This window comes from Actinotalea alkalitolerans (assembly GCF_023369855.1).
Lineage (GTDB): Bacteria > Actinomycetota > Actinomycetes > Actinomycetales > Cellulomonadaceae > Actinotalea.
The window spans coordinates 111,486-168,264 of the sequence record NZ_JAMBPP010000007.1; the positions used below are offsets into that span (position 1 = coordinate 111,486).

Genomic DNA, 56,779 nt, shown 5'->3' on the forward strand with positions numbered 1-56,779 from the left:
GCCCCCGGCGCCCCCCCCCCCCCCCCTCCCCCTTTGTGGGGGGGGCCCCCCCCCCCCCCCCCCCCCCCCCCCCCCCCCCCCCCCCGCGGGGGGGGGCCGTTCGTGCGTCCGGGGGTCGGACGGGTGCGCTGCGACCAGTGCGCAGGCCGCCGGCCCCGATCAGATGTTGAGGAAGCTCGCGGGGTCGTCGTCGCTGCCCTCGGCCTGCGAGACCTGGGACTGCAGGCCGTAGGCGCTCTCCACGTCGGTGACGTCCTGCGGCTCGTCGCTCGAGCCGCGGACCTCGTCGACCTCGGTGTCGGTCAGGGCGTCGGGGGTGCTGTCGGGCGGGGAGGGCATCGGGTCGCGGTCGTCGCCGGCTCGCGCGTCGGGAACGCCGGGGGTCTCGTGCGGGTTCTGGCTCATCGGGCCTCTCCTTCGCTGTGCACCGCCAAGCGTGGGGGTGCCGTCCCAGGCTAGGACTGCGTGCTCGGACCGGCATCTGGGAACTTCCTGCGCGTCGCCTGCAAGAAGTGCCAGGGATGGCACAGAGTTCTGGGAGACAGCCCGTCGACCCTGGGAGCCCTCATGCGTGACGACGCCTGGTTCGAGGGTCTGTTCCGCGCGCACTCGACCGCCGTGTACCGGTACTTCGCGCGACGGGCGCCGATCGACGACGCCCAGGACCTCGCCGCCGACGTCCTGGCGACCGCCTGGCGCCGCCGCGACGACGTCCCGGACGGGGCCGAGCTGCCCTGGCTGTACCGGACGGCCGGGTTCGTCCTGGCCAACCACCGGCGCAAGATCCGCGCGATCCCCGTCGAGGAGGTTCCCGAGGAGGTCGACGACCTCGACGCCTCGGAGCTGACCCTGGCCGACGACGAGGTGCGAGCGGTGCTCGCCGCCCTCGGCCCGCGTGACCGGCGGATCCTCCTGCTCCACGCCTGGGAGGGTCTGGACGGGGACCAGCTCGCGGTCGCGCTGGGGATCACCCGTGGAGGGGCCGACGCTGCGCTGTCGCGGGCGCGGTCGCGGCTGCGAGCGGCCTGGAGCGCTCACGACGCGGACCCGCCGCAGGCCACCGCCCGGCCCGGCACCGGTGCAAGCCGGACCTCCGAGCAGACACAGACACGGTGAGGACCTGCACCGCGGGTCGGGACCTGTGGAGGTCGACGTGAACGAGAACACCGGAGCGGGTTCGCCCCCCACCGGCGGGGGCGACCAGCAGGCGGCCGAGGGCGCCGTCGTGCGGCTGCGGGCCGCCGACCCCGCGGCCGACCTCGCGCCCGACAGCGGTGCCCTGCGGGAGGCGGTCCGTGACCGGGTCGAGGCCCCCGACGCGACGTCCGGCGAGACCCTGGTGGTCGAGGTCCCGGGCGTGGCCGACGTGCCCGAGGGGGCGCAGACCACCGACGAGCTCGCGGCGGCCCGCGAGCGTCGTGACCGACGCTGGACCTCGTGGCCGGCCCGGGTCGCGGGCGTCGCCGCCGCCGCCCTGCTGGTCGGGGCGGGAGGGGGCTACGCGGTGGGGGCTGCCGGGAGCTCCGACGCGCCGGTGGCCGACGGGCCGATCCTGCTCGACGGGACGTCGCCGGGCGCCCCTCAGACCGAGATGATGGGCCCGATGGGCGGTGACGCCGCCGCCATGGAGGACAGGGCGATGTTCTGGCCCGGGTACTTCGGGCGCACGGTCTTCACCGCACAGGGCCTGTCGGACCAGGGCGGCACCGCTGCGGCCTGGGCCTACGACGCGACAGCGGTCTTCTCGGCCGACACGCTGGTGGCTGCGGCCGCGAGCCTGGGGATCGCTGGCGAACCCCGGCAGGAGTACGGCAGCTGGACCATCGGACCCATCGACGGGAGCGGCCCGGTCCTTCAGCTCCAGCCCGACGGCATGGGCACGCTGAGCATGTACGACCCCACGCGCGACCCGTGGTCCTGCGGGGCCGTGAGCCTGGACACCGAGCAGCAGTCCGGCGCCGCAGGGGACAGCGGCCCGAGCGAGGAGGCGATGAGGCTCGATCCCGAGATCGGTGTCATGCCCGTGCCCGAGTGCCAGGAGCGCGACCTGGGACCGGCGCCGACGGGGGAGGCCGCCGAGGCCGTTCTGCGTGACGTGCTCGCCTCCCTGGGTATCGACGCCGGTGGTCTCGAGCTCGTCGTGGAGGAGCACGGCGACCCGCAGATGACCTTCGTCACGGCGTACCAGGTGCTCGACGGTCAGCGGACGGGCGCCCAGTGGAGTGCGCAGCTCGTCGCGGACGGCGTGCAGTCCCTCTACGGTTCGCTGGCACCTCTGGTCGAGCTCGGGGATCTCGACGTGGTGAGCCCGACAGAGGCTGTCGAGCGCCTCGTGGACCCGCGGTTCGGCGGGGGCCAGGGTGGTCCGATCGCCTACGCCGAGGGTTCGGTGCTCGCACGCGGCACGTCCGAGACGATGCCCGTGCCCGAGGAGCCGACGGTCCCGCCCACCGTGCAGCCCGGGGCGAGCTTCCGGTGGCCGGTCACCGAGGCGGTGATCACGCAGGCCCGTCTCGGTGTGGCCGTGCACACCCAGCCCGACGGTGCTGCGGTGCTGCTGCCGACCTATGAGCTGACCAGCTCCGAGGGTGGCATCTGGTCGGTCGTCGCGGTCACGGACGCACACCTCGACTTCTCCGACGCCCGATGAGCGCCGGAGGAGTCCGTGGGCGCGCCACGGAGGTCCCGGCGCAGCCGGACCGGCTCGAGCGTGAGCTGCGGCGGATGGCGCTGCTTCACCGCAGGGCGCTCGCCGCGAGCCTGCCGCGAGTCCCCCTTCGGGCAGCGGTCGAGCGGCCGACGGCGGCGCTGCCGGACTCGAGACACTAGGGGCAGGGGCTCGAACCGGGCCCGGTGCGGTGCAGGTCGACGGGCTGATCATGCACCGCGCCGGGCCCCTTGCCGTGCACGGAGGCGGTGACCGGCGTAGGTTCGGTGCCGCGGGGCGGGTCTCGAGGCCGCCAGCAATCGACACGTGACCGGTGCGGGTCGGATCACCCGGGAGGTGTGGGCGTGGACGAGCAAGAGGTCGGTGGCGTGCCGGACGGCGACGACCCCCCACGTCCGCCGACCCGGCGGGAGCTTCGGCAGCAGCGCGCTGCCCAGGACGTGGCCGACGCCTACGCCGAGGAGCCGTGGGACCGGACGATCGAGCGCCCCGCACGGATGCGCGTTCCCGTGCCGGACGACGCCACCTCGGACCTGACCCCACCGCAGGGCGTCCCGGTCCACGACGACGCGCACGACGACGCCGCGCACGACGAGGCGCACGACGAGGCGCACGAGGACGCCGCGCACGACGAGGCGCACGAGGACGCCGCGCACGACGAGGCGCACGAGGACGCCGCGCACGACGACCCGGCGTCCACGTTCCGGCACGACGGTCACGGGCCGCTCCCCGAGCCGCCGCCGGTCCCCGAGCCGCCACGGGTCCTGCCGGTGGCGCCGGTGTCGGTGCGGGTCGGGGTCGACGGTGCCGCCTCGCCGACCGGGGCCTCCACACCTGTCCCCCCGGTGCTGCCGGCCGAGCCCGACGAGGACGACGTCCCCGAGAGCCCGCCGGTGGTCGCCCGCCCGGTGGCAGGGCCCAGGGCCTCGTCGACGCCCTGGGCGCCCACCTCGCGGGCGGGGGCAGGCGAGGGTGCCCCGTACCGGTGGACCGAGCCCGCGTCGCCGTTCCGTGGGCTCGACGCCCGGGTGGGAGAGCCGACACCGGAGGAGCTGCCCACGCTGACGGACCTGCTCTCCTCACGACCCGAGCCGGCGACCGGTCCGGCCGAGCACGGGTGGCAGGCCACTGTGCGCAGGCTGACCGGGGGTCTGGTCGCCCCGCCGCCCGGGGCCGCCGAGGTGCGTCGGCGCACGGCTGTCGCCACGGTGCAACGCAGCCTCGACGGACCCAGGACGATCGTCGTGCTCAACCCCAAGGGCGGGGCCCACAAGACGACCGCCTCGTTGCTCATCGCCGCGACCTTCGGCATCCACCGGGGTGGGTACACCCTGGCCTGGGACAACAACGAGACCCGGGGGACCCTGGGCTGGCGGTCGCACCAGGCGCGGCACCACAACACCGCGGTGAACCTGCTGCAGGACCTGGACCGGTTCTCCGACCCGGGGTCGGCCCGCGTCGGAGACCTGGACAACTACGTGCGGGCGCAGGGGTCCGCGCAGTTCGACGTCCTGGCCTCCGACGAGGACGCCGCCTCGGCGGCGTCGATCGACGCCGAGGCGTTCACCGCGCTGCACGGGACGCTCGCCCGGTTCTACCGCGTGATGGTGATCGACACCGGCAACAACATGCGTGCCTCGAACTGGCAGGCGGCGGTCGAGGCGGCCGACCAGCTGGTGATCGTGTCGACCGTGCGGGAGGACACCTCGCAGTCTGCGGCCTGGGCGGTCGACGCGCTGCGGGCCATGGGGCACGGCGAGGCGGTCAGCCGGGCGGTGACGGTGCTCTCGGCACCTGCTCCCCGGGTCGACCACACGCTGACCGCGAGGCTGCACGAGCACTTCGGCCGGTTGACCCGCACGGTCCAGGACGTCCCGTACGACCCGGCCCTGGTCGCCGGAGGGCCGCTCGACGTCGAGGCGCTGGCCCCCTCGACCCGGGAGGCCTGGCTGCACGTGACTGCGGCGGTCGCCGAAGGGCTCTGAGTCTGCGCGCCCGACACCCCGACGGTCCTTGACTCCCTGTGCTTACCGGGTAACCTCGTCCATGGTTACCCGGTAACAAGCGCAGGGGGCGCGCATGTCGGTACGCAACGGACTGGTGGCGCTGCTCGCCGAGCAGCCGATGCACGGCTATCAGCTGCGTCAGGAGTTCGAGCGCCGCACCGGGGGGACCTGGCCGCTCAACATCGGTCAGGTCTACACCACGGTCCACCGTCTCGTCCGTGACGGCCTGGTCGAGCCGGTCCCGCAGGGGGGGACCGGGTCGACCGACGATGCGTCCGAGGACGACGCACCGTTCGAGCGCTTCCGGCTGACCGACGCCGGTCGGGCGGCCGCGACGTCGTGGTGGGCGACCCCGGTCGAGCGGGGTGCCCCGGCGCGCGACGAGCTCGCGATCAAGCTCGCTCTGGCGGTCACCTCACCGGGGGTCGACGTGCGAGGGGTGATCCAGCGTCAGCGCACCGAGACGCTGCGCTCGCTGCGCGACTTCACCCGCCTCAAGGTCACCCCCGACCACCGCCGCGCAGCGCTGGCGGGGGGCGGTCAGGCCGGGGACGTGGGTCCGGTCGACACACCCGTCGCGGACGCCCGCGCGGACCTCGCCTGGTCCCTCGTCCTGGACAGCCTGATCTTCGGGGCGGAGGCCGAGATCCGGTGGCTCGACCACGTCGAGGCCCGGTTGGCCCGGGCCTCCCACGAGGCCGCGACGCTCGGCAGCGCTGCGGTACCGGCCGTACCGCCCACCGACGCCGCGCCCCCGGGTCGGCTGGGCGTACCTGGCGCCGCGAGTGCGTCGGGGGCCGACCGGTGACCACGCTCGGACCGGTGCTCCTGCGGCTCGCCCAGGTCACCCGCACCCACGGCCATGGCGAGCTGACCGTGCATGCGCTGCGCAGCGTCGACCTCGAGGTCCGGGTCGGCGAGCTCGTCGCCGTGATGGGCCCGTCGGGCTCGGGCAAGTCCACCCTGCTGAACATCGCCGGTGGGCTGGACAGCCCGACCTCGGGGACCGTGAGCCTGGCTGACGCGCAGCTGTCCGGGCTGGACCTCAAGGCGCGGGCCCGGCTGCGTCGTCGCAGCGTCGGATACGTCTTCCAGGACTTCAACCTGATCCCCGCGCTCACGGCCGCGGAGAACGTCTCGCTCCCCCGCGAGCTCGACGGGGTCTCGACCCGCCCGGCACGTGTCGAGGCGCTCGCGGCCCTGGCCGACGTGGGGATCGCCGAGCTCGCCGACCGTTTCCCCGACGAGCTCTCGGGCGGGCAGCAGCAGCGGGTGGCGATCGCCCGGGCGCTGGTCGGGCCTCGTCGGCTGGTCCTTGCCGACGAGCCCACCGGGGCGCTCGACTCGGTGACCGGGGAGGACGTCATGCGTGTGCTCCGCGCCCGCGTCGACGCCGGCGCTGCCGGGCTGCTGGTCACGCACGAGGCTCGGTTCGCGGCCTGGGCCGACCGCACGGTGTTCCTGCGTGACGGTGTCGTGGTGGACTCCACCGGTCCGCGGCCCGACGTCGAGGCGCTGCTCACCCTCGATCCGGCGTGATGAGCCGCGGAGCGGCACCGTGGAGAGCCGTGCTCCGCATCGCACGGCGCGACGCGGCACGGTCCAGGGGGCGGACGGCCCTGATCGCCGTCATGGTGGGCCTGCCGGTGCTCGCGGCGGTCGTCATCGTGGTGCTGCTTCGTTCTTCGACGCCCGGAGACGCGCTGTTCACCCGGCTCATGGTGGGGGAGGTTACGCAGGCCCGGCTCAGCTACCACTGCCCGGCCGCGATCGTGCAGGACGTGCGTCAGAGCGTCGGGTGCTCCTACGACGAGTCGCGGGTCCAGGACCCGACGCTCGCGGAGATCGAGGACGACGTCCGGGCCGTCCTGGGTGACGACGCAGGGCTCGTCCGCCTCGACGGGCGACGGGCCCTTCTCACCACGACGGACCGGTCGAGCCGGGCCGGGTACGGCGAGGTCGACCTGCTCGGTCCGGTCGGCGGGGTCTTCGAGCCGGTCGTGGGTGACCTCCCGGCGCGGGCCGGTGAGGTGCTGATCAGCTCCTGGCTCGCCGAGGACCTCGGTGTCGGAGTGGGTGAGGAGCTCGGGCTGCGGGCGGTTGGTGAGCCCGAGCAGCGGGTCCGGGTCACCGGGATGCTGCATCCCTTCGTCGAGGGTCCCGATGTGCTCGCGCTGCCCGGCACGCTGCTGCCCACGGCCGCGCAGGACGTCGATCTCGCCCCGCTGGCTGCCCAGTGGGGTGTCGAGTGGTGGGTGACCGGAACGGATCCCGTCACCTGGGACCACGTGGTCGCCCTGAACGACCTGGGCCTGCTGGTCCGCAGTCGTGCTGTGCTCGCCGACCCTCCGCCGCGCTCAGCGATGCCGCTGCACACGGACGGCGAGCTCGTGCAGGGAGGCACCTCGGCGCGGACGGCCCTGCTCGTGGCGGCAGTGGTGGGCGCGGGTCTGCTCGAGGCGGTGCTGATCGTGGGCCCCGCCTTCGCCGTGGGGGCACGGCGCTCCTCGCGCGAGCTCGCACTGCTCGCGGCGCACGGCGGGGACCGTCGAGACCTGCGGCGACTCGTGCTGTGGAACGGGGTCGTCATCGGGCTGGGCGCGTCGGTCGTGGCCGCCGTCCTGGGGGTCGGTGCAGGAGCGGCCCTGGTGACGTGGCTCCCGGTCGGCGCGGGCGCGTTCCCCAACCTCGTGGTGCCCTGGCTGGAGATCCTCGGGCTGATCGCCCTCGGCACCGGGATCGCCGCGGCCGCGGCCTGGCTCCCCGCGCACCGGGCGTGCCGGGTCGACGTCGTCGCGGCGCTCAGCGGACGGCGGGCCGAGGCCGCACCGCACCACGGGGTCCCCGTCGTGGGCCTCGTGCTGCTCGGCATCGGCACGGCCGCGGCCGTCTCAGGTGCCCTGCGCGCGCAGTCCGGCTTCGCGGTCGCCGGAGTCCTGCTGCTGCTCGTCGGGATGGTCGCGACCTCGGGTGCCGTGGTCACGCTGCTCGGCCGGGTCGCACGGTGGGCGCCCACCGCCCTGAGGTTCGCCCTGCGGGACACCGCACGGCAGCGGGGTCGGACAGCACCCGCGGTCGCCGCGGTCATCGCGGCGGTCGCCGGGGCGACCGCCGGCCTGGTGTTCCTGACCTCGAGCGACCACCACGACCGGCTGACCTGGGCACCGATCGCGGCGGAGGGCACCGTGCACATCGCGGTGCACCCCGATGAGCTCGACGACGTCGACCGGGCCGGGCTCGTCGCACGGGCCGGGGCAGCCTTCGAGGACGTCGCGCCGCTCGCCACCTCGGCCGTGGTGCGGATCCTGACCGTCGCCGAGCCCGATCCTGCGTCCATGAGCCTCAGCGTGTGGGCCGAGCGCCCGGTCGAGGCCATGTGCCCGGTGTGGCTCCTCGAGCGGCAGGCCACCCAGCAGGAGCTCGCGGACGCGCAGGACGACCCGCGCTGCGAGCCCGGTGGGTCGGTGCTCTCCTCCAACCCGTACTCGGTGGGGTTCGGCAGCGTGCTCGTCGACGACGGGACCGTGGTGCGGACCCTCGGCCTGCCGGAGGCAGGGGAGGCCGCCGCGGCGCTCGCAGGGGGTGCGGTGCTGGTCAACGACGCGGCGGCGCTGTGGGCCGACGGCACCGTGCACCTCACCTTCTCGGTCTACGACATGGACGGCTCGGGCGATCCGCACGAGGAGGAGCTGGTCCTGCCCGGTCACGTCGTGGGAGCCCGTGGCTCGCTCTACGGCGTGGTGCTGCCGATGGGCGCGTGGGAGCGGCTCGAGACCCTCGACCTCGTGCCGGTCGAGGCCGGGGTGGTCGGGACCACCACGGAGCCGCTGGCCCGGGACACGCTCGAGGCCGCCACCCAGGCGGTGGCTGACGCGATCGGTCCGGTCGCGAGCGGCGTCGAGGTCGAGAGCCCGTGGGTGACCGGTCAGGACGTCACGATGCTCGTGGTGGTCGCTGTGGCGGTCGTCCTGGGGCTCGCCGCGACCTGGATCGCCGTCGGCCTGGCGGCCGCCGAGTCGAGGGCAGACCTCGCGACCCTTGCCGCGGTCGGGGCCTCACCGCGCACCCGGCGGACGGTCGCGGGTGCGCAGGCCGGGGCGATCGCCGGGACCGGGGTGGTCCTCGGAGCCGTCGCGGGGCTGCTGCTCGGCGCCGTGTTCGTGCTGGTCCGCAGGGGGCAGGGGTTCTCCGCCGACCCGACGTGGCAGGTCGTGCTGCCGTGGGCCGAGGTCGCATCGGTGGTGATCGGCCTGCCTGCCCTGGCCGTCGGTGCGGCGATGCTGCTGACCCGCTCACGGTTGCCCCTGAGTCTTCGGGGCTCGGCATGAGCGCGGCGTCCGGCACGGCGGTGAGCAGCGTTCCGGCGACGTCGCCGTTGGTCGGCGAGGTCCCGCGCCAGGGCGGACGGGCGCCGCTCGACCCGGACCGCGAGCTGCGTCGCCTCGAGGTGATCCATCGCAGGGCGCTCGCGGCGGGCCGACGACGGGTGCGGCGGGCCCGTCCGCAGGTATGACGCCGTGGCCGCCGTCCGGGGGACGCCCTCCCGGACGGGTCGCGGGCACACTGGGGGCATGACGTTGACCGTGCGGATCGCCGCGGACGCTGATGCCGGGGCGGTGGTGGCCCTGGTCGACTCCGCCTATCGCGGCGAGGAGAGCCGTCAGGGATGGACCACCGAGGCGGACCTGCTGGGCGGGCAGCGTACTGACGTGGAGATGGTGCGTGACCTGGTCCGCGATCCGGCCGGGGTGGTGCTGCTCGCCGAGGACGGGCCGCCGTCTGCGGGTCTGGTCGCGTGCTGCCACCTCGAGCGGCGCGCACGGACAGCCCGTCTCGGGATGTTCGCCGTCCGACCCGGTCGGCAGGGCGGGGGTGTGGGGCGGTGGATGCTGGGCGCAGCGACGGACCACGCCACCGAGGTCTGGGGCGCCGAACGGGTCGAGATCACGGTGCTCGCGCAGCGCACCGAGCTGATCGCGTGGTACGAGCGATGCGGCTTCACGCTCACCGGTGAGCGGCACCCCTTCCCCTACGGTGACCCCCGGTACGGGCTGCCGCACCGCGACGACCTCGAGCTGCTCGCGATGGCGCGGCCGGTGGGGTCGAACATCGCACCGGGGTGAGTCAGGATGGCCCGATGGACACCGTGAGCACCCTCCCGAGCAACCCTGCCCAGGCGCCCAGGACGGCCGTGGTCACGGGTGCCGGTCGAGGTATCGGACGCGCTCTGGCCCTGGGTCTGGCCGGCGCCGGGTACGACCTCGGTCTGGTGGGTCGCACCCTCGAGCACCTCGAGGTGGTCGCGGGCGAGGTCGTCGACCAGGCGCGCGACGCGGGGGTCGAGCCGCCCAGGGTCGTCGTCGTGCCGGTCGACGTGACCGACGCCGAGCTCGTCGTCGCAGCGGTGCGCCGGCTCGAGCAGGACCTGGGTGGCATCGGTCTGCTGGTCAACAACGCCGGGGTGATCGAGCAGCGCGAGGTCCCGTTCGCGCAGGACGACGTGCAGGACGTGTGGCGCGTGGTCGAGACCAACGTGCGCGGGCCGGTGCAGGTCACCCATGCGGTGCTCCCGGCGATGATCTCCCGTGGTTCGGGCCGGGTCGTCAACATCAACAGCGGTGCGGGTCACCGGCCGTCGCCCGCGTACACGGGGTACGGCATCAGCAAGGGTGCGCTGGCACGGCTCACGACCCTGGTGCACGCCCAGCACGGTGACCAGGGGGTGCGCATCTTCGACCTGGCGCCGGGGGTCGTGGCCACCGACATGACCGGCGGCATGCCGGCCCACGAGGAACGCACCGACTGGACGCCCCCGCAGGTCGTGGTGGACCTGCTGCTCGCCCTGGCCTCAGGGCGTCTGGATGCCCTCTCGGGGAGGTTCGTGCGGGCCGGTGCCGACTCGGTCGAGGACCTCCTGGCCCACGCCGAGGAGATCGTCCGCACCGACGCGCGCACGCTGCGGCTCACCCCCTACGGACCCGGCGACCCGCTGGGCTGACCGGTCCGCACCGAGCCCCGACCGAGCCCCGACCGGGTCCGGTCCGGTCAGCTGCCGAACCACTGCGCGACGCGTGCGGTGATCGCCGTCGCGAACTGGTCGTCGTCGTGGCGCGCGCGCAGCCACTCGGCGAAGCTGCCCCCTGCGGCCCGGTCGATCTCGGCCCGGCAGGCAGCGGTGTCGGTCACCGCACGCAGCAGCATCTCCTCGGCCTCGGCGGGGGTGCGGTACACGAACGGGTAGCCGGACGGCAGGATCGCGTGCACCCACGGGCGGTCGGGGAACACCCCCACCGCACCTGCGACGAGCGCCTCGATGTACTCCAGCCCGTAGGACTCCTCGGTCGCCGTGGCCAGGAACGCCGTGGTGCGCGCCAGGGCGTGCCAGTAGTCGTCCCGGCTGGCCGTGAGGGGTCCCACCCAGGCCCAGTCCCGGCGGGACAGCCGCATGGCCTGCTCGGAGATCAGGTGCGACTCGTGGAGCCGTGCCTCGACCATGATCGGGGTGCGCTTGGCGACGCGCTCCACGACGTCGAGGAAGACCTGCGGCTGCTTGCGCTCGGAGAGGTAGATCGCCGGGTAGAGCACCACCGGGACGGACGGCTCCTGGCGGGGCTGGAGGTGCTCGAGGCGGATGCCCAGGTTCACCCAGGCGATCTTGGCCGCCTCGGCGAGCGGCGGGATGGTCCCCGCCGAGACGATCTCCCGTACCTCGTTGGCGGTGCGCTCGGAGTTCGCGAAAGTGGGGAACAGGGCGCAGGACAGCGCGAGCGCGCTGCGCTGCACCTTGTGGGTGTACTGCGACGTGCTCCACCAGACGAAGTTCATCACCTGCGGCTCGTCGCAGGTCGCCCGGAGCGTCTGCCACACGCTCACCGAGTCCAGGACGTCCATGGTGATGACCACGGTGTCGGTCCCGTCGAGGAACTCCAGCGGGATGACCTCGAGGTCGGGGTATCGACGCGGTCCCGGCCCGATCAACCGGGACCCGGGGAAGATCCGCAGCAGCCGGCGCACCAGGGTGGCACCCGCGTCATGACCTGCGACGTGCCCGTCCGGGTCGACGAGCGCGTCGGAGTAGCTGATCGCGACCTTCATCGTGACTCACCGGCTCCCGAGCCCGCGAGCTGCTCCGAGTGGGAGTCGCCCGGGGCTCGCGCCCCGGGGACCGCGGCACCGGCGTCGGAGCCCATGAGCCCCTCCGGGCGGCCGCGGGTGGCCAGGCCGTCGTCGGTGTCGTCGGGGGCGTCGAGCTCGGCCGGGTCGTCACCGTCGTCGGCGAGGTTCTCGTTGATCCGCATCCCGTAGAACGACCGGTGCACGAAGAAGGTGGTCACCAGGAAGAAGGCCGCCGCGAGGGAGAGCACCAGCGAGTGCCGGCCCTGGGCCTCGAGGCTCACCGCGAGCTCGACCGCGAGCAGCCCGAACAGGGTGGTGAACTTGATCACCGGGTTGAGGGCCACCGAGGACGTGTCCTTGTACGGGTCGCCCACGGTGTCGCCGACGATGGTCGCCTCGTGCAGCGCGGTGCCCTTGGCGTGCAGGTCGACCTCGACGATCTTCTTGGCGTTGTCCCACGCCCCACCGGCGTTGGCCATGAAGTTCGCCTGGTACAGGCCGAACACGGCGATCGAGATGAGGTAGCCGATGAAGAAGTACGGCTCGACGAAGGCGAAGGCCAGGGTCGCGAAGAAGACCCCGAGGAACATGTTGAGCATGCCCTTCTGGGCGTACTGGGTGCAGATCTCGACCACGCGCCGCGAGTCGGCCTCGCTGGCCTTGGTCGTGCCGTCCAGCTTGATCGTGGCCTTGATGAACTGCACCGCGCGGTAGGCGCCGGTGGTCACGGCCTGGATCGAGGCACCGGTGAACCAGTAGATGATCGCGCCACCGGTGACCAGCCCGAGCAGGAAGGGCGGGTGCAGCATGGACAGGTTCTCCATGCCGGTGGTGAGGCTGTCGGTGAGCAGCATGATGATCGAGAAGATCATCGTGGTGGCGCCCACCACGGCCGTGCCGATGAGCACGGGCTTGGCGGTGGCCTTGAAGGTGTTGCCCGCGCCGTCGTTCTCCTCGAGCATCTGCTTGGCCTTGTCCCACTGGGCCGTCACGCCGTGCTCGCGGGCGAGCTCGGCGTCGATGTCGGCGATCTCCTCGATCTGGGACAGCTCGTACACGCTCTGCGCGTTGTCGGTGACCGGCCCGTAGGAGTCGACCGCGATGGTCACCGGCCCCATGCTCAGGAAGCCGAAGGCGACCAGCCCGAAGGCGAAGACCGCAGGGGCGAGCATGAGGGCGTCCAGGCCCTGGTTGCTCACCAGGAAGGCGCCGCCCATCAGCCCGACGACGGCCATGCCCAGCCAGTACGCGGCGAAGTTGCCTGCGACCAGGCCGGACAGGATGTTGAGCGAGGCACCGCCCTGGCGGGAGCTCTTGACGACCTCCTGGACGTGCCTGCTGTTGGTCGAGGTGAAGGCCTTGACCAGCTCGGGGATGAGGGCGCCCGCCAGGGTGCCCAGGGAGATGATCGCGGCGAGCTTCCACCAGATGCCGTTGGCGGCCAGGCTCTCGCCGAGCACCGCCCAGGTGGTCACGAAGGTCGCGGCGATCGAGACCACCGAGGTGACCCAGACCAGCGAGGTGAGCGGGGTCTCGAAGTTCATCCGGTCGGCCGTGGCGTAGCGGCGCCGGGTCCACGCGTCGTTCGCGAGGTAGGACAGTCCCGAGGCGATGACCATGACCGCGCGGATCACGAAGAGCCACACCAGCAGGCTCGCCTGGACCACCGGGTCCTGGACGCCGAGCAGGATGAACGTCACCAGTGCGACACCGGTCACGCCGTAGGTCTCGAAGCCGTCCGCGCTCGGGCCGACCGAGTCGCCCGCGTTGTCCCCGGTGCAGTCGGCGATGACGCCGGGGTTGCGGGCGTCGTCCTCCTTGATCTTGAAGGCGATCTTCATGAGGTCGGAGCCGATGTCCGCGATCTTGGTGAAGATGCCACCGGCGATGCGCAGCGCCGCAGCACCCAGGGACTCGCCGATCGCGAAGCCGATGAAGCAGGCGCCCGCGATGTCGCGCGGCAGGAAGAGCAGGATCACGAGCATGATGAGCAGCTCGAGGCTGATCAGGACCATGCCGATGGACATGCCCGACTTCATCGGGATGCGGTGCACGGGCAAGGGCTTGCCGGCCAGCGAGGCGAAGGCGGTGCGGGAGTTGGCGAAGGTGTTGACCCGGATGCCGAACCACGCGACGGCGTAAGAGCCGGCCATGCCGATCAGGCTGAAGGAGATGACCACGGCGACCCGGCCCCAGGGCAGGCCCACCAGGACGCCGTAGTACACGACGATCACGGCGGCGATGAAGCCCCACAGGACCAGCAGGAACCTGCCCTGCTGGATGAGGTACGCCTTGCAGGTCGAGTAGATCAGCTCGGACACCTCGCGCATCGAGGTGTGCACGGGCATCTGCCGCAGCTGGAGGTAGGCGACCATGCCGAACCCCAGACCGATCAGGCAGACGACCAGGCCGATCAGCAGCAGGCTGCGACCCGACGCGCCACCGAGCACGCTCACCTGCGCGAGGTCGGGCAGGACCAGGCTCACCTCACCGCCGTGGACCGCCTGCTCCTGCGTGCCCTCCGACGAGGCGCACCCCGCCAGGCCCAGGGCCGCGAGCGCGGACAGCCCGGCGAGGCCGGCACGACGGCGGGTGCGGGGTGGGGGTTGCTGCGAGGTCCCGGTGGGTGCGCCCCGGGGGCGTTCTGTCGAGGGGTGTCCCTGGACGGCCAGCCGGCTCGCCACGGCGTCGTGGAGCATGTCGTACCTCTCGCAGAAGTCCCGACGGGCCAACCATGGGTCCCGGTCCACCGACCCGTCGGTGTCGCACATTGACCACGCTATGACCGCTACCAGAGGCGAAGATGGGACTTCCGGCGCAGGGTCCTAGGTCCCCCGTGCCCTCTTGACTGCTGGAGCACAGTGGAAGCACCCGACGGCCTGCAACGGGGCAGGCGTCCCGCGCAGAGAGGCGCGCTCATGGCTCGCTACGTCCGCGACTTCAGCGAAGGCAACAAGGACCAGAAGGACCTGCTCGGTGGCAAGGGTGCGAACCTGGCCGAGATGACCCGGCTGGGTCTACCGGTGCCACCGGGCTTCATCATCACCACGGAGGCCTGCCGGGCCTACATGGCGAACGGTGAGCTGCCGCCTGAGCTGCGTGTCGAGGTGACGATGGCCGTGCGCCGTCTGGAGGACTCCCTGGGCCGCAGCCTCGGTGACTTCCACGACCCGCTGCTAGTCTCGGTGCGGTCGGGGGCGAAGTTCTCGATGCCCGGCATGATGGAGACGGTCCTGAACATCGGGCTCAACGACGCCTCGGTGCTCGGCCTGGCCAAGTTCTCCGACGACGAGCGCTTCGCGTGGGACTCCTACCGGCGGCTCATCCAGATGTTCGGCAAGACCGTCCTGGACATCGACGGCGACCGCTTCGCGCACGCGCTCGACGCGATGAAGACCGACCGCGGCGTCGCCGCCGACACCGAGCTCTCGGCCTCCGACCTGCAGGAGCTGGTCACCCAGTTCAAGGCGATCGTGCGCGAGCAGTCCGGGCGTGACTTCCCCCAACACCCGCGCGAGCAGCTCGACCTGGCGATCACCGCGGTCTTCAACTCCTGGAACACCGACCGCGCCAGGCTCTACCGCCGGCGCGAGCGCATCCCGCACGACCTGGGCACCGCGGTCAACGTGGTCACCATGGTGTTCGGCAACCTCGGCCCGACGTCCGGCACCGGCGTGTGCTTCACCCGCGACCCGTCCACCGGGCGTACCGGCGACTACGGCGACTACCTGCCCAACGCGCAGGGCGAGGACGTCGTCGCGGGGATCCGCAACACCCTGACCCTGGCCGACTTCGAGCAGCTCGACCCGACCTCCTACGCCGAGCTGCGTCAGGCGATGCGCCGGCTCGAGACGCACTACCGGGACCTGTGCGACATCGAGTTCACGGTCGAGCGGGGCAAGCTGTGGATGCTGCAGACCCGGGTGGGCAAGCGCACCGCCGGGGCGGCCTTCCGGATCGCGACCCAGCTGGTTGACGAGCACCTGATCACCCTGGACGAGGCCCTCGACCGGGTGACCGGCGCACAGCTCAGCAAGCTGATGTTCCCCCAGTTCGACAGCGAGGCCGAGCGCACCCTGCTGGCCACGGGCATGTCCGCGTCGCCCGGCGCGGCCGTGGGGCAGGCCGTCTTCGACTCGGCGACCGCCCAGGAGTGGGCCGCGCAGGGCAAGGACGTGATCCTGGTCCGCCGCGAGACCAACCCCGACGACCTGGGCGGCATGATCGCGGCGGTCGGCGTGCTGACCTCGCGCGGTGGCAAGACCTCGCACGCCGCCGTCGTGGCGCGCGGCATGGGGACCACGTGCGTGGTCGGGGCCGACGCCCTCGTGGTCGACTCGGTGGCCCGCACGATGACCGTCGGGACCCGCGTGGTCCACGAGGGTGAGGTCATCGCGATCGACGGCTCGAGCGGGGAGATCTTCCTCGGCTCGGTGCCCGTGGTGCCCTCGCCCGTCGTGGACTACCTCGAGGAGGGCCTCGAGGCGGCGCTCGCCCACCTTCCGCAGGAGGACGGCGAGACCGCCGAGCTGGTCAGCGCGGTCGACCGGATCCTCACCCATGCGGACAGCGTGCGCCGTCTGCACGTGCACGCCAACGCCGACACTGCCCCCGACGCGCGGCGCGCCCGCACGTGGGGCGCACAGGGCATCGGGCTGTGCCGCACCGAGCACATGTTCCTCGGTGAGCGTCGGGTGCTCATCGAGCGGCTGATCCTGGCCACGCAGGACGCCGAGCGTCAGGCGGCGCTGGACGCCCTGCTGCCGCTGCAACGGGCCGACTTCACCGACATCCTCGAGCAGATGGACGGGCTGCCGTGCACGATCCGGCTGATCGACCCGCCCCTGCACGAGTTCCTGCCGGACCTCACCGAGCTCTCGGTCAAGGTCGCCCTCGCGGCCGAGCAGGCTGAGCGCGAGGGACTGCCCGACGACGACGACGCCGCGGCCGAACGGGCACGGGACGTCGCGCTGCTCGCCGCGGTGCGCCGCATGCACGAGTCCAACCCGATGCTGGGCCTGCGGGGGGTGCGCCTGGGGCTCGTGGTCCCGGGCCTGTTCGCCCTGCAGATCCGGGCGATCGCCGAGGCCGCGGCGCAGCGGGTGCAGGACGGCGCCGACCCCCGCCCCGAGATCATGGTGCCGCTCGTGGCCTCGGTCATGGAGCTGCACCTGGTGCGCGACGAGGCCGAGCGGATCCTCGCCGAGGTCGCCCGCGCGCAGGACGTGGCGCTGCACATCCCGATCGGCGCGATGATCGAGCTGCCCCGGGCGGCGCTGACCGCCGACCGGATCGCAGGGGCCGCGGAGTTCTTCTCCTTCGGCACCAACGACCTGACCCAGACCACGTGGGGCTTCTCGCGGGACGACGTCGAGAGCGCGTTCTTCCCCGAGTACACCGAACGGGGCGTGCTCAACGTCTCCCCGTTCGAGACGATCGACACCAACGGTGTGGGCCGGCTGGTGCGCATCGCGGTCGAGGAGGGTCGCAGTGCGCGACCCGACCTGACCATCGGGGTGTGCGGCGAGCACGGTGGTGACCCCGAGTCGGTGCACTTCTTCGACGCGGTGGGCCTGGACTACGTGTCCTGCTCGCCGTTCCGGGTCCCGATCGCCCGCCTCGAAGCAGGGCGGGCGGCGGTCGCCGCGGGAGCCAGCGACTCCCGCTGACCCTTCCCGGCACAGGGCCTGCGGCCCGGACCGGCGCGTCACCCGCGCCGGCCCGGGCCGCGGTCGCGCAGGGCCGGCCGCGGGTACGCTCGGCCCGTGCCAGAGCAGACCCCTCCCGAGCAGTCCGGTCCGACCCAGGGCGCCAGCCCCGTGGTGAGCGTGCACCACGCCCCCGACCGCACCTGGGGCGAGCGCCTCGGGCTGGTCGTCCGCGGTGCGCTGATCGGTGCGGCGGAGGTCGTCCCCGGCGTCAGCGGGGGGACCATCGCGCTGATCGTCGGCGTCTACGAGACCATCATCCGCTCGGCCGGGCACCTGGTGCGCGGCGTCGTCGGCGGGGTCGCCGACCTGCTGCGACGCCGGGGCGGGGCCCGGTCGGCCCACCACCTGCGCCAGGTGCGCTGGGGTGCGCTGATCCCCATCCTGCTGGGCATGTTCACCGCGGTGATCGTGGGCGCCTCCCTCCTGGAGCCGTTGCTCGAGGAGTACCCGGTCCAGTCCCGCGCGCTGTTCGCCGGGCTGATCGTCGCCTCGCTCGTGGTCCCCGCTCGGATGGTCGGCGGGCGCTGGCGGGGCAGCGAGGTCCTGGTCGGTCTCGCGGCCGCGGCACTGGCGTTCTTCCTCACCGGGATCCCCCCGGCCGCCGACCAGGAGCCGACCCTGCCGGTGGTCGCGCTCGCGGCGGCCTTCGCGGTGTGCGCGCTGGTGCTGCCCGGTGTCTCGGGCTCGTTCCTGCTGCTCACCTTCGGGCTCTACGAGCCGACGCTCGCCGCGGTCAACGACCGTGACCTGGTCTACCTCGGGGTCTTCGTCCTGGGGGCGATCGTCGGTCTGGGGGCGTTCGTGACCGGACTCCAGTGGCTCCTCGAGCACCGGCACCGCATCACCCTGGTCGTCATGACCGGCCTGATGGCCGGCTCGTTGCGCGCGCTGTGGCCCTGGCAGGGGGACGACCGTGAGCTGCTCGCCCCGGGCGGGGCCCTGCCGTCGGTGCTGGTGCTGTTCGTCGTCGGGCTCGTCGTCGTGCTGGGTCTGGTGTGGGCCGAGGGACGGGTCGCCCGGCGTCACGAGACCCGGGCCGCTCACGTCGCGGACGTGCTGGACGTGGACTGAGGCCCGTCCGGGCACCGGCACCCGTCGCGCAGGTCAGCGGAGCGGCACGAAGCGGTACGACCCGTGCCCGGTGACGCGCAGGTCGTCATCGGCTGGTCCGGTGCGCTCGACGAGCAGCATCTCGCGTCGCACCGGGATCACCATGCGCCCCACCGGGGTGAGCTGGCGGACCAGGGCCTGCGGCAGCTCGCGAGCCTCCGCCGAGACGAGCACCCGGTCGAAGGGCGCCTCGTCGGGCCGACCGAGGACGCCGGGCTCGGCCGGCAGCAGGCTCGTCCAGGGCTGACCTGCGGCCGAGACGTTCAGCGCTCCCCAGGCGGCGAGGTCAGGATCGAGCTCGACACCGACGACGACACCCTGTGGTCCGACGAGGTGCCCCAGCAGCGCCGTCGTCCAGCCCGAGCCGGCGCCCACGTCGAGCACCCGCGCCCCGGGCGGCACCTCGAGCAGGCGGAGCATGGCGGCGACGGTGCGCGGCTGCGAGCTGGTCTGCCCGCCGCCGATCGGCAACGGTCGGTCGGCGCCGGCCTCGGCCCGCAGCGCCGCGGGCAGGAAGCCGGTCCGGGGGTGCGCCTCGAACGCCTGGTCGACACGATCGTTGCGTCTCATCGGGACCACCACCCGGATGCCTGCGGGACGGCTCCGGGATAGCGTCGACGACGGCGTCGCGGCACCCGCCGCCGCGCACGACGTGACACCCGAGCACACGGAGGCACCTCATGCCCACGCGCACCGCACGCACCGCCTGGAACGGCACCCTGGAGCAGGGTGGCGGGCAGGTCGAGCTGAGCAGCTCCCAGGTCGGCACGTTCGACGTCTCCTTCCCCAAGCGGGCCGCCGACGACGCCGACGGCACCACGAGCCCCGAGGAGCTCATCGCGGCGGCGCACTCCTCGTGCTACGCGATGCAGCTCTCGGCGTTGATCGGTCAGGCCGGTGGCAACCCGCTCAGCCTCGAGGTCGGGGCCGACGTCTCCCTTGCCCCCGACCCGGCGGGCGGCTTCCACATCACCGAGATCGTGCTGACCGTGCGGGCCGAGGTCGAGGGGCTGGACGCGGCCGCCTTCGAGCAGGTCGCGCAGGACGCCAAGGCGACCTGCCCGGTGAGCAAGGCGCTGACCGGCACCTCGATCTCCGTCGAGGCCACGCTGCTCGGCTGAGCGCACGGCGGCCGGCGCACCCCGGCCCCGCCCCGGCCCGGCCGGTCCACCAGGACCAGCCGGGCCGTTCGCCGTCCTGCGGCGGGGGCGCACCGTCGGTCCCTAGGCGACCGGCGTCGGGTCCAGGACGACCTTGATGCAGCCGTCCTGCTTCTTCTGGAACGTCTCGTACAGGGCAGGCCCGTCCTCGAGCGACGCCCGGTGGGTGCGCAGGTCCAGCACACCCAACGGGTCGTCGTCGCGCTCGACCAGGGGCTGGATCTGCGGGACCCAGTGCTGCACGTTCGCCTGTCCCATCCGGACCGTCACCTGCTTGTCGAAGAGCGCCATCATGGGCATCGGGTCGGCCGAGCCGCCGTACACCCCGGACAGCGAGACGGTGCCACCCCGCCCGACGATCTCGATCGCGCTGTGCAGGGCCGCGAGCCGGTCGATGCCGGCCCGGTCCATCATCGCGCGTGCCGCGCCGTCGGGCAGGAACGACGTGAGCGTGTGCACGACCTTCCCCACGGGCGAGCCGTGCGCCTCCATCCCGACGGCGTCGATCACCGAGTCCGGCCCCCGGCCGTCGGTCAGGTCGCGGATCGAGGCCGCGAGGTCGTCGTGGTCGTTCAGGTCCAGGGTCTCGACGCCGTGGCGACGTGCCATCGCGAGGCGCTCGGTGACCAGGTCCACGCCGATCACCCGACCGGCCCCGCGGTGGGCGGCGACCCGGGCGCACATCTGGCCGACCGGTCCGAGCCCGAGCACGACGACCGTGCCGTCGGGGGGCACCTGCGCGTACTCGACGCCCTGCCAGGCCGTGGGCAGCACGTCCGAGAGGTAGAGGTAGCGCTCGTCGGGGGAGCCGTCGTCGGGCACCACGACCAGTCCGTACTGGGCGTGCGGCACCCGCAGGTACTGGGCCTGGCCACCGGGGACCTGGCCGTAGAGCTTGGTGTAGCCGAACAGGCTCGCCCCCTTGTGGTGCTCACGGACCTGGGTGGTCTCGCACTGGGTGGGCAGCCCCCGGGTGCACTGGTAGCACGCGCCGCAGGCGATGACGAAGGGGACGACCACGCGGTCACCGGGCCTGACCCGCGTCACCTCCGAACCCACCGCCTCGACGTAGCCCATGGCCTCGTGACCCAGCACGTCGCCCCGGTCGAGGAACATCCCCAGGGTCGAGTACAGGTGCAGGTCCGAGCCGCACACGGCGGTCGAGGTCACCCGGACCACGGCGTCCGTCGGGTGCTGGATCCGGGGGTCCGGGACGGTCTCGACGCTCAACGACTCGTTGCCCTGCCAGGTCAGTGCACGCATGCTCTCTCCTTCTCGGTCGCGCCCACAGGTGAGCGCAGGGTGCCTCCCGCCCGGTGCGCGGGCCTGCTCCCAGGCTCACCCCGAAGCCGCTGCCACGCACCCTGGGCGGCGGGAGCGGTGCCTGCCGGGAGCAGGGGTGCAGCCCTCGGCTCGCGCTGTGAGGCGGACGTCCTCCTCGCGCCGGGGTGCTGCGTGGCAGGATCGACGCCGTGTCGACCCCCCCGCTCCCGCACGCCACGACCGGCAGCACGGCGACCCGCCCGGACGTGACGGCCGCCGACCTGCTCCACCTGCTGCGGGCTGCCGTGGGCGGCGAGGTCGACGCCTCGACGCGGCGGCGTGCCGAGTACACGACGGATGCCTCCAACTACCGCGTGGTGCCCCAGGTGGTGGTCTTCCCGCGGGACCTCGAGGACGTCCTCGCGGTGGTCGACGTGGCCCGCGCGACGAGCACACCGCTGACGATGCGCGGTGGCGGCACCTCGGTGGCCGGCAACGCCGTCGGGCCGGGCATCGTGGTCGACACCTCGGTGCACCTGCGGGCGATCGGGGAGATCGACCCCGAGGCGCGCAGCGCCGTGGTCCAGCCCGGTGTGGTGATGAGCGACCTCCAGGCCGCGGCCCGGCCGTACGGGCTGCGTTTCGGCCCCGACCCCTCGACCCAGAACCGGGCGACCCTGGGCGGGATGATCGGCAACAACGCCTGCGGGCCGCACGCCGTCGCCTACGGGCGCACCTCGGACAACGTTCTCGCCCTGGACGTCGTGGACGGTCTCGGCCGTCGCTTCACCGCAGGGCGCGGGCCGGGGTCGCTGGACGCCGTGCCGGGCCTGGAGGAGCTGGTGGCGGCGAACCTGGGGACGCTGCGCACCGACCTGGGCCGGTTCGGTCGCCAGGTCTCGGGCTACTCGCTGGAGCACCTGCTGCCCGAGCGCGAGGGCGACCTGGCCAAGATGCTGGTCGGCACCGAGGGCACGCTCGTCACGGTGCTGGGCGCGACGGTCAACCTCGTCCCGATCGCCGACGCCGCGGTGCTCGTGGTGCTCGGGTACCCCGACATGCCGAGCGCGGCCGACGCCGTGCCGGCGCTGCTGACCCACTCCCCGTTGGCCATCGAGGGGCTGGACGCCCGGCTCGTCGACGTCGTGCGACGCCACCGCGGCGAGGCACACGTCCCCGAGCTGCCGCCGGGCGCCGGGTGGCTCATGGTCGAGATGGGTGGTGCCACCCGCGAGGAGGCCCTCGAGCGCGCCGCCGCCATGGCCGCCGACGCCGGGACCTCCTCGGCACGGGTGATCCCGCCCGGCGCCGAGGCCTCGTCCATGTGGCAGATCCGCGCGGACGGTGCGGGGCTCGCCGGTCGCACCCCCGACGGCTCGCAGGCCTGGCCCGGGTGGGAGGACGCCGCGGTGCCTCCTGAGCGGCTGGGGGCCTACCTGCGCGACTTCGAGCGGCTGATGCTCGACCACGGGGTCGACGGTCTGCCCTACGGGCACTTCGGCGACGGCTGCATCCACGTCCGCATCGGCATCCCGCTCGAGCGGGCCGACGACGTCGCGGGCTTCCGTCGCTTCATGACCGAGGCCGCCCATCTGGTCGCCTCGCACGGCGGGTCGCTCTCGGGGGAGCACGGCGACGGCCGGGCCCGCAGCGAGCTGCTGTCGATCATGTACTCCCCGGAGGTCATCGACCTCTTCGGTGCGGTGAAGGACCTCTTCGACCCGCAGGACGTGCTCAACCCCGGCATCCTGGTGCGGCCACGTCCGCTGGACGCCGACCTGCGACGTCCGCACGCGCTGCCCCTGGCCCGGTCCACGGGCTTCGCCTTCCCGCACGACGGCGGCGACCTCACGACCGCGGTGCACCGGTGCGTGGGTGTCGGCAAGTGCCGGGCGGACTCCGGTCCGTCGGGTGGCTTCATGTGCCCCTCCTACCTGGCGACGCGCGACGAGAAGGACTCGACCCGTGGTCGTGCCCGGGTGCTGCAGGAGATGGCCAACGGCACCCTCGTGCAGGGCGGCTGGCGCTCGGCCGAGGTGCACGAGGTGCTGGACCTGTGCCTGAGCTGCAAGGCGTGCTCGAGCGACTGCCCGGCGGGTGTGGACATGGCGCAGTACAAGGCCGAGGTGCTGCACCGCACGTACAAGGGCCGGCTGCGTCCGATGAACCACTACGCGCTGGGCTGGCTCCCTCGGTGGGCACGTCTGGCCGGGATCGCGCCGCGACTGCTCAACGCCGTGCTCGGCGTGCGTCCGCTGGCCAGACTCGTCCTGAGCGTGGGGGGGATGGACACCCGGCGGAGCATCCCGGCGTTCGCGACCACACCCTTCCGCACGTGGTGGAAGGGTCAGGGGGAGCGCGGAGCGACGCACAGCACGCAGGGGCTGGGTGAGGTCTCGGCGAGGGTCGGCTCGCACGCGACGGGCGGGGTCGACCCGGCTCGGCGGGTCGTGCTGTGGACCGACTCGTTCAGCGACGCCTTCGACCCTGACGTGCCGCGCGCGATGATCGAGGTGCTGCGCGACGCCGGCTACGAGGTGATCGTCCCGGACGAGCCCGCGTGCTGCGGCCTGACCTGGATCAGCACCGGGCAGCTCGACGGGGCGCGCAAGCGGCTGACCCAGCTCCTGGGGGTGCTCGGCCCTTACGCGGTCAACGGCATCCCGATCATCGGCGTCGAGCCGTCCTGCACCGCCGTGCTGCGCTCGGACCTGCTCGACCTGCTGCCCGACGACCCGCGGGCGGTGGCCGTGTCCCACGCCACGCGCACCCTCGCGGAGCTGCTGACCGCACCGGCACCGCTGGGTCCCGAGGGGTGGGAGCCGCCGAGCCTGGACGGCGTGACGGTGCTGGCCCAGCCGCACTGCCACCACCACTCGGTGATGGGTTACCAGGCGGACCTGGAGCTGCTGCGAGCGGCTGGTGCGCAGGTGACCTCGCTCGCGGGGTGCTGCGGTCTCGCGGGCAACTTCGGCATGGAGAAGGGCCACTACGAGACCTCGGTCGCGGTGGCCGAGCACGCTCTGCTCCCGGCCCTGCGGGAGGCGGCTCCCGGGACCGTGCTGCTGGCTGACGGCTTCTCGTGCCGGACCCAGGCCGATCAGCTCGCGCAGGAGCCCGGGACGCACCTCGCGCAGCTCCTGGCCGCCCATCTGGAGCCCTGAGCCGGGGCCCTCGGCGGGCGAGGTGTCGCGTCGGCACGCCGTTCGCTGCTCCATCGGGGTGTGATCTTGCTCACATCGCCTCCCGCGGTGGGGGAGCGGTTTCCCCGAAACCGCTCCCAGCGCGGGCGGGAATCCGGCGCGCGAGCGGTATCGGGTGAATTCACCCGTTCGCGGGGGTGACAACTTCCCTCGAATGGGGCATATCGCCGAGGGCGCCGAGCGCCTAGTCTCTGCTGTGGGCCGACCGGGGCGCGCTGGGGAGGGAGACGCATGCTGATGATGTCGGCGACCGACACTCCCGGGGCGTCCTCCCGGCCCACCCGCCCCGCAGCCCCTCGCCCCGCTGCGTCCGACGACATGGGCCACCACCTCGACTCACTCCTCGGGGAGCAGCTGCTGCCGCTGCGCGGCCGTCGGGGCACCGAGGACGAGCCGCACCTGCTCGCGGTCGACGCCTCGGGCCAGCCGGTGGTGGTCGAGGTGGTGGGTCTGCTCGACGAGGCCGCCCTCAGCCGGGCGCTGCGCCATGCCGGTCGTGCTGCTCGTCTCAGCGCCCGCGACCTCGCCCACGCCTACCAGGGTGGTCCCGAGGCCTTCGCCGACCACCTGGCGGCCTTCCGCGCAACCGTCCCGGCCTCCTCGCTGCTCTCGCCCGCGGTGCGCGGCGGGTCACGCCTGCTGCTGGTGTGCTCGGGGGTGGCGTCCTCCGCCCAGGACGCCGTCGAGTTCCTGCTCCAGGCGGGTTGGCAGGTCGAGGTGCTCCAGGTCGCCCTGGTCCCCGGACCCGACGGTGGACGTGTCCTGGACGTCACACCGCTGACCGCGCACCACCCGGCGCGCGCCGCCGTCGAGCCCTTCAACCTGCGTCTGGTCCACTCGACCCCGCCACCCCCGTCCGCGCCGCGCCCCACGGCCCGCGCGCCCTGGTCCGACCGCCCCTCGTGGCCGACGCCGACCGCCGACCGCACCGACCTGTCGAACCTGAGCCGGCCCGCGCCCACGGTCGTCGCCCCGACCTTCGCGGTGCCCGCCCGGCCGTCGACCCCCGAGCGCGGTGTCCCGGCAGCGCGCCCCGCGCCCGAGCGTGCACCCGCGGCGCGCCCCGCGCCCGAGGAGCGCGTCCCGGCCCGCGAGCAGCCTCGGTCGACGCCCCCGACGGGGCAGGTGCCCGACCCGCTGCTCGCGGTCCTGGCCCGGATGATCGGCGAGCCCGCGGTCCTGGTCTGGCAGCGCCGTCGCGGGGAGTGCTTCGAGGCGCTGCTGCACGTGAGCGGTCTGGTCGAGCTGCCCGACGGTTCGGTGCACACCCACCCCGACGGCGCTGCGGCCGCGGCTTGCGGTGCCCCGGGAATCGACGGGTGGGCCGTGTGGCGGCTCGGGGACATCACCGGTCCGACCCTGGCCGAGGCCGCGCAGTTCTGAGCGGGCCTCAGCCCCACCCGTAGGCCGACGTCCAGCGGGTGAGCTCCGAGAAGTAGGCCGAGCGGATCGGCTCGGGGGACAACGTCAGGTCGTGCAGCCCGCCGCGGATCCGGACCACCGTCACCACGGGTCCGAGGAGGACGGCGCGGCGGGCGAGGAGGTCGACGTCCAGGACGACGTCGGCCTCGCGCATGTCCTCGCGCCAGCGGGGTGAGATGACGCTGCGGGACGAGGCCGCGAAGAGGATCGGCATGGGCAGGTCCATCCCCTTGGCGACCTGCGCGTGACCCGCCAGGATCGCCTGCAACCACCCGGCACGGATGGGGAAGAACGGGGTGGGCCGCCAGGCCTCGTCGTAGTCCCACTCGCCGCCGTGGCTCGACAGCAGCGTCCTGGTGTAGAAGCCCGGATCGATCGTCAGCATCGGGTTCTTGGGCTGGAAGCGCGCGAGCTGCTGGACCACCGGGGCGCTCAGCGTGCGCATCACCGACGAGCCGGTGAGCTCGAGCCACGGGCTGTTGAGCACCAGGCCCGAGGCGACCCCGGGGTTCCGCTGCGCCCACAGGACCGCGACGAGGCCACCGGTCGAGTGGGCCATGATCATGATGCGGGCACGGCGACCCAGGTCCCGTCGGATCTGTGCGACCGCGAGACCGATCTCCTCGTCGTAGGTCGCGAGGTCGTCGATGTAGTTGGGGGTCTGGTGCGGTCGCAGGCTGCGCCCGTACTTGCGCAGGTCCAGCGCGTAGAACGCGGCTCCCTGCCCGTGCCAGTGCTCGGCGGTGCCGGTCTGGAAGAAGTAGTCGTTCCAGCCGTGCAGGTAGAGCACGGCCCTGGCCGGTCGGATCGGCTCGTCGGTGGGAGGGTGGTGGCGGACCAGCGTCGCGCAGACCTCACCCTCGTCGTCGTCCCCCAGCGGGAGGGTTCTGGCCTGGTAGTCGGGGCCCAGGACGTCCTCGACCCATCCTGACGAGGAGGCCATCTCAGACCGTCAGGACGATCTTGCCGAAGTGCTCGCCCGAGACCATCCGGGCGAAGGCCTCGGGTGCCCTCCCGAGCGGGACGACCGTGTCGATCACCGGTCGGACACCGGTGCGCACCAGCAGGCGGAGCAGCGACTCCAGGTCCTCCTTGCTGCCCATGGTCGCGCCGATCACGGAGATCTCCTGGAAGAAGATGCGGGTGAGCTCTGCCGCGGGGGCGTCACCCGTGGTCGCGCCGGCGACCACGACCGTCCCCCCGGGACGTACCGAGCGGATCGAGTGGGACCAGGTGGCCGCGCCGACCGTCTCCAGGACGGCGTCGACCCGGAACGGCAGGCGGGCCCCGGACTCCACGGCGTGGGCGGCCCCCAGGGAGAGCGCACGCTCCCGCTTGCCTGCGTCACGGCTGGTGACGACGACCTCGAGCCCCGCAGCCGCCCCGATGAGGACGGCAGCGGTGGACACCCCACCGCCCGCGCCCTGGACCAGCACGCGGTCACCGGGCCGCAGGCGTGCACTGGTGAAGAGCATCCGGTACGCGGTGAGCCACGACGTGGGCAGGCAGGCGGCCTCCTCGAAGGAGATCCCGGGGGGCTTGGGCACGAGGTTCCACGACGGCACCGCGACCTGCTCGGCGAGCGTGCCGGGGTGCAGCTCGGACAGCAGCGAGCGGTGCTCGGTCGGGCCGACCCCATGACCGGTGGCCCCCACCACGGCGTGCACCACGACCTCGTGACCCTCGCCCGTGACCCCGGCCGCATCGGTGCCCAGCACCATCGGCAGCCGGCCCGCGGGCAGCCCGACCCCGCGCAGCGACCACAGGTCGTGGTGGTTGAGGCTGGCCGCCCGGACGTCGACCACCGACCAGTGGGTGGGCGGGTCGGGACGTGGGGCCCGACCGACCTCGAGGGCCGAGAGGGGGTTCGTGGCGTCGGCACCCGTCGCGAGCACCGCGACCATGTCTCCGGTGCCGGGTGCGGTCCTGTCAGCTGCGGTGTCGACCATGGTCCCACCGTAGGCGCTCGCCCTGCGGGAGGCGGGTCGGCTGACGCTCGGACCGCTACAGGAGCGGCAGGACGGTACCCAGGTCGGGCAGCGAGTCCGAGGTGTAGCGGGTCTGCAGGGACTGGCTCAGCGTGTCCACCGTGAGCTCGACGCGTCCGCCGGCCAGGCGCACCCAGGCCAGGGGGTCGACGACCTCCAGGCTCCACCCGCCGCGGTCCACCACGATCTCGAGCAGCAGGTCGGCGACGAACTGGACCGCTGCGGGGTCGAGCGGGTCCTGGCCCGGGCTGGCAGGCACCTGGGTGGTGGACCGGGCGAGGTCGTCGGCGTGCAGCACGAGCTCGAGCACCCGTGAGGCGACCATCGTGGAGAGCAGGACCGGTCCCCGGCGGGCCTGCACCACCGGGTCGGGTGCCAGGCCTCGCAGCACCGCGAGCTGGGCGAGCGCCCGGTCCGCCATCCGGTCGACCGCTTCCAGAGGGTGGTCGGCGATCTCCCGGGCGAGGTCACGGGTCAGCTCGGCGACCTCCTGGGACCGACCGGGGTAGGTGCCCAGGTACTCGGCCAGGGTCAGCGGGACGGTCCCGGGCGCAGTGGGCTGCGCGGCCCCGAGCGTGTCCATCGCACGTCCCACGTGGGCGACGAGGTCGGCGACCGTCCAGCCGCCCAGCACGCTCGGGCTCTGGGTCGCGTCGTGGTCCAGACCACCGATCCAGGACCGTAGCCGCAGCCACTGAGCCCGCAGGTGGTGCTCGGCGGTGGCGACCTCGTTCATCCCCCCGAGCGCGCTCGTCGTCATGCCTGCATCGTAGGGAACCCGGTCCCGCGCCGCGCTGCGTGCGCCCCGGGGTGGCGCGGAGCCGTGGGATCAGCCCTCGGCGAGGAACGCCCTGACCAGTGATCCCATCTGCTCGACCTCGATGAGGAAGCCGTCGTGGCCGTGGTCCGAGCGCACGACGTGGGCGCGGTCGGTCCCCGGCAGGGTGGCGGCCATCCGCTCGGACTCGACCGGGAGGTAGAGCCGGTCGGTGTCCACCGCGATGACCAGTGCGCGTGCCGTGACCCCGGCCAGCGCGGCCTCGACCCCGCCGCGGTCCCGACCGACGTCGTGCGAGACGATCGAGTCGGTGAGCACGAGGTAGGAGTTCGCGTCGAAGCGCCGTGCCAGCTTGCCGGCGTGGTGGTCGAGGTAGGACTGCACCGCGTAGCGACCCCGCCCACCCAGCGGGTCCTCACCCTCCTGGGGCTCGCGACCGAAGCGGAGGTCGAACTCACGGGCCGACCGGTACGTGGTGTGGGCGATCTGCCGAGCGATCCCCATGCCCAGGTGCGGCCCCTCACCGTCGGGTGCGTCGTAGTAGTCACCACCCCGCCACCGCAGGTCACCGCGGATCGCCGCGAGCTGGGTGTGGGCCCAGGCGATCTGGTCGCCGCTGCTCGCGGCCGTCGTGGCGATGGGGACGATCGCCCGGACCCGGTCCGGGGCCATGACCCCCCACTCGAGCACGCGCATGCCGCCCATCGAGGCGCCGACGACCAGCGCCCAGCTGTCGATGCCGAGGATGTCGGTCAGTGCGACCTCGGCGGCGACCTGGTCGCGGACCGTCACGTACGGGAAGCGTCCGCCCCAGGGGCGACCGTCGGGGGCGGTCGACGACGGCCCGGTGCTGCCCTGACAGCCACCCAGCACGTTGGGGGCCACCACGAACCAGCGGTCGGTGTCGATCGGCCGACCCGGACCCACGAGGGTCTCCCACCACCCGGGTGAGAGGTGCCCGGGACCGGCCGGCCCGGTGACGTGGGAGTCACCCGTCAGGGCGTGCAGCACGAGCACGGCGTTGTCGCCGGACGGGGAGAGCGTGCCCCACGTCTCGTAGGCGAGGCGGACGCCCGGCAGGGTGCTGCCGCTCTCGAGCCCGAGGGGCCCGATGTCGGCGAAGATCCGGTCGCCCACGGGGTCGCCCTCCCGCCACGCCGCGCTCGCCGGGACCGGGGCCCCGGGCGCCGTGGCGCCGACGGGGGACCCGCTCGGGGTCCGCGTCGTGGCGGGCAGGTCGGTCGGCACGATGTGCAAACCTACGGCCCCGCCACGACGTCGGCCCGACGTGTCCACCACCAGGCGGGAGGGCGAGCTCATCAGGCCCCCTTCGCCGCGCGGAAGCCTGCGTCGAGGTCGGCGAGGATGTCGTCGATGTGCTCGATCCCGACCGCGAGCCGGACCAGGCCCGGGGTCACTCCGGACAGCTCCTGCTCCTGCGCCGTGAGCTGGCTGTGGGTGGTCGAGGCGGGGTGGATCACCAGCGAGCGCACGTCGCCGATGTTGGCCACGTTGGAGTGCAGCACGAGGCCGTCGACGAACCGCTTGCCGGCCTGGGCGCCGCCCTGGATCTCGAAGGCGATGACGGCCCCCGGTCCCCGGGGCGTGTACTTCTGGGCGTTGGCGTACCAGGGGCTCGAGGGCAGGCCCGCATAGTGCACGACCCCGACGTCCTCGCGTGCCTCGAGGAACTCGGCGACCGTCTGCGCGTTCTGCAGGTGGCGCTCCATCCGCAGCGAGAGGGTCTCGATGCCCTGGGCGATGAGGAAGGCGTTGAACGGCGAGATCGCCGAGCCGAGGTCGCGGAGCAGCTGGACGCGCGCCTTGAGGATGTAGGAGAGGTTGACGCCGAAGGCGCCGCCGACCCCCAGGTCACGGGCGTAGACCAGGCCGTGGTAGCTCGGGTCGGGGGCGTTGAAGCCGGGGAAGCGCTCGGGGTGCTGGGCGTAGTCGAAGGTGCCGCCGTCCACGACGACCCCACCGATCGAGTTGCCGTGGCCGCCGAGGTACTTGGTGGCTGCGTGCACCACGACGTCCGCTCCGAACTCGAAGGGACGCAGCACGTAGGGCGTCGGGACGGTGTTGTCGACGATCAGCGGCACCCCGCTGGCGTGGGCGACGTCGGCGACCAGGCTGATGTCCAGGACGTCGGACTGCGGGTTGGGGATGGCCTCGGCGAAGAACGCCTTGGTGTTGGGCCGGACGGCGTCGCGCCAGGCCTGGGCGTCGTGCGGGTCGCTGACGAAGGTGGTCGTCACGCCGAGCTTGGGCAGGGTGTGGTGCAGCAGGTTGTACGAGCCGCCGTAGAGGCTCGGGCTCGCCACGACGTGGTCGCCGGCCTCGGCGACGTTGAGGATCGCGAAGGTGCTCGCGGCCTGGCCCGAGGCGAGCAGCAGCGCCCCGACACCACCCTCGAGGGAGGCGATGCGGTCCTCGACGACCTGCTGGGTGGGGTTGCCGATCCGCGTGTAGATCGGGCCGAGGTCCTTGAGGGCGAAACGGTCGGCCGCGACGTCGGCGTCGGGGAACACGAACGAGGTGGTCTGGTAGATCGGCAGGGCACGCGCCCCGGTCGTGGGGTCGGGCTCCTGGCCGGCGTGGATCTGGCGGGTCTCGAAGGACCATGCGGGGGTGGTGCTCATGTGGGGCTCCTGGGGTGAGCCGCGGGTGACCGTGTCAGCGCACTGACCCTGGCCAGCCTGCGGGGGACTGGGACGGGTGCGTGCACGTGAGGATCGGTGCCGAGCCGGCCGCTCGAGCGCTGCGTCGCGAGGAGCGACGGACCGGCTGGTGGGCACACCACCGAACGTGCGGGGTCAGCGGCACATTCGGCAGAACATGCGGTGATCGTAGGTGTGTTCGAGGGGATGGACCCAGACCCGTCTCACCCAGTGGGATCGCTGTCCACCTCCTGGAGCGCTCCTGGTCGCGGGCCGCTCGTCGCGCGATCCCGGCAGGGGCGCTGCTCAAGATCACGGGCCACCGTGTCGATGGGACGGACGGGACTGATGTGACCTCTGTGAAAGCTGATGCAGGAGTGACGCATGTTCCTAAGGGCGTCAGGACTGAGTACCGTCGGCTGCGCCGTCGAACCACGAGTGCGCCGTCGAACCACGAGGACGAGGACCCAGGTGACCAGAGCTGCCCGTACGGTGCTGCACGGCGCACGAGAGGCGCTCGCAGCCTCCGCCCTCGTCGTCCTCCTCGCCCTGAGCGGGTCGTCCGTCGCTCACGCCACCCCGGACGTCACCGACGAGGACGTCCGCAGCGCCCGGTCGGCCGTGGTCTCCACCGCCGCCCGCATCGCCGTGCTCGAGCTCGAGCTCGCCGCGCACGGCGCCGCCCTCGAACGGGCCTGGGTCACGGTCGAGGCGGCGGTCGAGGACTACAACCGCGCCGCCGTCGAGCGGGACGCCGCCGGGGTGCGGTCGGTCGAGGCTGCGGTCCGCCAGGAGGCCGCCGAGGCGGACCTCGAGGTCGCACGCTCCGAGCTCGGTGCGATCGCGATGCTCGCCTACCGGTCCGGCGGCAGCCTCGACGGGCTCGGCGCGATGCTCTCCTCGGAGGGGTTCGAGGACCTTGTCGCCCGCAGCTCGGCGATGGACCGGATGGGCACACGGGCGGACCGGGCCGTGCAGCGGTTCGACGCCGCGCAGATGGTCGCGCAGACCCTCGCGTCGCGTGCGCAGGAGGCCGCCCTCGAGGCCGAGGAGTCGATCGCGGCGGCGCAGGAGGCGCTGCACGCGGCGCAGGAGGCCCAGACGGCGGCCGAGGCCCAGGTGTCCCAGGCCGCGCAGCGCCGGGACGCGCTCATCGTCCAGCTCGCGGCGGCCCGGGAGACCTCGGTCGAGGTCGAGCGGGCGCGTCAGGCGTCGGTGGACGCCGCCCGCACAGCCCGGGCAGAGGCCGCCGCGGCAGCCGACCGGGGCGTGGCGCCCGGCGCCCCCGCGGCAGCGGCACCCGCGGCCCCCGCAGGGCCCGCCGCCCCGGCACCCGGCACCTCCGCACCACCGGCGCCCGGCACCTCCGCGCCTGCACCTGCACCCGCACCCGCACCTGCGCCTGCACCCGCACCCGCGCCGCCGGCCCCGGCCCCCGCGCCCAGCGCGCCCCCCGCCGCCGCGCCGTCCGACCCCTACGGCCTGGGGACCGGGTCGCAGCGTGGTTCGGCCGGTCAGGGGCAGGCCGCGGTCGACTGGGCCGTCTCCCAGGTCGGCAAGGCCTACCTGATGGGTGGCACGGGCCCCGACGCCTTCGACTGCTCGGGCCTGACCTCCAAGGCGTGGGCCGCGGCAGGGGTGGCGATCAACCGGACCTCGAGGGACCAGTTCCGCCAGGTGCGCAAGATCGCCTACTCCGAGATGCGGCCCGGTGACCTGATCTTCTACGGCGGCAACACCGCCGACCCGGGCTCGATCACCCACGTCGCGATGTTCATCGGCGGCGGGCAGATGGTCGAGGCCTCACGCCCGGGCGTCCCGGTACGGGTCACCGGCGTGCGCATGTCGGGGACCATGCTCTACGCGGGCCGTCCCTGACCGGGCATCCCCGGGTGCAGCACAGGAGCCGGACCGTGGACGGCCCGGCTCCTGGTGATTCGGTCAGTGGGTGTCGTAGTACCCGGTGTCGATGGCTCGCTGCCGGGAGCGCTCGATCTCGGCCTCGGCCGCCACGCGGTCGACCCAGTGGGCGCCCTCGACGGACTTGCCGGGCTCGAGGTCCTTGTAGACCTCGAAGAAGTGCTGGATCTCGAGCCGGTGGAACTCGCTGACGTCGTCGATGTCCTGGCGCCACGAGGCGCGCTGGTCGCCTGCGGGGACGCACAGCACCTTGTCGTCGCCGCCGGCCTCGTCGCGCATGCGGAACATGCCCAGCGCGCGGCACCGGATCAGGCAGCCGGGGAAGGTCGGCTCCTCGAGCAGCACCAGGGCGTCCAGGGGGTCGCCGTCCTCGCCCAGGGTCCCGTCGATGAACCCGTAGTCGTCGGGGTAGCGCGTGGAGGTGAACAGCATCCGGTCGAGCCGGATGCGTCCGGTGACGTGGTCGACCTCGTACTTGTTGCGTTGCCCCTTCGGGATCTCGATGGTGACGTCGAACTCCACAGGGTCTCCTTCGTGGGCCGGCCGGGCGCCGCCGGTCAGGGCGTGCCGGGCAGGGGCAGCGGGATGCAGATGACTAGTGTGACGCACGACCAGCGCTGGAGTCGCCCGCGCAGGAACATCGGCACGGTGAACGGTGCCGCACGGCAGGACGACGGAGGGGACACCCAGTGAGCAGGCAAGGCCCCCAGGCCCCGGTCCGCCCGTCGCGGGCCCGCCGTCGGCTGCGGACCGTCGGCTGGGTCGTGGCCTCGGCGCTCGTGCTGGGCGCGGGCGGGTACGTCGCGGCGGACGCGTACGACGTCGTGCCCGGCTGGGTGACCGTCGCACCGGTGCCCGACCCTCCCGCACCCTTCCCGACCGCGCCCGGTGCGGTGCCGGCCGGACCCCTCACGGTGACCCTGGGTCACCTGCCGACCACCGCACCCCTGCCCGCGGCCGACGAGGTCGCAGCCCTGGCCACGGCGCTCGCGGCGGACCCCCGGATGGGCACCTCGGTGGGGATCCATGTCGTGGACCAGCTCACCGGCGAGGTGCTCGCCGACGTCTCGGGTGCCGCGCCGCGTATCCCGGCCTCGACCGCGAAGGTCCTCACGGCCGTCGCCGCGGTGGATGCGCTGGGCTCGGACCGGACCCTGGCGACACGGGTGGTCCAGGCCGGCCCCGGACGGATCGTCCTGGTGGGTGGTGGCGACGTCATGCTCGCCGCGGGGACCGGCGACCCGGACGCGATCAACGGGCGCGCAGGCCTGGCGACCCTCGCTGCCGCGACGGCCCGCAACCTGGTGCTCGCCGGGACCACCGAGGTCCAGGTCTCCTTCGACGACACGCTCTTCTCAGGTCCGACGGCGAGCCCCGGGTGGGCGCCGACCGACCTCACCGGCGGGTTCGTGGCCCCCGTCACCGCCCTGGCCGTCAACATCGCCAAGACCCGCGAGGAGCCGTACCCGCCGCGCGTGGCCGACCCGTCCCGGTCGGCTGCGGACACCTTCGCCGCCGCTCTCGCGGCGGAGGGGGTCACGGTCACGGGCAGCGTGAGCCGTGCCACCGCGCCCGCGGACGCGCTGCTGCTCGGCACCGTCGAGTCGGCCACGATCGGCGAGATCGTGCGGTACACGCTGCACACCTCCGACAACACGGTCGCCGAGGTGCTCGGGCGCCTGGTCGCGATCGAGGCCGGGCTGCCCGGGAGCTTCGAGGGCGCGACCCGTGCGGTGGTCTCACGCATCGGCGGGCTCGGGCTCGACACCTCCCAGACGGTGCTGGGCGACTGCAGCGGGCTGGCCGACGGCTCGCTGGTCCCGGCCTCGGTGCTGACCGGGCTGATCCGGCTCACCGCGGGCGACCGTGAGCCCGACCTGCGTCCGGTGGCCGTCGACCTCCCGGTCTCGGGCTGGCAGGGGACGATGGCGGACCGGCTGGGCGGGCTGCCCGCGCACGGCCTGGTCCGGGCCAAGACCGGGAGCCTGCGCGGGGTCACGTCGCTGGCCGGCACCGTCCTGACCCAGGACGGGCGCCAGCTGGTCTTCGCGGTGCTGGCCGACGCGACACCGCCGGGCGGCCAGGCCGCGCCCCGCAACGCCATCGACGCCTTCGTGCAGGACCTCGCCGGGTGCGGCTGCCAAGTACCGTGAACCGGTGACCCCTGCCCGACGGCCCGCCCGCCCGTCCTCGATCGACGTGGACTGGTCCGCGGCCGCGCGCCTGGCGGGCCGGCTCGCCTCTCCCGGCCCGACGGACGGTCGCGCCGAGCTCGAACGACTGGTGAACGCGCTGCACGTCGACGCCGACCGCGCGCTCCCGATCGCGCTGACCGCCTCACGCCTCGGCGACGTGATGCCCGTGAGCCCGCCGGCCCGGGTGCTCGTGGTCGACCGGCCGGGGTGGGCCCGGGCAGCCGCCCGGTCCTTCGCCGGGATGACCGGTGACGGCCCGGACGCGGCGGTCACCGCGCCGAGCCGGGGCCATGCCGGGGCGGGTCGGGCACCCCACGGGCAGACCCTGCAGACGGGTGCGCTCCTGGCGGTCCTGTCGGGGCGGGTGCTGGGGCAGTTCGACCCGTTCGGCACCGACGAGCCGGGCGGGCACCTGCTGCTGGTGGCCCCGAACGTGCTGCGCACCCAGCGAGCCCTGGGTGTCGACCCCGAGGACTTCCGGCTCTGGGTGTGCGTGCACGAGCAGACGCACGCCCTGCAGTTCGCCGCGGCGCCGTGGCTCACCGGCTACCTGCGGGACCAGGTCGCCCAGCTCATGGCCTCGGTCGCGGGGACCACCACCACCCAGGACATGGGTGCGTTGCTGGGCGCTGTGGTCCGTGCCCTGCGACCCGGCGGACCGCCGCCGCAGGAGGGTGACTGGCCGCTGCTCGACGCGGTGCTCGAGGAGCCCGACCTGCGCCGGGTCGAGGCCATCACGGCGGTCATGTCGCTGCTCGAGGGGCACGCCGACGTCACCATGGACTCGGTCGGCCGCAGCGTCATCCCCTCGCGTCGTCGGCTGCGTTCACGGCTCGACGCCCGCCGGACGAGCGCCGGACGGGTCGACCGGGTGCTGCGCCAGGTGCTCGGCATCGACGCCAAGCTCGCGCAGTACCGGCGGGGTGCCTCGTTCGTGCGGACGGTGCGTCGCGCGGGCGGGCGCGGCGCCCTGGACGCGGTGTGGTCCGGTCCGCAGGCCCTGCCGACCGCGCGCGAGATCGCCGACCCGCGGGCCTGGGTGCGTCGGGTCCACGGATGACCGGTCCGCACCCGGCGGTCGCGGCGCACCGCAGCGCGGTGCGGTCGGCGCTGGGCGACCTGCCCTCCGGCGCGCTGGTGCTGGTGGCCTGCTCGGGGGGAGCGGACTCCCTGGCGCTGGCCGGGGCGACGGCCTTCGTCGCCCCGCGCGTCGGGCTGAGGGCCGGGGCCGTGGTCGTGGACCACGGGCTGCAGGAGGGCAGCGCGGGCGTCGCGCAGAGGGCTGCGGACCGGTGCCGTGAGCTGGGCCTGGATCCCGTCGACGTGGTGCGTGTGGAGGTCGGGACCCTCGGTGGGCCCGAGTCGGCGGCCCGCACCGCCCGGTACGCGGCCCTCGAGTCGGCCGCGCAGGAGCGCGGGGCCTCAGCGGTGCTCCTCGGGCACACGCTGGACGACCAGGCGGAGACCGTGCTGCTGGGACTCGCCCGTGGTGCCGGTGCGCGCTCGCTGGCGGGGATGGCTGCCGGTCGGGGGCTGCTGCGCAGGCCGCTCCTCGGGCTGCGGCGGGCGGACAGCGAGCGGGCGTGCGTCGCGCTGGGTCTCGAGCCCTGGGACGACCCGACGAACGACCCGCGCTCGGGGGCGGGCGTCGTCCCGCTGCGCTCGCGGGTGCGCCACGAGGTGCTCCCGGTGCTCGAGCAGGTGCTCGGCCCGGGCGTCGCGCAGGCCCTGGCCCGGACGGCGACCCAGCTGGGGCAGGACGCGGACGCCCTCGACGAGGCGGCCCGCGGTCTGCTCGACCGGGCGACGTGCCCCGCGCGCGAGGGGGCCGGGCCTACCGCCGGCCGGGCCGACGCCGCGGCGCTCGAGCTCGACGTCGAGGCGATGGCGTCCGCGCCCCCCGCTGTGCGGCTGCGCGCGCTGCACCAGGCCGCGGTGGCCGTGGGCGTGCCTCCCGGCTCGGTGCTCCGCGCGCACCTCGTCGCAGCTGACGCCCTGGTGGCCGACTGGCACGGGCAGGGGCCCGTGGCGTTGCCCGGTGGCGTCCGCGCCACGCGTCGGTGTGGCAGGCTGGCACTCCTCAGCAGCGCGACACAGGGAGCTTCGAGCGGTGGACCGGGATGACATGGGTGGCGACCTCGAACGGGTCCTGCTGACCGAGGAGCAGATCGGCACGCGCCTGGACGAGATGGCGGCGCAGATCGACATCGACTACGCGGGTCGCGACGTCCTCCTGGTGGGGGTCCTCAAGGGCGCGGTGATGGTCATGGCCGACCTCGCCCGACGGCTGCACTCGCCGGTCGAGATGGACTGGATGGCGGTGTCCTCCTACGGGGCGGGGACGACGTCCTCGGGAGTCGTGCGGATCCTCAAGGACCTCGACGCCGACCTGACGGGTCGGCACGTGCTCATCGTCGAGGACATCATCGACTCGGGGCTGACCCTGTCGTGGCTGCTGTCGAACCTGCGCAGCCGTGGACCGGCCTCGGTCGAGATCGCCACGATGCTGCGCAAGCCCGAGGCCGCCAAGGTCGAGGTCGAGGTGCGCTACGTGGGCTTCGACATCCCGAGCGACTTCGTCGTCGGGTACGGCCTCGACTACGCCGAGAAGTACCGCAACCTGCCGTTCGTCGGGACCCTCGCCCCTCACGTCTACCAGGACTGAGGCAGCGAGCGGGGCGGTGCGGGCCGCCGACGGTCGCGGCCGTCCTGCCCCGGGCGAGCAGTCGTCCTGCCCTGGGCGAACAACGGCCGGGATCTGCGGGTCCACGGGGTAACGTGCACGCCAGACTCACCCGCAACCAGGAGGGATAGGGCCCGCCCCGTCGCCCATGAACCTCAAGCGCCTCACCCGCGGTCCCGCCCTGTGGATCGTCCTCGCCGTGATGATCCTGTGGGTCGGGGCCTCGTCCTTCATGGGCGAGACCATCGAGCGCATCGACACCTCGGACGGCCTGGCGCTGCTCGAGGGCGGCACCGTCGAGCAGGCCAAGATCGTCGACGGCGAGCAGCGCGTCGACCTGACCCTCACCGAGGACTTCGAGGACAAGGGCACCAACGTCCAGTTCTTCTACGTCGAGCCCCAGGGTGAGCGGGTGGTCGAGGCGATCGCCGCCGCGGACCCCGAGGGCGGCTACAACTCCGAGGTGCCGCGGACCAGCTGGCTCGTGAGCATGCTCACGCTGCTGCTCCCCTTCATCATCATCATCGGTCTCTTCTGGTTCCTCATGTCCCGCATGCAGGGCGGTGGCTCGCGGGTCATGCAGTTCGGGAAGTCCAAGGCCAAGCTGGTCTCCAAGGAGACGCCCCAGGTCACCTTCGACGACGTCGCGGGGGTCGAGGAGGCCGTCGAGGAGCTCCACGAGATCAAGGACTTCCTGGCCGACCCGGCGAAGTTCCAGGCCGTGGGCGCCAAGATCCCCAAGGGTGTGCTGCTCTACGGCCAGCCCGGGACCGGCAAGACCCTGCTGGCGCGGGCCGTCGCGGGTGAGGCCGGGGTGCCGTTCTACTCGATCTCTGGCTCGGACTTCGTCGAGATGTTCGTCGGCGTCGGCGCGAGCCGTGTCCGTGACCTGTTCACCCAGGCCAAGGAGAACGCCCCCGCGATCATCTTCATCGACGAGATCGACGCGGTCGGTCGCCACCGCGGTGCCGGCATGGGCGGTGGGCACGACGAGCGCGAGCAGACCCTCAACCAGATGCTGGTCGAGATGGACGGCTTCGACGTCAACGCCAACGTCATCCTGATCGCCGCGACCAACCGGCCCGACATCCTGGACCCCGCCCTGCTGCGTCCGGGCCGCTTCGACCGCCAGGTCGCGGTCGACGCCCCCGACCTGCGCGGCCGCACCAAGATCCTCGAGGTGCACTCGAAGGGCAAGCCGATGGCCCCCGACGTCGACCTGCACGCGGTCGCCAAGCGCACCCCCGGGTTCACGGGTGCCGACCTCGCGAACGTCCTCAACGAGGCGGCGCTGATGACCGCACGCACCGGCCTGCAGATCGTGGGCAACCACGAGCTCGACGAGGCCATCGACCGTGTCGTGGCCGGACCGCAGAAGCGGACCCGGCTGATGAACGACAAGGAGAAGAAGATCACCGCCTACCACGAGGGTGGGCACGCCCTGGTGGCGGCGGCGCTGCGCTACACCGACCCGGTGACCAAGGTGACGATCCTGCCGCGCGGCCGGGCGCTGGGCTACACGATGGTCATGCCGGCCGAGGACAAGTACTCGACCACCCGCAACGAGCTCCTCGACCAGCTCGCCTACGCGATGGGCGGCAGGGTCGCCGAGGAGATCGTCTTCCACGACCCGACCACCGGTGCCTCGAACGACATCGAGAAGGCGACCGCCGTCGCCCGCAAGATGGTCACCCAGTTCGGGATGAGCGAGAAGATCGGTGCGATCAAGCTCGGCCAGGACAGCGGGGAGGTCTTCATGGGCCGCGACATGGGGCACGGCCGTGACTACTCCGAGCAGGTGGCCTCGGTGGTCGACACCGAGGTGCGCCGGCTCATCGACTTCGCGCACGACGAGGCGTGGGAGATCCTCAACCACTACCGCCACGTGCTCGACGAGCTCGTGCTCGAGCTGCTCGAGCGTGAGACGCTCAACCAGGCCGAGCTGGCCGAGGTCTTCGGTGCCGTGGTCAAGCGCGACCCGCGCACGGTGTGGCTCTCGAGCGAGAGCCGCGGTGTCTCGGACCAGCCCCCGGTGCAGACCGCCCGCGAGCGGGCCACCTCCAACGGTGAGCCGGTGATCCCCCAGGACGAGGCCGCTGCGGCCAAGGAGGAGCACCCGGCGCTGCCGATCGGTGAGGTCCCCCCGGACAGCCCGGTCAACCGCGCCCGGTGGGACGACGTCGACCCCGCAGGCGACCAGGACCCGCGCTGATGGCCCACACCGCGGACGACGTCCCGCTGGCCGACCTGCCGTTCCCGGCGGCGTACGACGCCCCGCGGGCCGAGCGCGCGGTGCGTGAGCTGCTCCTCGCGGTGGGCGAGGACCCGGACCGCGACGGGCTGCGCGAGACCCCGGCCCGGGTTGCCCGGGCCTACGCCGAGACCTTCGCGGGACTGCACCAGAACCCGCGCGACGTGCTCGCGACGGTCTTCGACCTGGGTCACGAGGAGATGATCCTGGTCAAGGACATCCCCATGTACTCGACCTGCGAGCACCACCTGGTGCCCTTCCACGGGGTCGCGCACGTGGGGTACATCCCGGGATCGGACGGGCGCATCACCGGGCTGAGCAAGCTCGCCCGGCTCGTCGACGTCTACGCGCTGCGCCCCCAGGTCCAGGAGCGGCTGACCACGCAGGTGGCCAACGCCATGGTCGAGGTGCTGCGCCCGAACGGTGTGATCGTCGTGATCGAGGCCGAGCACCTGTGCATGTCGATGCGCGGCATCCGCAAGGCCGGCTCGCGCACCATCACCTCGGCCGTCCGTGGGCAGATGCGTGACGTCGCGACCCGTGCCGAGGCCATGAGCCTGATCCTCGGACGCTGACGGAACCAGCGACGCCCGGTGAGACACGTGCACCATCCCGAACCGCTCCCCGCGGCCCTCACCGCGCTGGGTCGCACCCTGGTGATGGGCGTGGTCAACGTGACCCCCGACTCCTTCAGCGACGGGGGTCGGTGGTTCGACCCGGGCGCTGCGGTGCGGCACGGCCTCGACCTGGTGGCGCAGGGGGCCGACGTGGTGGACGTCGGGGGCGAGTCGACCCGGCCGGGTGCTGCCCGGGTGCCGGTCGACGAGGAGCTGCGCCGGGTGCTGCCCGTGGTGCGCGAGCTCGTGGCGGCCGGTGCGGTGGTCAGCATCGACACCACCCGCGCCGTGGTGGCCCGCGCGGCCGTCGAGGCCGGGGCCCTGATCCTCAACGACGTGTCGGGCGGGCTCGCCGAGCAGGAGATGGCCGGGGTCGCCGCCGAGTGGGGTGGGGTGTACGTCGCGATGCACTGGCGGGGTCACGGTGACGTGATGGACTCGCTGGCCCACTACGACGACGTCGTCACCCAGGTGCGCGACGAGCTGCGGGCCCGGCTCGACGCGCTGGTGGACGCCGGGGTCCGGCTCGAGCAGGTCGTCCTGGACCCGGGGCTGGGCTTCGCCAAGCCGGGGGCCGACAACTGGCCCCTGCTGGCCCGGCTCGACGTGCTCCAGGAGCTGGGCCGTCCGCTCCTGGTGGGCGCGTCGCGGAAGCGGTTCCTGGGTCACCTGCTCGCCGGTCCGGACGGCGAACCGGCCCCACCCGTGGGGCGCGACCGTGCCACGGCCGCGGTCAGCGCGCTCGCCGCCGCCGCCGGGGTCTGGTGCGTGCGGGTCCACGACGTGGCAGGCTCGGCGGACGCGGTCCGGGTGGCGGCAGCATGGTCCTGCGCACGTGAGCCGCAGGGCATCGAGGACGGGGAGCATCGTGGGTGACGCACGGGACGGCTCGGACGGGCGGGTTCGTACGACGGGGACGGAGGGGTCGCACCGTGACCGGGTCCGGCTCACCGGGATCAGCGCGACGGGGCACCACGGGGTCTTCGAGCACGAGCGCCGTGACGGCCAGACCTTCGTGGCCGACGTCGTGCTGCACGTGGACACACGCCCGGCGGCGGCGCAGGACCGGCTCGACCTGACGGTGCACTACGGCGTGCTGGCCGAGCAGGTGGCCGGGGTGCTCTCGGGAGAGCCCGCCGACCTGATCGAGACCGTGGCCGAGCGGATCGCTGCCGTCGTGCTGACCCACCGCGCCGTCGAGGCCGTCGAGGTCGTGCTGCACAAGCCGCAGGCTCCGATCACGGTCCCGTTCCAGGACGTGACCGTCGAGATCCGTCGTGACCGCACGCACCTTCCGGTGGTCGACGCCCCGGGTGTGGTCGTCGGCACCGACCGGTCGCCTGAGTGGTCCGAGGAGGGACAGGAGCGCCCCGACGCCCAGGACCGGTCCCTGGTCGCCTACCCGCCCCTCTCCGACGAGCAGGGTCCGGCCGTGGCGACGGGCGCACCGGCCGCGGCAGGGCTGGTCGCGCCCCCGTTGACCGTGCCGGCCCTCGAGCCGATGCCCGGCGCGACGATGGCCCTGGCCGACCTCCTCATGGCCCCTGGCACCATCACGCTGCCGCCGGTGACCGGGTCGGGCGAACGTCCCACCAGCCCCCAGGGGCCCGCAGCGCCCGCTCACGCCGAGAGCCGTGCCGAGGCCCCGGCCCCCCGTGACCGCATGGATGTGGCGCCCGCCGAGCCGGTCGACGTCGTCCTGGCGCTCGGCTCGAACCTGGGACCCAGCCAGGAGATCCTGCGCGAGGCTGTGCTCGAGCTCGCGGCCGTCCCGGGGCTCGAGGTCACCGCCGTCTCGCCGCTGGCTCGGACGGCGCCCGTCGGCGGGCCCGACCAGCCCGACTTCCTCAACGCCGTCGTGCTCGGCAGGACGACCCTCGCACCGCGCGCACTGATGCACGTGTGCCAGGAGGTCGAGCAGCTCCACGGCCGCGAGCGTGAGGTCCACTGGGGGGCACGCACCCTGGACATCGACGTGGTCGTGCACGGGTCGACGGTGGCCTCGGCCGACGACCTCGAGCTGCCGCACCCGCGCGCGCACCAGCGCGCCTTCGTGCTCCAGCCGTGGGCGCACGTGGACCCTCAGGCCGTGCTGCCCGGCCTGGGCGGGGGACCGGTGGCGGCGCTGGCCGGCACCGCCCCCGACCGCGAGGGCATCCGGTGGATGGCCCTGGACTGGTGGCAGGCGCCCGAGGCCGGAGCCTGATGCAGCGGACCCGCATCTCGCGGCTCGGGGTGGTCGCGGGGGTCACGACGGCGGCGTCCTTCGTGGTGCTCCGGCTCATCGAGAGCCGTGGCGGCACGCCACCCCCGGTGCCGTGGCTGTCCTGGTTGGTGGTGCTGCTGATCGGTGCGGTCGTCGCCGGCCTGGGCTGGTCCGTCCGGCAGTTCACCCGTGGCAAGCGACCCGGGCTGGACCCGTTGCTGGCGGCACGCACGGTCGTCCTCGCGACCGCGTCGGCGTACACCGGTGCGCTGCTGTCCGGGTGGTACGCGGCTCAGGTGCTCCTGGTGATCGGCGACCTGACGATCGACGTGCGGCGCGAGCGTGCCCTGGCCGCGGGGGTGGCCCTGGGGTGCACCGTGCTGCTGGGGGTCATCGGTCTGGTGGTCGAGAGGTGGTGCCAGGTGCCACCGCCCGAGGACGACGACGGCGCCGGGGCCGCGCCGTCGGGCAGTGCCGTCTGAGCGGTCGAGGCCCGCGCCGTCCGATCCCGGGGGTGTCTCGCCGGGGCCGGGGGTGGTGCAAGGATGGGTGCCATGAGTGCGTCCGCGTCCCCAGGACCGTTCGACCCCGCCGGTGTCCAGTGGCAGCGGGTCTCCCCGCGGCTGGTCACCGTCCGGCTGATCACCCTCGGGTTCGTGCTGGTCGTCCCCTTCGCCGGTGGGGTCGTTGCCGCGGTGCTGAGCGGCGTCCCCGGTCTGTGGGCCGTGCCCGCGGTGGTCGCGGCACTCGCCCTGTGGTGCGTCGTGGTGATCCCCCGGCAGGTCCGTGCGATCGGCTACGCCGAGCGGGACGACGACCTCCTCATCCGCAAGGGCGTGCTGATGAGGTCGCTCGTCGTGGTGCCCTACGGGCGGATGCAGTTCGTCGACGTCCAGGCAGGACCGATGGACCGGTGGCTCGGCATCGCGCGGGTCCAGCTGCACACGGCATCGCCGAGCAGCGACGCGGCGATCCCCGGACTGGTCCCGGTCGAGGCCGAACGTGTGCGTGACCGCCTGGCCGCACGCGGCGAGGCGCAGCTGGCCGGGCTGTGAACGGGCCCGACGAGGTCGGTGCGAGGGCGGACGGCCCCGCTGACCCTGCCGCCCCGACCGCCGTCACGACGACCGCCACCGCCGTGGGCGAGCGGCCCGCGCTGGCCTGGCGGCGCGTCCACCCGGTCACCCCGGCGGTCAAGGGGTGGAAGGTCGTGGTCGTGCTGCTCGCCATCGGCGCGCAGCAGGCCAGCCAGAACCTGCGCGACGCGCAGGACGTCTACGAGAGCGTGGGGATCCTCCCGGTGGTCGGGGTGCTGCTGGCGGGTGCCCTGATCGGCTTCGGCTATGCCGCGATCGCCTGGCGGATGACGCGCTACGCGATCGATGCCGAGTCCGTCTACCTCAAGACGGGGGTGCTCTACCGCCAGCAGCGCACTGCTCGGCTCGACCGGGTGCAGGCCATCGACGTGACCCAGCCCGTGCTGGCCCGTCTGCTCGGGCTGGCTGAGCTCAAGCTCGAGGTCGCCGGGGGCGCCGACTCCGCGGTGCGGCTGTCCTTCCTCAAGGAGTCCGACGCGCAGGCCCTGCGCAACGAGCTGCTGGCCCGCGCCGCCGGTGTCGTCCTGGGCACCGACGACGGCAGCGAGGGCGCGCGGCCCGTGGTCGAGGCCGCACCCGAGCGTGAGGTCCTGGCCGTCACGCCGGGACGACTCGTGGGGTCGCTGATCCGCTCGATCGCGACCGTCTTCGCGCTGCTCGGGCTGATCGCGATCGTCGTGGTGATCGCGGTGACCAGGGAGTTCGGGGCCGTGATCGCGCTGTTCCCGGTCGCGCTGGGCGCCGCCGGGTACGTCTGGCAGCGCTTCGCCGGGGAGTTCGGCTTCCGGGCCGCGCAGTCGCCCGACGGCGTGCGGCTGCGGCACGGCCTGCTCGAGTCCCGGGCGCAGACGGTTCCCCCGGGGCGGGTCCAGGCCGTCCGGCTCTCCCAGGCCCTCCTGTGGCGCCGCAAGGACTGGTGGCGGGTCCAGATCAACGTCGCCGGCTACGGCCTCGAGGACCAGATGAAGGAGACGGTCCTGCTCCCGGTGGGCGATCGGGACGAGGCGCTGCTGGCCCTGTGGCTGGTGCTGCCGGACCTGGGCAGCGAGGACCCGCGCGCCGTGCTCGACGCGGCGCTGAGCGGTGACGGTGACGAGCAGGGTTTCGTGACCAGCCCGCGGCGCGCCCGCTGGCTCGACCCGTGGTCCTGGCGGCGCAACGGGTACACGTTGACCGACCGCGCGCTGCTGGCACGCTCAGGTCGTTTCGTGCGGCAGCTCGTCGTCGTCCCGCACGAGCGCACCCAGTCGCTGGGGATCGTGCAGGGTCCGCTGCAGCGCCGGCTCGGGCTGGCGTCCTTCGCGCTGCACTCGACCCCCGGGCCGGTGGTCCCGGCCGTCCAGCACCTCGACGCCGACCGTGCGGGTGAGCTGATGGCCGAGCAGGCGCGCCGTGCCCGGACGGCGCGCGCGTCGGCCGGCCCCGAGCAGTGGATGGTCGAGCTGCGGCGCGTCGAGGAGCAGTCGCCCGTGGCAGCCCCGCTGCCCTCCGAGACATCCCCGCCCTCCGACACGGTCCCGCCCGCGCCCTTGTACGGCGGACCGACCCCGCCCCCGCCGCCGCCCGCTGCGCCGTCCGCACCGCCGTTCGTGCCGCCGACCCCTCCTCCGCCCTCGTGAGCGAGGCACAGCCCCTCGACGCACGGACCGCTCCCGGACGCCTCGGCGTGGGTGTGGTGGGCGCGGGACGGGTTGGATCGGTGCTGGGCAGCGCGCTGCGGGCCGCGGGCCACGCGGTGGTCGGGGCGAGCGGAATCTCGGCTGCGAGCCGCGAGCGCATCGACACCCTGCTGCCCGGGGTGCCCGTCCTGGAGGTCACCGACGTCGTCGAGCGGGCCGAGCTCGTGCTCCTGACCGTGCCGGACGACGCGCTCGCGGACCTCGTCTCGGGCCTGGCCGCGCTCGGCGCGTGGCAGCCCGGCCAGATCGTGGTGCACACCGCGGGGGCGCTCGGCACCGAGGTGCTCGCGGCCGCCCGTCCGGCCGGGATCATCCCGCTCGCGATCCACCCGGCGATGACCTTCAGCGGGACCTCGCTGGACCTGGCCCGGCTGGTCGGCTGCACCTTCGCGGTGACCGGGCCGGGGCCGGTGCTGCCGATCGGGCAGGCGCTGGTCGTCGAGGTCGGCGGTGAGCCGGTGGTCGTGGCCGAGGCGGCCCGCCCGCTCTACCACGCGGCCCTGGCCCACGGGGCGAACCACCTGGGTGTGCTCGTCGCGCAGGCCGCGCAGGCGCTCGCCGCCGCGGGGGTGGCCGCCCCGGACCGGGTGCTGGGCCCGCTGCTCACCGCAGCGCTGGACAGTGCGGTACGGACCGCGCACCACGCGGGGGACGGGACGGCGGTCGGAGCGAGCGGCGTGGCGAGCCTGACCGGCCCGGTGGTGCGTGGGGACGCGGGTACGGTGCGTGCGCACCTGGACCAGCTGACGGCGCTGGCCGCGCGGGACGTCACCGCATCAGACCTGCCGGCCGCGTACCGGGCGCTGGCGCGCGCGGCCACCGGCCGCGCGCTCGCCGGAGGCAGGATCGGCACCGACCAGGCCGAGCGTCTCCTGGACGTGCTCGCGCCGCCGTCCGCCCCTGGCACGGCGAGGCCCACCGACCCCCCGCACGGTGAGGGCTGATGACGACGTCGTCGACGGCCGGACGCGGCGCCCCTGCGTTCCCCGCCCCGCGGGTGGTGCGAACCCGCGCCGAGCTGCGCGACGCCCTCGCCGACCGTCGTGCCGGGCGGCGCGCGGTGGTGATGACCATGGGGGCCCTGCACGCGGGACACCTGTCGCTGGTGCACGCGGCACGCGAGCTCGCCGACCAGGTCGTGGTGACGATCTTCGTGAACCCGTTGCAGTTCGGCCCCACGGAGGACCTCGACCAGTACCCGCGGGACCTCCCGCGCGACCTCGAGCTCCTCGCCGGGGCGCGGGTGGACGTCGTCTTCACCCCCGACGCGGGCGAGATGTACCCCGACGGCGAGCCCGAGGTGCGGGTGCACGCCGGTCGCACCGGTGAGCTGCTCGAGGGTGCCCTGCGACCTGGGCACTTCGACGGGATGCTGACCGTGGTGCTCAAGCTGCTGCACCTCACCGAGGCCGATGTGGCGGTCTTCGGTCAGAAGGACGCGCAGCAGCTCATGCTGATCCGGCGCATGGTCGCCGACCTGGACCTCGACGTCGAGGTCGTCGGTGCGCCCACGGTGCGCGACGAGGACGGCGTCGCGCTGTCCTCCCGCAACGCCTACCTCGACCCGGAACAACGTGTGGCGGCCCGGGCGTTGTCCAGGGCACTGGCAGCGGCCGGACGTGCTGCTGCGCAGGGCGGTGGGGCGATGCAGGTGCTCGGGGCGGCGTCGGAGGTGCTGGCGGTCGAGCCGGGGCTCGTGATGGACTACGTCGCCCTGGTCGACCCGGCCTCGGCGGCCGAGGTCGGCCCCGCGCACCACGGGCCCGCGCTGCTCGCCGTCGCGGGGCGGTCGGGTCCCACCCGCCTGATCGACAACGTGCTGCTCGACCTCCGCCCCCGGGCCCAGGAAGGACCGTGATGACGATGCTGCGGACGATGATGACCGGCAAGATCCACCGGGCCACGGTGACCCACGCCGATCTCGACTACGTCGGGTCGATCACCCTGGACGCCGACCTGATGGCCGCTGCCGACCTGCTCCCGGGCCAGCAGGTCGACGTCGTGGACATCACGAACGGTGCGAGGCTGACCACCTACGCGATCGCCGGGGAGGCCGGGTCGGGGGTCGTGGGGATCAACGGCGCCGCCGCCCACCTGGTGCACCCGGGGGACCTCGTGATCGTCATCTCCTACGGTGTCCTGACGGACGCCGAGGCGCGCACCTACGCCCCGCACGTGGTCCACGTGGACGCTGCGAACGCGATCGTCGAGATCGGCGGCGACCCGGGGGCGGCGCCCGCGGGGCTCCGGTCGGAGGCGACCGACTGGGCCGCGGGCCCGCGATGAGCACGGTGCGGCTCGCCCGTCGCCTCGCGGCGCCCGAGCCGGGATGGACGACCTCGGCCGACGTGGTCGTGGTCGGCTCGGGCATCGCCGGCCTGACCGCAGCACTGCGGCTGCGCAGCCGCGTGCCCAGGGTGCTGCTGGTGACCAAGGGTGCGCTCGGCTCGGGCTCGACGATGTGGGCGCAGGGGGGGATCGCCGCGGCGCTGCACCCCGAGGACTCCCCGGCGGCGCACCACGCGGACACGCTGGCGGCCGGTGGAGGGCTGTGCGACCCCGCAGCGGTCGACGTGCTCGTCACCGAGGGCCCCGGGCGGGTGCGGGAGATGGTCGCGCAGGGTGCGCGCTTCGACACCGACGCCGACGGGACCCTGGCGCTGACCCGTGAAGGGGGCCACGGGGCGGACAGGATCGTCCACGCGGGGGGTGATGCGACGGGGGCCGAGATCTCCCGGGCGCTGATCGCCCAGCTCGACGCGGTGCGCACCGATCCCGGGATCGAGGTCATCGAGCACGCGTTGGTGCTCGACCTGCTGACCGGCCCGAGCGATGCCGACGGCCGACCCGGGCCGGTGTGCGGGGTCACGCTGCACGTCATCGGCGAGGGCACGCGGGACGGCGTCGGCGCGGTGCTGGGCCGTGCCGTGGTGCTGGCCACCGGAGGCATCGGGCAGGTCTTCCAGTCGTCGACCAACCCCGCGCAGGCCACCGGGGACGGGCTGGCGGCGGCGCTGCGGGCAGGAGCCCTGGTCGGTGACGTCGAGTTCGTGCAGTTCCACCCGACCGTGCTGTGGATGGGTGCCGGGGTCAAGGGGCAGCTGCCGCTGGTCTCGGAGGCGGTGCGGGGGGAGGGGGCGCTGCTGCTCGACACCGACGGCTTCCGCTTCATGCCCGAGGTGCACCCGCTGGCCGAGCTCGCTCCGCGCGACGTCGTCGCGCACGCGATCGTCCGCCGGATGGCTGCCACCGGCTCCGACCACGTCTTCCTGGACGCCCGGCACCTGGGCGGGGACTTCCTGGCGCGACGCTTCCCGACCATCGCCGACCGGCTCGGGGCCGAGGGGATCGACCTCGCGACCGACCTGGTGCCGGTCGCCCCTGCCCAGCACTACCACTCGGGAGGCGTGGTCACCGACCTGCACGGCCGGGCCTCGGTGGACGGCCTGTACGCCGTCGGGGAGGTCGCGTGCACCGGGGTGCACGGGGCCAACCGGCTGGCCTCCAACTCGTTGCTCGAGGGCCTGGTCTTCGCCCACCGGGCCGCGACGCAGGTGGCCGAGCGGGTCACCTCGGGTGACCTCCCTCAGCTCGAGCCGCAGCAGCGCGGGGGTGAGCCGACCCTGGTCGCGGCCACGGTGCGCACCCGGGTGCAGCGGATCGCGCAGAACGGGCCGGGGGTGATCCGCACCGCCGAGGGGCTCGCGGAGGCGGCCCGTGCGCTGGCCGCGGTTCACACCCGGGCGCACGAGGTGCCCGGGGTCGTGGCCGCCCCGCAGACCGCGGAGTGGGAGACCACCAACGTCCACCAGGTCGCCACGGTGCTGACCGCTCTCGCCGCCGAGCGCACCGAGAGCCGGGGAGGGCACTACCGGCAGGACTTCCCCGCCGCGGACGAGGCCTGGCGGTTACGGCTGGTGGCGGGCATCGACCCGGACGGGTCGATGCCGATCACTCACTCGACGGGGTACCCCGCTGCTCGCCAGGCGCCCGTTCCGCCCGCCACGTTGGCCACGTCGTAGCCCTGCTGTCCCAGCCACGCGGTGACCTGCGCCGAGCGTCCACCCGACTCGCAGATGAGGTAGACCTCGCCGGGCAGGCTGGTGACCTCGGTGACGCGGTCGACGAACTGCGTCAGCGGGATGCTGAGCGCCCCGGGGACGTGACCCGCGGCGTACTCGTGGTCCTCGCGGACGTCGATCACGGTGCGGGCGGTCGTCGTCTCGGGGTCCCCGAGCAACCCGTGCAGGGTGGGGGTGTCGATCTCGCGCATCGGTTCTTCCTCAGGTGGTCCGGTCGGTGACGAGGGCCAGGTCGGGACGGGCCGCCCGCAGGGTCAGCATGCCACCGGAGAGGTTCGCGGAGTCGAACCCGGCGTGGTCGAGCACGCGGTGAGCCAGGTAGGAGCGGAACCCGCTCGCGCAGTGGACCCGCACGGGACGGTCCCCGGCGGCGGTCCGCACCTCCTCGAGGCGCTGACGGAGCTCGGTGTGCGGGATGTTCAGGGCCCCCGGCAGGTGGCCACCGGCGTACTCCGCGGGGGAGCGCACGTCGAGCACCAGCATGGTGTCCAGCACCTTCTCGAGGTCCTCGGGGTACCAGAGACGCAGGGAGCCGTCGAGCACGTTCTGCGCGACGAAGCCCGCCATGTTGACCGCGTCCTTGGCCGATCCGTAGGGCGGGGCGTAGGCGAGCTCGAGCTCGGCGACGTCGTCCATGGTGAGCTGCGCGGTCAGCGCGGTGGCGAGGACGTCGATGCGCTTGTCGACGCCTTCACGGCCGACCGCCTGGGCACCCAGCAGCCGTCCGTCGAGTGCGAAGGTGACGGTCAGGTGCACCTGCTCGGCGCCGGGGAAGTACCCGGCGTGGTGGCCGGGGTGCACGTGGACCACGTGGTGGGGGACACCGCTGGTGCGCAGGGTGTGCTGGGAGGCGCCGGTCAGGGCGGCGGTGAGCCCGAAGACCCGCACCACCGCGGTGCCGAGCACCGGCCGCGCGGCACGGGCCGGGTCGAGCCGCCCGAGCAGGGAGTCGGCCGCGCGTCGGCCCTGGCGGTTGGCCGGCCCGGCGAGGGGGACGGGGGCGAGGGTCCCGGTCACGCCGCGGACGGCGGTCGCGTCGCCGACGGCCCAGATGTGGGAGTCGGAGGTGCGCTGGGTCGCGTCGACGACGATCGCGCCCCCGGGGGTGGTCTCGAGCCCGGCCTGTGTCGCCAGGGAGCTGTCGGGCCGGACCCCGACGGACAGCACGACGACGTCGGCCGGCAGACGGGCGCCGTCGGACAGCGCGACCTCGACCGCGTGGTCGGCGCCGGGGGTCGCGACGACCGACTCGGCGGCGACGCCGACGCGGGTCCGTACGCCGTGGGCGTTGAGCTCGTCGTCCACGAGCTGCGCGAGCTCGCTGTCCAGGGGCGGCAGCACGTGCGGGGCGAGGTCCACCAGGTCGACCTCGAGGCCGCGCAGCCGCAGCGCCTCGGCGGCCTCGAGCCCGATGAACCCGGCGCCCAGCACGACAGCGCGCCGCGCACCCTGGTCGACCAGTGCGCGCAGGGTGTCGGTGTCGGGGACGGTCCGCAGGGTGTGGACCTGGGGCAGGTCGAGCCCGGGGACCGGGGGGCGGATCGCGGTCGCACCGGGAGCCAGCACCAGGGCGTCGTAGTCGAGGTCCTGGGTCCCGGCGGCCGAACGGACGGTCACGATGCGTCGGACGGGGTCGATCGAGGTCGCCTCGTGACCGGTGCGCACGTCGAGGTCGAGGGAGGCACGGAGCGACTCGGGGGACTGCAGGAGCAGCGAGGACCGGTCGGTGATCTCCTCGCCCAGGTGGTACGGCAGCCCGCAGTTCGCGAACGACACGTAGGGACCGCGTTCGAGGACGGTGATCTGCGCGTCCTCGTCGAGCCGCCGGGCGCGGGCGGCCGCGCTCATGCCGCCGGCGACTCCGCCGATGATGACGATCTTCATGTGAGTCCTCACGTGTGGCGTGCTGGGTCGGGTTGCTCCGGGCAGAACTATACCCCTGGGGGTATCTATTCCACGCGGGACCTGGGTCCTGGGGCCGTGGCCACCACGACCGTGTCGAGGGCCGGCCGGGTCGCACCCTCCACGGGCCGGTCGGCGACCTGCGCGAGCGTCACGTCCAGGCCCGCCGTGCTGAGCGCGGCGACCACACGGTCCGGGTCGGTCAGCACGGCTGGGTCCTGCGGGCCGCCGACCCCCTCGGCCAGGTTCCGTTCGTCGTGGCCCACCACCACGATGGTCCCGCCCGGCGCGAGCGCGTCCGCAGCGCGCCCGAGCACCGACCGCAGGGCGGGCTCGGGCAGGTGCAGGTACGCGACCACCACGAGGTCGACGCTCGCGGGGGCAGGGGTGTGCGTGGTGAGGTCCGCAGCCGTCCAGCGGACCGTGCCCACCGGTCGGCCGTCAGGGCTGCTGGTCGGCAGCGACGAGGCCTCGGCGCGACCGCGGGCGAGCGCCTCGCGGGAGAAGTCGACGGCCTCGACCTGCCAGCCTCGGGCGGCGAGCCACAGCGCATGGCGGCCGTCCCCCGAGGCGAGGTCCAGCGCGCGCCCGGGAGGCAGGTCCTGGGTGTGCTGTCGCACCCACCTGTTCGGCTGCTTGCCCCAGGGGGCAGCGGCGGCGTAGCGCTCGTCCCAGTCGGCCGTGTCCATCAACGGCTCAGGCGAGCGAGAGGAAGAGCTTCTGGAGCTTGGCGCGGTCGATGCCGGCCGCCTCGTCGCCCAGGGTGATGCACTGCTCGAGGCCCGTGGCGATGATCGCGAACCCTGCCCGGTCCAGCGCCTTGGACGCCGCCGAGAGCTGGGTGACGACGTCGGCGCAGTCGGCGCCCTCCTCGAGCATCCTCAGGACGCCGCCGATCTGTCCCTGGGCTCGGCGCAGCCGGTTCATGACGGCCGTCAGTTCCTCGGGGTCGAGCTGCATCGTGGGCCTCCTCGGGCCGCCGGGGACGGCCGTCTCGTGTGGTGTCGTCATCGGGTCACGACGTCTCCGCCCGCGGCGCGCCAGGCGGCGAGCCCACCGGACAGGCTGGTGGCACGGTATCCCTCTGCGCGCAGCCGTGCTGCGGCGCCACGCGAACGCATGCCCGACGCGCACATCACCACCACGGCACGGTCCTTGGGCAGGCGGCGCGCCTCGGAGTCCAGACGGCCCAGGGGGATGTGCCTGGCCTGCCTCGCGTGCCCTGAGCGCCACTCCCCGGGCTCGCGCACGTCGACCAGCAGGGCGCCGTCGCCGAGGAGGTCCAGCGCGCGGTCGACCCGGACGGTCCGTGGCAGGGCGTCGGGGTCGCGACGCAGGATCCGGTCGAGGAGCGAGGGCATGGGCACGCCTTCCGTCGTGGGGTCCGATCGGTGCTCACTATACCCCCATGGGTATCGGTCCGGCGTGCGGAGGCTCGGCTGGGAGGGCGTCGGGCCCGCGGTGGTCGCGCGCGCGGGACCGGCCGAGCGCTCGGTAGCGTGGCCCCCGTGACCACCGACCTCGCCGGCGTCTGGACCCGGATCATCGCGACCGCCCTCGACGAGGACCTCGGGCCGGCCCCCGGACGTGATGTCACGACCCAGGCGACCATCTCTGCCCTGGCCACCGGGACCGCGCACCTGGTCGCCCGCCAGGACGGCGTGGTCGCCGGGCTCGTGCTGGTCGACGAGGTCCTGACCCAGGTCGCCGGGCGGCTCGGCCAGGGCGCCGTCGCGGTCGAGCAGGTCGTCGCAGACGGCGCCGTCGTCCAGGCCCACGACGTCCTGGCCGTCCTCACCGGCCCGGTGCAGGTGCTGCTCGTGGCCGAGCGGACCCTGCTCAACCTGACCAGCCGGGCCTCGGGTGTCGCGACCCACACCCGACGCTGGGCCGATGCGCTGGCCGGTACCGGGGCGAGCGTGCTGGACACCCGCAAGACCACGCCCGGCCTGCGGGCGCTCGAGAAGTACGCGGTGCGCTGCGGCGGCGGGACCAACAAGCGGATGGGCCTGTACGACGTCGCGATGGTCAAGGACAACCACGTGGTCGCGGCCGGGTCGGTCGCACGAGCGGTGGCCGCGGTGCACGAGCACTTCCCCGACGTCGAGGTCCAGGTCGAGGCCGACACCCCCGAGCAGGCCATGGAGGCGCTCGACGCGGGCGCCCGTTTCCTGCTGCTGGACAACATGACCACGCCGGTCCTGACCGAGGTCGTGGCGGCGGTCCGCGCCCGGGAGGTCGAGACCGGGCACGTCGAGCTCGAGGCCACCGGCAACCTCACCCTCGACCGTGCGGCCGAGGTCGCGGCGACCGGTGTCGACCACCTCTCGGTGGGCGGTCTCACCCACTCGTCGCCGATCCTGGACCTGGCGCTCGATCTCGTGGCGAGCGACCTCGCGACCTCGCCGCCTCGGTAAACTCGCGCGGTGACCCGACCCGCACCGCAGGACCCCAGCACCACCACCGGCGCCGCCACCGCCCCGGGCGACCTCGACGTCCCCGAGCAGATCCGCGTCCGTCACGCCAAGCGCGAGAGGATGCTCGCCGAGGGCCGGCAGGCCTACCCCGTCTCGGTCCCGGTGACCCGCACGATCGAGCAGGTCCGGTCCGAGCATGGCGGGCTCGAGGCCGGGGAGGAGACCGACGTCGTCGTCGGCGTCGCCGGCCGGGTGGTCTTCCTGCGCAACACCGGCAAGCTCTGCTTCGTGACCGTGCAGGACGGCGCGGGGCTCCGTCTCCAGGTGATGCTCAGCCAGGCCGTGGTCGGCGAGGAGTCGTTGGCGACGTTCAAGACCGACGTCGACCTGGGCGACCACCTGTTCGCCCGGGGGACGGTCATCAGCTCACGACGCGGGGAGCTCAGCGTCTTCGCCGACGACTGGCAGATCGCCGCCAAGGCCCTGCGTCCGCTGCCGGTGCTGCACAAGGAGCTCTCCGAGGAGGCCCGCGTGAGGCAGCGGTACGTCGACCTCATCGTGCGCCCGGCGGCTCGCGACACCGCCCGGCTGCGCGCGGCCGTGGTGCGGTCGCTGCGGGAGAACTTCCACCGGCGCGGGTACCTCGAGGTGGAGACCCCCATGCTGCAGACGCAGCCCGGCGGGGCGACGGCGCGGCCCTTCACCACGCAGATGAACGCCTACGACCTCGAGCTGTACCTGCGGATCGCCCCCGAGCTGTTCCTCAAGCGTGCCGTGGTGGGCGGTATCGAGCGGGTGTTCGAGATCAACCGCAGCTTCCGCAACGAGGGCGCCGACTCCACGCACTCCCCGGAGTTCGCGACGCTCGAGGCCTACGAGGCCTACGGCGACTACGACACGATGGCCGCCCTCACGCAGGACCTGGTCCAGACCGCCGCGCGGGACGCGCTGGGCACCACGCTGGTCACCCTCGCCGACGGCACCGAGTACGACCTCGGGGGCACGTGGGCCTCGCTCAGCCTCTACGGGTCGCTGTCGCAGGCCCTCGGCGAGGAGATCACCCCGCAGACGTCGGTCGACCGACTCCTGGCGCTCACCGAGCAGTTCGACCTGCAGATCGATCGCGCCCGGATGAATCATGGAAAGCTCGTCGAAGAGCTCTGGGAGCACCACGTGGGTGACCACCTGCACGCCCCCACGTTCGTCCGGGACTTCCCCGTGGACACGAGCCCGCTCACCCGCGACCACCGGACCATCCCGGGCGCTGTCGAGAAGTGGGACCTGTACATCCGGGGCATCGAGACCGCGACCGCCTACTCCGAGCTCGTCGACCCGGTGGTCCAACGCGAACGTTTCGAGGCGCAGGCGCGACTGGCCGCCGCCGGTGACGACGAGGCGATGCCGCTCGACGAGGACTTCCTGGTGGCCATGGAGCACGCGATGCCACCGGCCGGTGGCATGGGGATGGGGATCGACCGGCTGCTCATGGCGCTCACCGGCCTGAACATCCGCGAGACGATCCTGTTCCCTCTGGTCAAGCCGACCACCCCCGGGGCCGGCGCGTAGGATCGGCGCCATGAGCACCGTCCTGCACGCAGTCGGCGCACTGATCCCCTCGATCGGTGTCGGTCTGCTGTTCTGGCTGGCCATGCGATCGGTGATCCAGGCCGACCGGCGCGAGCGCATCGCCATGGCGCAGCTCGATGCCGCAGAGCGCAAGGAATCCCACGCGGCCGATGCGGAGTAGCTGACGCGAGCAATTCACATCCCGGAATGCCTGCGCGCGCTTTCCGTGAGGCGGGGGTACGCTTTGTCCGTCAATGATCGGCGACTCGCGGAAGAAGGCATTACATGGCTCAGAAGGTTCAGGTCGTCCTGGTGGACGACCTTGATGGTGGCTCCGCCGACGAGACGGTTTCTTTCGCTCTCGACGGTGTTACCTACGAGATCGACCTGAACACGGCCAACGCCGCACAGCTGCGTGAGTCCTTCGCCTCGTGGGTCGGGCACGCGCGTCGCGTGGGTGGCCGTTCTCGCACCGGGACCCGCCGTACGTCGGGGACCGGGCGCGCCTCGAGCGGCGACTCGACCGCGATCCGTGAGTGGGCCCGGCAGAACGGCTTCACGGTGAGCGACCGTGGCCGCATCCCGGCCAACGTCAAGGCCGCGTACGACGCACGCTGAGCGACTGCCCGCGGCCTCCGTGCCGCGACCGTCGGACGGCCCGCCTGCTTCCCGGAGCAGGCGGGCCGTCCTACGTCGTGGGCAGGGCTCAGGCGCCCGGGTGGACGGCGGTCATCTCGCGGACCGCCGCGTACTGCTCACGCACCGCGTGGGCCTCGGACCCTGCCTCGACGGGGTACACCTGCGTCCCGGCCAGGTCCCACGCAGGTGGACCGTCGACCGGCTGGGTGCTCGCGGCCAGCACCCAGGCGGCCTGACGTGCCGCACCGTCGGCCACGTACTCGCCGGGGCTGGGCACGGTGACCTCGATCCCCAGCACCGACGGGGCGATCTGCCGGACCGCGGCCGACTGCGCGCCGCCACCGATGAGCTGGACGCGGTCGACCGGGACACCTTGGGCGCGCAGCGCGTCGAGCCCGTCGGCCAGAGCGCAGAGCATCCCCTCGACGGCTGCCCGGGCG

51 protein-coding genes (1 of these 51 running past the window's edge) are annotated in these 56,779 nt (G+C 73.5%); 34 read left to right on the plus strand and 17 right to left on the minus strand.

From position 1 onward, the window contains the following. Positions 1 to 159: 159 nt before the first annotated feature. Positions 160 to 405, minus strand: coding sequence for a hypothetical protein (locus M1R94_RS10430; protein WP_249381629.1), 246 nt, complete (start codon positions 403 to 405; stop codon positions 160 to 162). A gap of 162 nt (positions 406 to 567) precedes the next feature. Here M1R94_RS10430 and M1R94_RS10435 point away from each other — a divergent pair, with 162 nt between their 5' ends. The 9 genes from M1R94_RS10435 to M1R94_RS10475 all read left to right on the plus strand — a co-directional run bounded on the left by M1R94_RS10435 (position 568) and on the right by M1R94_RS10475 (position 10,672). Continuing rightward, positions 568 to 1,116, plus strand: coding sequence for an RNA polymerase sigma factor (locus M1R94_RS10435; RefSeq protein ID WP_249381630.1), 549 nt, complete (start codon positions 568 to 570; stop codon positions 1,114 to 1,116). A gap of 37 nt (positions 1,117 to 1,153) precedes the next feature. Further along, positions 1,154 to 2,650 carry a hypothetical protein gene (locus tag M1R94_RS10440; RefSeq protein WP_249381631.1) on the plus strand — a complete coding sequence of 499 codons (1,497 nt, stop codon included), beginning with the start codon at positions 1,154 to 1,156 and terminating at the stop codon, positions 2,648 to 2,650. A 362-nt stretch (positions 2,651 to 3,012) separates the two neighbouring features. Continuing rightward, on the plus strand, positions 3,013 to 4,653 hold the full coding sequence (locus tag M1R94_RS10445; RefSeq protein ID WP_249381632.1) for a chromosome partitioning protein: 1,641 nt from the start codon (positions 3,013 to 3,015) through the stop codon (positions 4,651 to 4,653). A gap of 94 nt (positions 4,654 to 4,747) precedes the next feature. Next, positions 4,748 to 5,482, plus strand: coding sequence for a PadR family transcriptional regulator (locus M1R94_RS10450; RefSeq protein ID WP_249381633.1), 735 nt, complete (start codon positions 4,748 to 4,750; stop codon positions 5,480 to 5,482). Further along, complete coding sequence (locus tag M1R94_RS10455; RefSeq protein ID WP_249381634.1) at positions 5,479 to 6,213, plus strand: ABC transporter ATP-binding protein; 735 nt, start codon at positions 5,479 to 5,481, stop codon at positions 6,211 to 6,213. Before M1R94_RS10450 ends, M1R94_RS10455 begins: the two co-directional genes overlap by 4 nt. Positions 6,214 to 6,242: 29 nt before the next feature. Next, positions 6,243 to 9,002, plus strand: coding sequence for an FtsX-like permease family protein (locus tag M1R94_RS10460; RefSeq protein ID WP_249381635.1), 2,760 nt, complete (start codon positions 6,243 to 6,245; stop codon positions 9,000 to 9,002). Next, positions 8,999 to 9,187 (plus strand): hypothetical protein, encoded by a 189-nt coding sequence (locus M1R94_RS10465; RefSeq protein ID WP_249381636.1) that lies wholly within the window; start codon positions 8,999 to 9,001, stop codon positions 9,185 to 9,187. The genes M1R94_RS10460 and M1R94_RS10465 overlap by 4 nt, the downstream gene beginning before the upstream one ends. A 58-nt stretch (positions 9,188 to 9,245) precedes the next feature. Beyond that, positions 9,246 to 9,797, plus strand: coding sequence for a GNAT family N-acetyltransferase (locus M1R94_RS10470; RefSeq protein WP_249381637.1), 552 nt, complete (start codon positions 9,246 to 9,248; stop codon positions 9,795 to 9,797). Between the two features lie 14 nt (positions 9,798 to 9,811). Continuing rightward, on the plus strand, positions 9,812 to 10,672 hold the full coding sequence (locus M1R94_RS10475; RefSeq protein WP_249381638.1) for an SDR family NAD(P)-dependent oxidoreductase: 861 nt from the start codon (positions 9,812 to 9,814) through the stop codon (positions 10,670 to 10,672). A gap of 47 nt (positions 10,673 to 10,719) precedes the next feature. On the opposite strand, the gene M1R94_RS10480 is transcribed toward M1R94_RS10475, so the two are convergent. Then, positions 10,720 to 11,769 (minus strand): glycosyltransferase family 1 protein, encoded by a 1,050-nt coding sequence (locus M1R94_RS10480; RefSeq protein WP_249381639.1) that lies wholly within the window; start codon positions 11,767 to 11,769, stop codon positions 10,720 to 10,722. Next, positions 11,766 to 14,561, minus strand: a complete 2,796-nt coding sequence (locus M1R94_RS10485; RefSeq protein WP_249381640.1) for a sodium-translocating pyrophosphatase — start codon at positions 14,559 to 14,561, stop codon at positions 11,766 to 11,768. The genes M1R94_RS10480 and M1R94_RS10485 overlap by 4 nt, the downstream gene beginning before the upstream one ends. Before the next feature lie 147 nt (positions 14,562 to 14,708). Between M1R94_RS10485 and ppdK the strand changes: the two genes are divergently transcribed. Together ppdK and M1R94_RS10495 are read left to right on the plus strand one after the other, a co-directional pair. After that, positions 14,709 to 17,459, plus strand: coding sequence for a pyruvate, phosphate dikinase (gene ppdK, locus M1R94_RS10490; protein WP_249381641.1), 2,751 nt, complete (start codon positions 14,709 to 14,711; stop codon positions 17,457 to 17,459). A gap of 96 nt (positions 17,460 to 17,555) precedes the next feature. Continuing rightward, positions 17,556 to 18,572 (plus strand): DUF368 domain-containing protein, encoded by a 1,017-nt coding sequence (locus M1R94_RS10495; RefSeq protein WP_249381642.1) that lies wholly within the window; start codon positions 17,556 to 17,558, stop codon positions 18,570 to 18,572. A 33-nt stretch (positions 18,573 to 18,605) separates the two neighbouring features. Here M1R94_RS10495 and M1R94_RS10500 read toward each other — a convergent pair whose 3' ends face one another. Beyond that, on the minus strand, positions 18,606 to 19,181 hold the full coding sequence (locus M1R94_RS10500) for a protein-L-isoaspartate O-methyltransferase family protein (RefSeq protein WP_249381643.1): 576 nt from the start codon (positions 19,179 to 19,181) through the stop codon (positions 18,606 to 18,608). A gap of 110 nt (positions 19,182 to 19,291) precedes the next feature. On the opposite strand from M1R94_RS10500, the gene M1R94_RS10505 reads away from it, so the two are divergent. Next, on the plus strand, positions 19,292 to 19,732 hold the full coding sequence (locus M1R94_RS10505; RefSeq protein WP_249381644.1) for an OsmC family peroxiredoxin: 441 nt from the start codon (positions 19,292 to 19,294) through the stop codon (positions 19,730 to 19,732). 102 nt (positions 19,733 to 19,834) lie between these two features. On the opposite strand, the gene M1R94_RS10510 is transcribed toward M1R94_RS10505, so the two are convergent. Beyond that, the gene (locus M1R94_RS10510) at positions 19,835 to 21,034 is read right to left on the minus strand and encodes a zinc-dependent alcohol dehydrogenase (protein WP_249381645.1); all 1,200 of its coding nucleotides are present in this window, start codon (positions 21,032 to 21,034) and stop codon (positions 19,835 to 19,837) included. Positions 21,035 to 21,300: 266 nt separating this feature from the next. On the opposite strand from M1R94_RS10510, the gene M1R94_RS10515 reads away from it, so the two are divergent. Together M1R94_RS10515 and M1R94_RS10520 are read left to right on the plus strand one after the other, a co-directional pair. Further along, positions 21,301 to 24,198 carry an FAD-binding and (Fe-S)-binding domain-containing protein gene (locus M1R94_RS10515; RefSeq protein WP_249381764.1) on the plus strand — a complete coding sequence of 966 codons (2,898 nt, stop codon included), beginning with the start codon at positions 21,301 to 21,303 and terminating at the stop codon, positions 24,196 to 24,198. Positions 24,199 to 24,468: 270 nt separating this feature from the next. Continuing rightward, positions 24,469 to 25,620, plus strand: a complete 1,152-nt coding sequence (locus M1R94_RS10520) for a hypothetical protein (protein ID WP_249381646.1) — start codon at positions 24,469 to 24,471, stop codon at positions 25,618 to 25,620. A gap of 7 nt (positions 25,621 to 25,627) precedes the next feature. Here M1R94_RS10520 and M1R94_RS10525 read toward each other — a convergent pair whose 3' ends face one another. From M1R94_RS10525 to M1R94_RS10545, 5 genes are all read right to left on the minus strand, one after another. Next, entirely contained in the window at positions 25,628 to 26,602 is a 975-nt protein-coding gene (locus M1R94_RS10525; protein ID WP_249381647.1) for an alpha/beta hydrolase, read from the minus strand. A 1-nt stretch (position 26,603) separates the two neighbouring features. After that, the gene (locus M1R94_RS10530) at positions 26,604 to 27,563 is read right to left on the minus strand and encodes a zinc-binding dehydrogenase (RefSeq protein ID WP_249381765.1); all 960 of its coding nucleotides are present in this window, start codon (positions 27,561 to 27,563) and stop codon (positions 26,604 to 26,606) included. A gap of 100 nt (positions 27,564 to 27,663) precedes the next feature. Further along, the gene (locus M1R94_RS10535; RefSeq protein WP_249381648.1) at positions 27,664 to 28,407 is read right to left on the minus strand and encodes a maleylpyruvate isomerase N-terminal domain-containing protein; all 744 of its coding nucleotides are present in this window, start codon (positions 28,405 to 28,407) and stop codon (positions 27,664 to 27,666) included. A gap of 69 nt (positions 28,408 to 28,476) precedes the next feature. Continuing rightward, positions 28,477 to 29,745 carry a homoserine O-acetyltransferase MetX gene (gene metX / locus M1R94_RS10540; protein ID WP_249381649.1) on the minus strand — a complete coding sequence of 423 codons (1,269 nt, stop codon included), beginning with the start codon at positions 29,743 to 29,745 and terminating at the stop codon, positions 28,477 to 28,479. Continuing rightward, entirely contained in the window at positions 29,745 to 31,067 is a 1,323-nt protein-coding gene (locus tag M1R94_RS10545) for a bifunctional o-acetylhomoserine/o-acetylserine sulfhydrylase (protein ID WP_249381650.1), read from the minus strand. The genes metX and M1R94_RS10545 overlap by 1 nt, the downstream gene beginning before the upstream one ends. Positions 31,068 to 31,556: 489 nt before the next feature. On the opposite strand from M1R94_RS10545, the gene M1R94_RS20750 reads away from it, so the two are divergent. After that, entirely contained in the window at positions 31,557 to 32,963 is a 1,407-nt protein-coding gene (locus tag M1R94_RS20750) for a C40 family peptidase (RefSeq protein ID WP_249381651.1), read from the plus strand. A gap of 63 nt (positions 32,964 to 33,026) precedes the next feature. Here the strand turns inward: M1R94_RS20750 and M1R94_RS10555 are convergent, their stop codons facing one another. Beyond that, positions 33,027 to 33,527, minus strand: a complete 501-nt coding sequence (locus tag M1R94_RS10555; protein ID WP_249381652.1) for an inorganic diphosphatase — start codon at positions 33,525 to 33,527, stop codon at positions 33,027 to 33,029. Between the two features lie 167 nt (positions 33,528 to 33,694). Here M1R94_RS10555 and dacB point away from each other — a divergent pair, with 167 nt between their 5' ends. The 15 genes from dacB to M1R94_RS10630 all read left to right on the plus strand — a co-directional run bounded on the left by dacB (position 33,695) and on the right by M1R94_RS10630 (position 49,755). Then, complete coding sequence (gene dacB, locus M1R94_RS10560) at positions 33,695 to 35,158, plus strand: D-alanyl-D-alanine carboxypeptidase/D-alanyl-D-alanine endopeptidase (protein WP_249381653.1); 1,464 nt, start codon at positions 33,695 to 33,697, stop codon at positions 35,156 to 35,158. A gap of 4 nt (positions 35,159 to 35,162) precedes the next feature. Further along, positions 35,163 to 36,260: a zinc-dependent metalloprotease gene (locus M1R94_RS10565; RefSeq protein ID WP_249381654.1), complete on the plus strand. Its 1,098-nt coding sequence runs from the start codon at positions 35,163 to 35,165 to the stop codon at positions 36,258 to 36,260. Then, on the plus strand, positions 36,257 to 37,324 hold the full coding sequence (tilS, locus tag M1R94_RS10570; RefSeq protein WP_249381655.1) for a tRNA lysidine(34) synthetase TilS: 1,068 nt from the start codon (positions 36,257 to 36,259) through the stop codon (positions 37,322 to 37,324). The genes M1R94_RS10565 and tilS overlap by 4 nt, the downstream gene beginning before the upstream one ends. Next, positions 37,311 to 37,865, plus strand: coding sequence for a hypoxanthine phosphoribosyltransferase (hpt, locus tag M1R94_RS10575; protein WP_249381656.1), 555 nt, complete (start codon positions 37,311 to 37,313; stop codon positions 37,863 to 37,865). The genes tilS and hpt overlap by 14 nt, the downstream gene beginning before the upstream one ends. A gap of 166 nt (positions 37,866 to 38,031) precedes the next feature. Beyond that, positions 38,032 to 40,095: an ATP-dependent zinc metalloprotease FtsH gene (gene ftsH, locus M1R94_RS10580; protein WP_249381657.1), complete on the plus strand. Its 2,064-nt coding sequence runs from the start codon at positions 38,032 to 38,034 to the stop codon at positions 40,093 to 40,095. Beyond that, a complete protein-coding gene (gene folE, locus M1R94_RS10585) occupies positions 40,095 to 40,709 on the plus strand; it encodes a GTP cyclohydrolase I FolE (protein WP_249381658.1) in 615 nt (204 codons plus the stop codon). Before ftsH ends, folE begins: the two co-directional genes overlap by 1 nt. 84 nt (positions 40,710 to 40,793) lie before the next feature. Further along, positions 40,794 to 41,627, plus strand: coding sequence for a dihydropteroate synthase (gene folP, locus M1R94_RS10590; RefSeq protein ID WP_249381766.1), 834 nt, complete (start codon positions 40,794 to 40,796; stop codon positions 41,625 to 41,627). After that, complete coding sequence (gene folK / locus M1R94_RS20755; RefSeq protein WP_249381659.1) at positions 41,620 to 42,957, plus strand: 2-amino-4-hydroxy-6-hydroxymethyldihydropteridine diphosphokinase; 1,338 nt, start codon at positions 41,620 to 41,622, stop codon at positions 42,955 to 42,957. The genes folP and folK overlap by 8 nt, the downstream gene beginning before the upstream one ends. After that, positions 42,957 to 43,439, plus strand: a complete 483-nt coding sequence (locus M1R94_RS10600) for a DUF3180 domain-containing protein (RefSeq protein WP_249381660.1) — start codon at positions 42,957 to 42,959, stop codon at positions 43,437 to 43,439. The genes folK and M1R94_RS10600 overlap by 1 nt, the downstream gene beginning before the upstream one ends. Before the next feature lie 72 nt (positions 43,440 to 43,511). After that, a complete protein-coding gene (locus M1R94_RS10605; RefSeq protein WP_249381661.1) occupies positions 43,512 to 44,012 on the plus strand; it encodes a PH domain-containing protein in 501 nt (166 codons plus the stop codon). Next, positions 44,009 to 45,673, plus strand: a complete 1,665-nt coding sequence (locus tag M1R94_RS10610) for a PH domain-containing protein (protein ID WP_249381662.1) — start codon at positions 44,009 to 44,011, stop codon at positions 45,671 to 45,673. Before M1R94_RS10605 ends, M1R94_RS10610 begins: the two co-directional genes overlap by 4 nt. After that, the gene (locus tag M1R94_RS10615; RefSeq protein WP_249381663.1) at positions 45,670 to 46,677 is read left to right on the plus strand and encodes a Rossmann-like and DUF2520 domain-containing protein; all 1,008 of its coding nucleotides are present in this window, start codon (positions 45,670 to 45,672) and stop codon (positions 46,675 to 46,677) included. Before M1R94_RS10610 ends, M1R94_RS10615 begins: the two co-directional genes overlap by 4 nt. Beyond that, on the plus strand, positions 46,677 to 47,591 hold the full coding sequence (gene panC / locus M1R94_RS10620) for a pantoate--beta-alanine ligase (protein ID WP_249381664.1): 915 nt from the start codon (positions 46,677 to 46,679) through the stop codon (positions 47,589 to 47,591). Before M1R94_RS10615 ends, panC begins: the two co-directional genes overlap by 1 nt. 5 nt (positions 47,592 to 47,596) lie before the next feature. Continuing rightward, on the plus strand, positions 47,597 to 48,019 hold the full coding sequence (gene panD / locus M1R94_RS10625; RefSeq protein WP_249381767.1) for an aspartate 1-decarboxylase: 423 nt from the start codon (positions 47,597 to 47,599) through the stop codon (positions 48,017 to 48,019). Further along, positions 48,016 to 49,755 (plus strand): L-aspartate oxidase, encoded by a 1,740-nt coding sequence (locus tag M1R94_RS10630; RefSeq protein WP_249381665.1) that lies wholly within the window; start codon positions 48,016 to 48,018, stop codon positions 49,753 to 49,755. The genes panD and M1R94_RS10630 overlap by 4 nt, the downstream gene beginning before the upstream one ends. On the opposite strand, the gene M1R94_RS10635 is transcribed toward M1R94_RS10630, so the two are convergent. From M1R94_RS10635 to M1R94_RS10655, 5 genes are all read right to left on the minus strand, one after another. Further along, the gene (locus M1R94_RS10635) at positions 49,689 to 50,006 is read right to left on the minus strand and encodes a rhodanese-like domain-containing protein (RefSeq protein ID WP_249381666.1); all 318 of its coding nucleotides are present in this window, start codon (positions 50,004 to 50,006) and stop codon (positions 49,689 to 49,691) included. The two genes, M1R94_RS10630 and M1R94_RS10635, sit on opposite strands and share 67 nt — an antisense overlap. A 10-nt stretch (positions 50,007 to 50,016) precedes the next feature. Then, positions 50,017 to 51,699, minus strand: a complete 1,683-nt coding sequence (locus M1R94_RS10640; RefSeq protein WP_249381667.1) for an FAD-dependent oxidoreductase — start codon at positions 51,697 to 51,699, stop codon at positions 50,017 to 50,019. A gap of 65 nt (positions 51,700 to 51,764) precedes the next feature. Continuing rightward, the gene (locus M1R94_RS10645; RefSeq protein ID WP_249381668.1) at positions 51,765 to 52,406 is read right to left on the minus strand and encodes a class I SAM-dependent methyltransferase; all 642 of its coding nucleotides are present in this window, start codon (positions 52,404 to 52,406) and stop codon (positions 51,765 to 51,767) included. Between the two features lie 7 nt (positions 52,407 to 52,413). Next, entirely contained in the window at positions 52,414 to 52,677 is a 264-nt protein-coding gene (locus M1R94_RS10650; RefSeq protein ID WP_249381669.1) for a metal-sensitive transcriptional regulator, read from the minus strand. A gap of 47 nt (positions 52,678 to 52,724) precedes the next feature. Next, positions 52,725 to 53,078 carry a rhodanese-like domain-containing protein gene (locus tag M1R94_RS10655; protein WP_249381670.1) on the minus strand — a complete coding sequence of 118 codons (354 nt, stop codon included), beginning with the start codon at positions 53,076 to 53,078 and terminating at the stop codon, positions 52,725 to 52,727. Positions 53,079 to 53,225: 147 nt separating this feature from the next. Here M1R94_RS10655 and nadC point away from each other — a divergent pair, with 147 nt between their 5' ends. The 4 genes from nadC to M1R94_RS10675 all read left to right on the plus strand — a co-directional run bounded on the left by nadC (position 53,226) and on the right by M1R94_RS10675 (position 56,318). Continuing rightward, positions 53,226 to 54,134 carry a carboxylating nicotinate-nucleotide diphosphorylase gene (nadC, locus tag M1R94_RS10660; protein WP_249381671.1) on the plus strand — a complete coding sequence of 303 codons (909 nt, stop codon included), beginning with the start codon at positions 53,226 to 53,228 and terminating at the stop codon, positions 54,132 to 54,134. A gap of 120 nt (positions 54,135 to 54,254) precedes the next feature. Then, positions 54,255 to 55,700, plus strand: coding sequence for a lysine--tRNA ligase (gene lysS, locus M1R94_RS10665; protein WP_249381768.1), 1,446 nt, complete (start codon positions 54,255 to 54,257; stop codon positions 55,698 to 55,700). Positions 55,701 to 55,710: 10 nt separating this feature from the next. Beyond that, positions 55,711 to 55,881: a hypothetical protein gene (locus M1R94_RS10670; protein WP_249381672.1), complete on the plus strand. Its 171-nt coding sequence runs from the start codon at positions 55,711 to 55,713 to the stop codon at positions 55,879 to 55,881. Between the two features lie 104 nt (positions 55,882 to 55,985). Beyond that, positions 55,986 to 56,318, plus strand: a complete 333-nt coding sequence (locus M1R94_RS10675; RefSeq protein ID WP_249381673.1) for a histone-like nucleoid-structuring protein Lsr2 — start codon at positions 55,986 to 55,988, stop codon at positions 56,316 to 56,318. Positions 56,319 to 56,406: 88 nt separating this feature from the next. Here M1R94_RS10675 and xylB read toward each other — a convergent pair whose 3' ends face one another. Continuing rightward, positions 56,407 to 56,779, minus strand: partial view of a xylulokinase gene (xylB, locus tag M1R94_RS10680; RefSeq protein ID WP_249381674.1) — the 3' portion only. The gene runs 1,109 nt beyond the window's last position; the window shows 373 of its 1,482 coding nt (coding positions 1,110–1,482); its start codon lies off the right edge, out of view; its stop codon occupies positions 56,407 to 56,409.

Bases quoted from the DNA above. Each gene is read 5' to 3' on its own strand.
- M1R94_RS10650 (WP_249381669.1), bottom strand. From the start codon at position 52,677: ATGCAGCTCGACCCCGAGGAACTGACGGCCGTCATGAACCGGCTGCGC.
- M1R94_RS10435 (WP_249381630.1), top strand. From the start codon at position 568: ATGCGTGACGACGCCTGGTTCGAGGGTCTGTTCCGCGCGCACTCGACC.
- M1R94_RS10670 (WP_249381672.1), top strand. From the start codon at position 55,711: ATGAGCACCGTCCTGCACGCAGTCGGCGCACTGATCCCCTCGATCGGT.
- M1R94_RS10430 (WP_249381629.1), bottom strand. From the start codon at position 405: ATGAGCCAGAACCCGCACGAGACCCCCGGCGTTCCCGACGCGCGAGCC.
- M1R94_RS10465 (WP_249381636.1), top strand. From the start codon at position 8,999: ATGAGCGCGGCGTCCGGCACGGCGGTGAGCAGCGTTCCGGCGACGTCG.
- M1R94_RS10675 (WP_249381673.1), top strand. From the start codon at position 55,986: ATGGCTCAGAAGGTTCAGGTCGTCCTGGTGGACGACCTTGATGGTGGC.
- M1R94_RS10630 (WP_249381665.1), top strand. From the start codon at position 48,016: ATGAGCACGGTGCGGCTCGCCCGTCGCCTCGCGGCGCCCGAGCCGGGA.
- M1R94_RS10545 (WP_249381650.1), bottom strand. From the start codon at position 31,067: ATGAGCACCACCCCCGCATGGTCCTTCGAGACCCGCCAGATCCACGCC.
- M1R94_RS10475 (WP_249381638.1), top strand. From the start codon at position 9,812: ATGGACACCGTGAGCACCCTCCCGAGCAACCCTGCCCAGGCGCCCAGG.
- M1R94_RS10635 (WP_249381666.1), bottom strand. From the start codon at position 50,006: ATGCGCGAGATCGACACCCCCACCCTGCACGGGTTGCTCGGGGACCCC.
- M1R94_RS10655 (WP_249381670.1), bottom strand. From the start codon at position 53,078: ATGCCCTCGCTCCTCGACCGGATCCTGCGTCGCGACCCCGACGCCCTG.
- tilS (WP_249381655.1), top strand. From the start codon at position 36,257: ATGACCGGTCCGCACCCGGCGGTCGCGGCGCACCGCAGCGCGGTGCGG.
- M1R94_RS10450 (WP_249381633.1), top strand. From the start codon at position 4,748: ATGTCGGTACGCAACGGACTGGTGGCGCTGCTCGCCGAGCAGCCGATG.
- folE (WP_249381658.1), top strand. From the start codon at position 40,095: ATGGCCCACACCGCGGACGACGTCCCGCTGGCCGACCTGCCGTTCCCG.
- M1R94_RS10470 (WP_249381637.1), top strand. From the start codon at position 9,246: ATGACGTTGACCGTGCGGATCGCCGCGGACGCTGATGCCGGGGCGGTG.
- M1R94_RS10505 (WP_249381644.1), top strand. From the start codon at position 19,292: ATGCCCACGCGCACCGCACGCACCGCCTGGAACGGCACCCTGGAGCAG.
- panC (WP_249381664.1), top strand. From the start codon at position 46,677: ATGACGACGTCGTCGACGGCCGGACGCGGCGCCCCTGCGTTCCCCGCC.
- M1R94_RS10485 (WP_249381640.1), bottom strand. From the start codon at position 14,561: ATGTGCGACACCGACGGGTCGGTGGACCGGGACCCATGGTTGGCCCGT.
- M1R94_RS10520 (WP_249381646.1), top strand. From the start codon at position 24,469: ATGCTGATGATGTCGGCGACCGACACTCCCGGGGCGTCCTCCCGGCCC.
- lysS (WP_249381768.1), top strand. From the start codon at position 54,255: ATGCTCGCCGAGGGCCGGCAGGCCTACCCCGTCTCGGTCCCGGTGACC.
- panD (WP_249381767.1), top strand. From the start codon at position 47,597: ATGCTGCGGACGATGATGACCGGCAAGATCCACCGGGCCACGGTGACC.
- M1R94_RS10535 (WP_249381648.1), bottom strand. From the start codon at position 28,407: ATGACGACGAGCGCGCTCGGGGGGATGAACGAGGTCGCCACCGCCGAG.
- ppdK (WP_249381641.1), top strand. From the start codon at position 14,709: ATGGCTCGCTACGTCCGCGACTTCAGCGAAGGCAACAAGGACCAGAAG.
- M1R94_RS10645 (WP_249381668.1), bottom strand. From the start codon at position 52,406: ATGGACACGGCCGACTGGGACGAGCGCTACGCCGCCGCTGCCCCCTGG.
- M1R94_RS10510 (WP_249381645.1), bottom strand. From the start codon at position 21,034: ATGCGTGCACTGACCTGGCAGGGCAACGAGTCGTTGAGCGTCGAGACC.
- M1R94_RS10600 (WP_249381660.1), top strand. From the start codon at position 42,957: ATGCAGCGGACCCGCATCTCGCGGCTCGGGGTGGTCGCGGGGGTCACG.
- M1R94_RS10480 (WP_249381639.1), bottom strand. From the start codon at position 11,769: ATGAAGGTCGCGATCAGCTACTCCGACGCGCTCGTCGACCCGGACGGG.
- M1R94_RS10530 (WP_249381765.1), bottom strand. From the start codon at position 27,563: ATGGTCGCGGTGCTCGCGACGGGTGCCGACGCCACGAACCCCCTCTCG.
- ftsH (WP_249381657.1), top strand. From the start codon at position 38,032: ATGAACCTCAAGCGCCTCACCCGCGGTCCCGCCCTGTGGATCGTCCTC.
- M1R94_RS10605 (WP_249381661.1), top strand. From the start codon at position 43,512: ATGAGTGCGTCCGCGTCCCCAGGACCGTTCGACCCCGCCGGTGTCCAG.
- M1R94_RS10525 (WP_249381647.1), bottom strand. From the start codon at position 26,602: ATGGCCTCCTCGTCAGGATGGGTCGAGGACGTCCTGGGCCCCGACTAC.
- M1R94_RS10640 (WP_249381667.1), bottom strand. From the start codon at position 51,699: ATGAAGATCGTCATCATCGGCGGAGTCGCCGGCGGCATGAGCGCGGCC.
- M1R94_RS10500 (WP_249381643.1), bottom strand. From the start codon at position 19,181: ATGAGACGCAACGATCGTGTCGACCAGGCGTTCGAGGCGCACCCCCGG.
- folP (WP_249381766.1), top strand. From the start codon at position 40,794: ATGGGCGTGGTCAACGTGACCCCCGACTCCTTCAGCGACGGGGGTCGG.
- metX (WP_249381649.1), bottom strand. From the start codon at position 29,745: ATGAGCTCGCCCTCCCGCCTGGTGGTGGACACGTCGGGCCGACGTCGT.